The sequence below is a fragment of the Micromonospora sp. NPDC003816 genome (assembly GCF_042874705.1).
GTDB lineage: Bacteria > Actinomycetota > Actinomycetes > Mycobacteriales > Micromonosporaceae > Micromonospora.
Genome location: NZ_JBIANP010000002.1, coordinates 454311 through 511981 on the forward strand (window position 1 = coordinate 454311; position 57671 = coordinate 511981).

The window sequence follows — 57671 nt, forward strand, 5'->3', positions numbered from 1 at the left end:
GAACAGGTCGGGATCGGCGGCGCGGGCCCGGTCGAGCAGGACCGTCAGCCAGCCCGCCCCACCGGGCACACCGATCGCCGGATCCAGGGGGCGCGGCCGGCCGTCGTCGTGGGCCGGGTAGGCGATCACCACCGCGTCCGGCCACGGGTCCTCGCGACCGGTTCCGCCGACTGACCACACCCGGCCGCCGAACAGCGGACGGGCCGAGTCGATCCAGGCGTCAACCGTCGCGTAGAGCTGCCGCCTGCGGTGGGCCAACTCGGCGAGGTCGGCGGCGCCCGGCGCCAGTTCGACGGCGACCACCAACCAGTCCCGGGCCAGCGGTGTGTCCGGGTCCGGGTCGGACAGTCCCCACAGCTCGTGCAACAGGGCGTTGAGCTGGGCCGGGCTGCGATACCAGGCGTCCGCCGGACCGGCGGAGAGCGTGCGGTCGAGGGCGACGAGCTGCCGGACAGCGGTCACCCGGGCCGCGGTCAGGCCGCCGATGCCGTACGCGAGCGCGGCCACGAACCCGACGTCGAGCAGCGCCAGCGCGTCGCCGGAGTCGACGCCGACGGATTCGGCCAGCCACCCCCATGCCTCGCGGGCCGTGTCCGGCGGCGTGTCCGACGCGACACCGGCCAGGTCACCGAGCGCGTACACCAGGTCCGGCAGCGCGAACCCGAGATCGCCGGCACCGCCGGACCAGACGTAGCGTGTCGGGTCGACCGGGCCGAGCAGGTCCGGACCGGCGGTGTCCGGCGCGGCGGACGACGTGGGCATCGGCGGCGGTGCGGACACGTCGTCCGGCGTCCGGAGCGGCGCCGGGTGGAGGTCGTCGCCCCCGGCCAGTGCCCGCGCCACGCGGCGTGCCTGCGCCAGCGCAGCCCACGGGGCCGGGCCGGGCACGGTGCCGTCCAGCGACAGTTCCTCGTCCAGGATCAGCCAGTGGTCGCGCTCACCGGCGAGCCGGTAGGTCCCGTCCGACCGACGCGGCAGGTGCAGGGACGGGCTGAGGCGCAGCGTCGACGGCGGTGCGGCGTCCCTCGGGCGGAACTCGAACTCGGTGGCAGTCGCCACGAGGCTGTCCCAACCTCCGGCGCGAAGTGGCCGGACCCGCTCCGACCGGGCCGGTACACCGGTCACCGCGTCCCGGCCGAGCAGCAGGGACCGGCCGGAGCCGCCGAGCCGGTCCGCCAGCTTGATCGCGGTGGCGGTGTCCAGCGGTGCGGGCGGTAGCAGTTCCACCATCACCCGGTCCGCGAGGTGACCGGGCAGCGCCTGCACCGCCGCCCGCACCTGCCGCCGTGCCCGGCGGAGCGACCCGGCGTCCCGGGCGTCCACCACCAGGCGCAGCCGCGACGGATGTGCCGGGCGGTTCGGTAGCTCACCCAGCCGCTGCATGTCGGGGCCGACGTACAGGCCGCCGGGCCGGGGCAGCAGCCACTGGCCGGTCGGTGCGTCGATGTCGGCACCGAGCAGGTCGGTGCGCCAGTCCCGGGCCGAGCCGAGCTGCGACGCGGCCAGTTCGAGCGCGTCCGCCTGGGTCTGCGCCAGCGAGCTGCGGTACGACTCCACGGCGTGCGCGAGCCGCCGCCACGCCTCGTCCCGTGCCTCCGCCAGCCGTCGGCGTACTCGCGGGCTGAACCCGGGGACGCTCCCCGCGTCGGCCAGCCGACCGTCGGCATCGCGGGCCGCCTGGTGCAGCCGCTCCCGCACCCGGCGGTGGGCCACGTCACCCTGCTCGGGGTGGTGCAGATCGTGCCAGAGTGCCGCGGCCAGTCCCGACTGGGCGCCCCCGACGAACAGCGGGAACCGACGGGCGTGCAGGGCGACCCGGTCGGCGGCCTCCCGACCGGCCTGCCAGTCACCGGTTCCCGCCATCAGGCGGGACACCAGGAAGTGCTGCGCCGCCGCCAGCGCCCCGCGCCGTAGGTCAACCAGCATGCGGTCCGGCTCGTCCACCATCACCCGCACCGTCCAGGCAGCCGGGTCGAAGCCGGCGGTCGGGCCGGTCGGTGGCAGAAGTTCGACCGAGGGTGACGGCATCTGCTCGGCAACGGCCAGGTGGTCGGCCAGTTCCTGCAACGCCGACTCGGCGGAGGACACGACCGCATCAGTGTCGGACGTCGACGCCGGCTCGGCAGGTGCGACGGCCGCCCCCGCGACGGCCGTGCTCTGCCAGGCGCGGGTCAGCGCCTCGAAATGGGTCCGGGCCAGGGCGTGTGAGGCCCGCTGCACCTCAGGGTCGGACAGGGGGAACCCGCTCGCGGGGTCCGGGTCGAACGGCTGCGGCGGTGCCGGGAGAGCTCCGGTGGCCGGTACGGCGGTCAGGTCCGCCCCGACCTCGACCGGGTCACCACCGTCGGCCGGGTAGTGCCAGAACGCCGCTGGCCGCAGCGAGATCCTTGCGGAACCGTTCGGGGCCGGCTGGTCGAGCCCTCGCTCGTGGTCCGGTTCGAAGCCCACGTGCAGGGCCCGCAACCGCCCATGCCCGGTCTCCGCCCAACCGTCGCTGGCGTACACGTCCACCTGCAGGATCCGCCGCAGCCTGTCGGCGAATCGGCTCGACCAGCTGTTCGTAGCGCAGTTGCAGACCGCCAGCGCCAGCGGCTGCCCCCGCCACCCCGGCGTCTGACGGATGGCCTCGGCGAAATGGGCCACCGAGACGTGCCGGCCCCGGATCCGTACGCCACGGGCGTCGCCGTGCGTCGCGACCACGAAGGCACCTGGGATGACCGGCAGTGGCGGCACCCCGGCGATGTCCGGGCCGTCCACCTCGGGTGGCCAGTACTGTCCACCGGGGAACCCGATCCCCGCGTTCGCGAACTCCCCTGCGGCCGGTCCGTCCAGATCACCGACGGTCTGCGAGGCAGGCAGGCCACCGTCGTCCACCGACCGGCTGCCCGACTCGGCAGCCCACACGTTGCCCGGAACCAGGCGGGCGACCTGCTGCTTGAGCGACTGACGCAGATTCCGCAGCGAGGTGGCGGCCTCCTCGGTCTTCGTCCGCGACTGGGGGAAGTCGGCCAGGTGCTTTCTCGCCTCACCCGCTGCCGCACGCGCTCGGCCCACCGTCTCGCGCCAGACAGCACCGAGCCGCGTCAGCTCCGGATGATCGTGCGTCAGATCCGCGGCGAGCGCCGGTATGGTGGCCGGCCCGGCCATCTGTGCCAGGGCCTTCTGGAGTTGCTCCCGCTGGAACGTCTCCCGGTCGTCCGCCCGCTCCACCGCCTCCTGTCCGGCCGACAGGTCGGCTGCAGCGCTCGGGTAGAAGATGTTGCCGCGTTGACTGTGTGCCTGCTCCTCGCGCAGATCCTGGTTGGCCCGGAGGGCTTGCCGGTGGGCGTCGAGATAACTCTCGCGGGCCCCTTGGACCGCTCGGACCGCCGGCAGATACCCGCGGTCGCGGTCGTCGGTCCGTTCCTGGAGCCACTGCTCGACACCGTCGGGCAGCGGGGAGTCACCGCTCTGACCGGTTGTCGCGAACGACTGGGCGAGATGTCGCCATGCCTGCTGCTCGGCCTCGATCCGTTGCGCGAGTTCCTGCCCGGCCACGACGACGCGGTGCCAGGCGTCCTCCGACTCCTGAGCGGCCTTGCGATACGCGGCGGCGGCGTGGTCGACCACGTCGACATACGGCGACAGTGCCTGGGCCAGTGGCACCGTCATCAGGCCGGTGGGGAACGCCTCCCGTTCCCGCAGCCGGAACCAGAAGCCGTCAGGAATGACGACCTCGATGCCCTCGGACCGACCGTCGAGCGTCGCGACGATCCGGTACACGACGTCGGCCCGGTACTCGTACGTACGCCCGATGTCGCGGACGCTGCGGTAGCTGCCCGGTTCACCCTCCCCGCCGGCAGCGTCGTCCTCGGTGTTGGACGTCTCGGTCACACCGGTGAGGGCGAACAGGTCGGTCTCGTTGATCTCACCGTCGCGCTGGTTCCGGTGGTCGAACGAGGTCTGGAAGAGGACGTCCTGGATCCCGCTGTCCGCGCTCTGGTGATCGGTGCCCGCCGGGGTCAGCAGCACCTTGCGACGCTCGATCCGGACGGCCTCGCCCTGTGCCCCGGACACCGAGTGCAGGCGGACGTTACGCAGGTTGGCGAGGAGGCGCGCGTCCACGTCCAGCCAGGTGCCCTCCGCCGCGCTCAGGGTCGAGAGCACCGAGACCGTCGGCAGGGCGAGCCCGGCCTGTTCTCCGTCCACATCCGGCAGGCGACCGGCGGAGTCACGGTCGCTCGCGTCGTTGATCTGGAAGAAGGTGCTGCTCAGGACGGTTCGGGTGAAGAGGGATCCCAGGGTGGCGCTCGCATCGGATCCAGCCACCTGATAGGACGAACCGATTCGGTCCATGCCCGCCAGGTCGCTGCCCGGCAGGCCGGTCCGGCCACTGACCATCATGGTGAGCAGACGCTGCGCCGCGAGCCGCAGCACCTTCGATCCCCACGCCTGGCCGGGTCCGAAGAAGGTGGGCAGGCGAACCGCGAACGGGTCGTTCTTCCACCGGACCAGTCGAGCCGGCTCCACCTCCCACGATGCCAGCAACCGGATCGTCACGATCCCCGGTGACGGGTCCACCCGTTCGATGGCATCCCGGACCGCCGGACGGCTCATCGTCTCCGGAACTCGGACCAGCGGCTGGACCGGGTGACCGGAGACGACCTCGGTGGTCCCGTCGGCGTGCTCGATGACGACCTCCGGGACGAGGTTCATCGCGAATCGCACCGTCGGTCCCGTGGAGGTCACCGTGGTGTGCACGCGCAGCAGGCGCGCCTCGTGGCGGTGTGTGGAACGGCCCCGAGCGGTGCCCGCTGCCGCACCCGGCATCAGGGCGAAGACCGGACCGTGCGACGTGCCGTCGCCGGCCAGTAGTTGCAGCGTCCCCAGGTGTCGCCGGGAGGTCGTGTCGTTCTCCTCCTGCCGGATGTGCGCGATGTGATGGTGTTCGATGCTGACGTCGTGTCGCAGGTCCCGGAAGACGGGTTCGCCCTCCTGCCGCACCCGCACCGAGACCTGCACGACTCGCCGTCCGAGGTACGCCCGCCGGCGCAGCACCAGCGGGATCCCTTCTTCGAGCAGGTCGTCGAGGAAGGCGTTGACGCCGTCGGCGCGGAGCCCGGCCAGCAGGTGCCGCAGACCACCGAGCACGTCGTCGGCGAGATCGGCGGGCAGCACTCCCCGGATCTGCCCGGCGAGACGGTCGTGGAGCAACGCCTTCAGCTCGTCGAGGTCGATCTTGTCTTCCAGGACGTTGACCGTCAGGCCCTGCCCGAGCCGCATCGGCTCGGGCGCCCGCCAGGCCCGCTCCCGTCCCAGTGGCGGCGGCAGCAGTCCCGCCAGAAATCCCGCCGTCGTCGGATCCGCGGGGCCGATCAACAGGGCCAGGTCCTGAAGGTCGGACTCGGCGACGTACACGTACAGCCCGTCGGGGACCGTCGCCTGCCAGGCCGACGACCGCAGCAGCGGACCTCGTCCGTCGGGGAGCATCGTCAGCAGGTCCTCGACGAGGGGTAGTTCGGTGAGCAGGTTGCCCCATCTGGCGGTGGCGAGGGCGATGTACTCCAGGTCCGCCTTCAGCACCAGGTATCGGCCGGTGTGCGACCGGTTGCGCTCCTGCGCGCCGGTGACCTCCCGACGCTCGGCCCGGATCCGCTCCCGGTCGTAGTAGTAGTTGCCGAAGAGACGGCCGGCGAACCGCCCACCGGGGTGGTCGGGGGTCCAGCCGGGCCCGACCACCACGCCACCCGTCCACTTGATGCCACCGCCTCGGGACGCGTGCGCGCCGCTGGTGCCCCGGTAGTAGTCCTCGACGACCAGCGACTCGATGTAGTGCTCCAGTCGCCAGTTCACCGGCGTGATCCGCGCCGCCACTCCGGCGTGCCAGTCGGCGTAGCTGCCGTCTCCGAACAGACCGCCCAGTTGCAACCCGCCAGGCGCGGTGAGTGTGCTGGAGTGTCCCTTCTGTGCCGACTCCTCGAACGACTCCGTCAGCGCCACGTTCACCGGAGTTCCCGAGATGGTCATGATCGGCGAACCATGGCTGACGTCACCCAACGCCCGTTGGGCGAGTTCGCTCAACAGCCCCGGTGGCACGTCCATCGCGTCGACGTGGAAGGCGCGGGTCAGCAGTTCCGGCCGCGCCCCGCCCACGGCCAGTCGGGCGTCGGCGGCGGCGATCTCGAGCGGTTCGGTGTGTGTCGCGGTCGGGACGGTGGCCGGCGTGACGCCGGACTCGACGCGCCAGGACATGTCCGACGGCGTCCACAGACTCACCGTCCCCCGCGCCGGCTCATCCTCGGCCAACAGCCGCTCCGGCGGACTGGCCTGTATCCGCCAGCCACCGTTGGCCCACGCCACGAGCGCCGATCGCCGCCACCGCGCGGGGCGCTGGTGATGCAACCAGAGCGCGTCGAAGTCGAGGTCGAAGTCGAACACCTCCACTCCGGTCGCCCGGTTCGACCACCGGTACGCCAACACCGGCGCGCCGAACCCGCCGGATCGGACCCGCGGCCAACTCACCTTTCCGACCACACCGAACCGACCACCGATATCGGTGAGCAACGACTTCACCGCCACCGCGATCTCGGGGCCGGTCGAGTACGCCTGCTCACGGGAGTGGGTGAAATTCACGAGATCGGTCAGGAACGCGACGTCCACCGGCTTGATCAGGCTCGTGCTTCCGACGTGCCGCCGGTTGCTCAGCGTCCCCTTGACCACGAGCTCGTAGTAGTCGGAGTGCACCACGCCGAACTGCCGGAAGCTCATCCGCGTGCCGTTGCCGATCAGCGGTGACAGGCCACCGCCGATCGACGAGGTCCGCGCCAGGCCGGCGGCCAGGGTGACGTAGTTCTGCACGATCACATCGATGTCCCGCAGGGATCGACCGGACGGCTTCACCGTCCGCCAGCCGGGGAACAGATCCGGCTTGCTCGACTCGAGTTCGCCGAGCAGCCGGTCGTGCAGTTCGCGCATACCGGTCAGGTCGGCCACCACCGAACTGCCGATCGTGGTCGGGTGCTCCCTCATCAGGTACTTCGGCGGTTGGACCACGTCGCCGTTGCTGGGCAGGCGTCCCACGCCCTGCGGTGCGGTCGACTCGCCCTGGTAGCGGTACGTCAGGTCGGTCACTCGCTGCGGGCTGACCACCCGGCCCGGGTCAGCCAGCCGCTGGGCCTCTTCGACCTGCATGCGGATGAGGAGGATCACGTCCGCTTGACCGGCCGGCTCGTCACCCATCGGTTCGACGTCGAACGTGACCTCGACCGCGTACAGGGCCGTCGGGCCGACGGTCTCGGCGAACTTCTGGCCAACGGCACCGCTGCCGGTGGCACCGCCGCGGGTCTGTCGGAACGACTTGGCGAACAACCAGCGCAGACCGCCGGACACGGTCAGGCCGGGCCCCCGGTAACGCGATCCGGGGCCGGCACCCACCGTGCCGCTCAGTCCGTCGATGACCCCGGTCTCGGCAGCCACCTCGATCACTCTGGCGAAGATGTGACGCATCGCCACGTCGTCTGCCTTCTCGGTGACCGAGAGCAGTCGGGCGCGGCCGAAGTGCGCTCGTACCCGCTCGGCCCCGATGGCTTTGCGGGTCTCGTCGTCGGCCAGGACCGGGGTGTACTGGTAGGTGTCCACCATCTCGTGGATCCTGTTGCCGACGTCGCTCCGCTGGGAGAACTCGAACAACGAGGCACGGGCGGAGCCGCCCACCACAAGGGGCTGCGCCACCGTCGAGGTCATCGCCTCGGTCAACGCCGTCGTGTCGCCGACGTCGTCGACGACGAACGCCCGTGGGAGTTCGCCCTGGAAGTCGAGCGTCGGCGGGACATCACCGACGGTCACCGGTTTCCCGACGGGCTGCTTGTCGCTCGATGGCGGGAGCAGCCGCCCGGAGGGGGTACGCCGGAGCTGTTTCAGGTCGACGGCCTGCGGCTCACGTTTGCTCGTCTGGAACGTCACCCGCTGGAAGAGGCGCCATCCCGGCCGGTCGCTCCGGCTCAAGCCGCCGAACGGCCGAACGATCGACGACGAGGACAGGTCGGTCGAGCTGCGGCGGGAAAGAGCTGTCGGCGACTGCTCGCCTGCTGCCTCCGTACCCCACGACCCCTGACGCAACCGTGGGGACGGCTGCTGGTGGCTCGACTCGGAGATCACCGATTCGGCGATGTCGGAGGCGGACCTCCTCGAGTCGGACACGGACACCGACGGTTCGACCGCTCGTGCCTTGCCCTTCGCGTACGCCGTCGGACGCGTCAGGTAGACCGGCACGTCGAGCAGGACCGACTGCGGCATCAGTCGGCTGTGCGGTTCACCGCGTACCGCCTGGCCGGGTTCCGCACCGGGGGCGCTGCTGGTAACCGTCCATCTGCTGTCCGCGCGGAAGGCGGTGGCGGTGGTGCCGCTGCGCAGCATCCGGGTGTGCAGAATCCCCTTCGACCTGCTCATGGTGCTCGCCGGCTCGTTACGGGTGATCGCGACGTGCACGGCGACGAAACCAGCCGTCAGGGCACCGAACAGCGCCGAGAACGGAAGGTGGACGGTACGCGGACGAAGGAACTTCTTGAGGTACTTCTGTTTGCGGGCGGACATGGTGGCGCTGTCCAGCCGCCGGGAGCTTGGCCCCGTCGTCGTATCCTCGACCAGGGTGTTGACCAGCTTCGCACCGACGTGCAGCTCGATCGGGATGCCATCGCGACGCATGAAGTAGCGGTTGCCGTTGACGAGGAAGTCGCGGTACCGGTGTTCGAGGTCGTAGCGCAGCCGCACCATGCCGGGGTCGTGGTCGGGTACGCCGCCCCCGACCGCCGTCCGGACCAGCTCCAACACCTGAGCGGCCTCGGCCGGAAGCAGGGTCGCGTCGGCCGGACCGAGGAGCTGACCCTCGACCATGTGGTGCGGCAACTCCCACCGGTCGGCGATCCGGTGGACGGGCAGGGCGAGTGCCTCGTCGGCGGTGGGGGGCACCTGCTGCGCCGTGGCCGCCCGGTGCCGTTGCTGCCAGGCGTTGAGGACCTGGTGCAGCCGAACCGACCGCCCCGGCTGCTTGAGTTCGTCGACCACGTCCACGAGCGCACGGAGGTCGTCGTTCGTGATCGGCCGTTCGGCGGAGGACCTCTGCCAGCCGCGCAGCAGGGCGATCAGGAGCTCCGGACGCACCCGATCCTGCACACCCGGCGTCCGCCGCCACAGCGGGTCCCGGCGGAGCGCGTCCACCAGCCGCCGCACCCGCTGCAACAGGGCGGCACGCTGCGTCGGGCTGCCCTCGGCGAGTCGTCCCGGGTACAGCTCCTCGGTGAGACCGACGATGTGGAACAGGCGCCGCCGGGCCCAGATCGGAACGTCCGGCCGCCGACCCCACGGACGTAGCCGGGACATCTCCTGTCCCCACTGCGCGGTGCTCGGCTGGTGGTAGAGGCCGATCGCCCGCGCGGTCTCCGACAGCCAGCCCCCGAAGCCGCCGTCGACACCGGCCAACCTGCTCAACAGCTCCCACACCTGCCGGTGCCAGTCGGACAGGTCTGCCCCGAACCCGAACCAGGAGGTCAGCTCCGCGTCGGCCACCGCCCGTTCCAGCTCGCCATCGAACCGACTCAGGTCCGCCCGGAGCAGTGCCAGTGCCTGCCCGACGGTACGGGCCCATTCGTTCTCACCGCCGAAGGCCAGTTCCTGGCGTGCGCTCAGGCTGCGCCGTGCCCGCTCGATCCGGTCGCTGAGCTGCGACCAGCGGCGAGTGAACCGGCCACGGTCTGCGCGGCCCAGGCGGGTCAGTCGGTCCCGTACCTCGGCCGCCGCCACCGGACGCCCCTGGCGTACGAGGGCGTCGAGCGAGACGACGAGTTGCTCCGGACGGTCGCCCCACAGCGCGTGGTACCGATCGCCGTGGGTGCGAAGCAGGTACAGCATCGGGCCGGACTCGCCCCACGCCGGGTACGACCTGATCCGGCCCGGCTGAATCTCGTCGAAGGCCTGCAACCGGAACGCCTCGCTGCCGCCGAGGCCACGGACGGTGAGCTGGAGCCACTCGAAGATCTCCTGGTCCCAGTCCAGTCCGGCGGGTACCGCTCCGGCGAACTGCAACAGGCGTGCCGAGGTTGGCACCCGCTGGACACCGGTGGCCACCACCAACTCCCGCATCGCCTGCAGCACGGCCCGCGACGACGACCCGCCCATGCCCGGCGACAGCGCCTGCGGCAGTCGGGGAGCAGTCCCCTCCCGCTGGTACTCACCGTCGTCGGTCACCGGCCAGAGGTCGTCGTGCGGCGGCGCCGTCGGTGCCGGCAGCAGATGGGTCGACGGCCCGGACCAGAGCGGGGCGTACGTGCCGTCGTGGGAGTCACGCACCAGGTGGAAGAGCGGACCGAGTTCGCCCTGGACCGGTTCGGTGGTGACGGTCTCGCCGTCGGTCACGAAGACCTGCGTCCGGAAGCCGAACTCCTGCCCCATCACCCCGAGCAGGGCGGCGTCGGCGTGTGGGGCCGGCCCCGTGCCTGCGGGTACGGCATCCCCGTCGATGAGGTGCCGCCACAGCCCCTCGCCGGTCGCCGGGTGTCCGTGCACGGTCATCAGTCGGGCCACCGCGTCAGCCAGCCCGGAAGCGTCGGCGCCGGTGCTGGCACCGGCGTTCAGGCCGTCCGGCAGACGGACAGCCCGAACGCCGGGGACCGGTTCGTAGCCACCGTTGCCGGACCTCGCCCATTCCCGCATGCGCAGCGGGAGGATCTCGCCGAACGCCGACCGGTAGACGAACATGAGCGGCCCGGAGTCACCCTCGATCGGGTACGCCCGGTACACACCTCGCTCGGCGTCCTCGAACGCCTGCAACCGGAACGGCGTCTCACCCGCGAACTGTTTGACCGCCCAACGCAGCAGCCGGAAGACCTGCCTGGGCCAGATCTGGTCCGCGTAGGACGCCAACTTCACCAGCATCTCGCCGGGCTCCGGTGAGCGGCTCGCACCCATCGCCTGCGTCAACAGGATCTGCACCGTGTACAGGATCTGGCTGCCCCATTCGGACGCTCCGACGTTGACGACCGACAGTCCGGGCGGGAGTTCCGAAGCGGTGTTCTCCTGATATCCGCCCGTCGAGGTGACTGCCCACCCGCGCAGCCGATACAGCCTCTCCCCCTGCAGGTATGCGAACACCACGTCGCCGGTCTCGCCCTGCACCGGGTACGCCAGGATGCGACCCGAAGCATCCCGCTCGAATGCCTGCAACCGGAACGGCACGCCACCCCCGCTGGCCGCCGCCGCCCCGAGCCACGCGTAGAGCTGCTCGTCCCACCGCTCCGGTTCGGGGGCCGTCGACCCGGCCGGTGGCCCGGCATCCCGGAGCTCCCGCAACGTGGGCATCCGTGCCGGCCGGGCCCCGGCGGCCAGCAACTCGCGCCCCACCCGGAGCAGGTCGTCCTCGCTCTGCTCGGAGCGTGCGTCCGAGTCGTCGAACCACAGACCCGTGGGCAGTCCGGCGGCCTCCCCCGCCTGGTAGCCGCCGTCCGGGCGCAGGTCCCAACCGCCGGTGTCCCGCATCGGCGCCACCAGGACCGATGACACGTCAGCCGACAACGGCTCCGACCCCACCGCGCTGAACGCGGACCCCCGACGGCCCCCCGATTGGCTCTCCGGGCTCTCCTGCGTGGCCGCGTCGACCGCCTCGGCCAGCTCACCCCGGAAGGTGGCCAGGTCCGCGTGGAGCCCACCGGCCAGCCGGCCCGCGTGCTCTCGCGGGCCGTTGCCGGGGGTCTGCATCTCGACACCGGGTCGCGTCGCCCACTGCCATGCCTGGCCGATCCGCCGCCGGAGCACGGACCAGCCGGCCTCCATCACGGTCCGCGATTCGCCGTGCAGCAGGTCGATCTGCTCGATCACCTCCTGCTCGACCAGTGGTGTCCCGTCCACGGCGAGCGACCGCAGCCAGAGGACGGTGCGACGCCACTGCCGGGCCGTCGCGGTCGCCGCAGTCGGGTCGTAGCCGCTGGCGGAGTCGGACGCGTACCGTCCGCCCGGCGTCACCGTGGCGGGGATGCCGAGTCGTGCCTGCCGGATCCGACGCGCGAGGCCGGGCACCGGCTCGGGTCGTGCGATGTCCTCGATCAGGCGGGCGGCCTCACCGAGGAAGTAGATGTCGAAAGAGTCTCCGTCTACGTCGTGGTAGAGGTAGAAGACGTCACCGCTGTCGCCCTGCACCGGTTGCGCCCTGACGGGGGCGTCGTTCGCCTCCCGCACGAAGAACTGCAGCCGGAAATCCGGCTCGCGGGACATCAGACGCTGCGATACCTCGGTCAGGCTGGGGGTGAACCGACCATCGGCAAGTTCCATGTCCCGGGTGGCTCGACGCAGCAGGTGGTCGACCCACTCGTTCTCCGTCGGCACCTGCTCCGGCGCAGTCCGGGCGATCACCAGGCGACGCAGCGCCGCCAGGAAGCCCACCTCGTTGAGCGGCGACGACCGGTTCTCGCGCAGTGCTTCGGGAAGGTCGTCGGCTTCGTTGTCGGGATGCTTGTACGTGCCGTCGGCGTCAAGCTGCCACCCGATGTCGTCCCCGGGGGCCTCCCCGGGGGCGGCGACCGACACCGGTTCCTCGGCCGGCGCGGGCGCGCTGGCGTCCATCGAGCCGTCGTCCGAGTCGTCCGGGTCCGTCTCGGTGTTACTGAGCCGCTCCTCGTCCACCACGGCCCTGAGACGGTCCTCCGTGAGCCCCGCCATGCCGTGCGCCTCGTGCACGCCGAGTGCGATGCCCAGCAGAGAGATCCGGGCAACCCGGTCGGGTTCGTCGCCCTCACCGCCGTCGTGCAGGCCGAGCCGACGCGTCAGCTCGGTCAGCAGTTCGACGGCCCGGTCCGGGTCGGTGTCGCCGTCGCCGCCCGCGACGCCGATCAGTTGGTCGAGCAGCAGGAACGGCAGGAAGCCGTCCTCGCCGCCGAGGCGATGATCGATCCCGTCGAGGTCGACGACAGTGAAGGCGGAAGTCCACACCATCGCGTCCACCGGGTCGGCGGCGATCACGTCACGGAGCCTGCGGATCGCCGGTGGCGAGGCGACGTTCCCGTACACCTTCCACAGACCATCACCGATGTTCATGCCGTTCTGCGCGGCCCACCACGTGGTGAACCAGATTCCGAGCCGGACGACCGTCCACGGCACGGAGGCTCCGGGACTGCCGATGGCGACCGACTCGTGGCCGAAGGTGGGCACGGTGTCGCCGACGTCGTCGGGCCGGATCCAGATCCGATGCGGTTCGGCAACCACCGTCCAGCCCGGCACGAGGGCGAACCGACCGCCGCCCAGGTGGGGCAGCTGCCTCAGGTACGACACCGACAGCGGTTCGGCCTGCGGCTCGGTGTGCACGGTGTAGTAGGAGACGAACGGCTCGACCGCCCGAGTGTGTGCCCGCGAGTACCCGACGAGGTGGTCTTCCCGTGCCCCACGGGTGATCAGGTCCGGCCGCAGTGCCAGCTCCTGGTCGGCGTGCAGCAGACCGGCCAGGGTGATCGCCCGGGTCACGTCCACCGGACGGGGCATGACCAGCTCGATGAGGGCGTTCGCCGGTAGTCCGGCGGCCACCCGCCCGAGGATCTGTGCGGCCTCGGCTATCGAGGTCACGTGCACCAGCACGATCGGCCGCTCGGGATGCACCAGACGGTGCTGTGGCGCGACGGCACCGCCCGCCGGTCGGAGCTGGACGCCCGCCGCACCGAACCACGTCACCTCGACGCCCGAGTCCGGGTCGACCTGGATGTCGGGCCCCACCCGCCAGTCCCGGACGGAACCGCCGGCACTCAGCCGGGCCTGCAGGGCCCGGACATGCGTCTCGATCGGCTGGTTGTGCAGCATGGCGAGGGCGTCGGCGTGGAACCGTTCGACCCGGCTGCGGTCACGCACCAGGCGTCCCCGCAGTCGTGCCGAGACCTGACCGCCCCCGGCGGTGAGCGCATTCTCGGCGATCAACCAGCGATCGGCGGCCGACAATGCGGCGTGCAGCTCAGCTCGCTGCCCTTCGTCCTCCGGGGACCACATCTGCACCGCCGGACCGAAGCGGCGATCGCCGGGAATGAGCGTCTGTCGCATGAGACGCCGGACACGATCTTCGGTGAAGGGGCTGACGAACGACTCGCTGTTCGCGCTCCCCGCGTACGACGCCTGCTCCACGAGCATCCGCTGCTCGGCGCGCAGAATCTCGGCGAACAGCGCGCCGAGGTCGTGGTCGACCGAACTGGGACCGAGTTGCACCGCCCACTGTGAGTAGTTCACACCTGAGCCGAACCCCGGCACCACCTCGACGGCGAGTTCAGGAAGGCCGACCCAGTCGGTCAGCAGGTCCGTCAGCGCCGTCCACGCCTGCGACCGCGCGGGGTCGCCACCGGCGAGCGCCGCGTACTGGTCACGGGCCCGGGCACGCACCTCTGTGGTCAGCTCGGGGTCGGCGGCGTCGAGCCGCGGCAGGTTCGGCGTCCCGGAGGGAGTCGATGCTTCGGTCCCGACCGGCGACAACGGCCGGTACGCCGTGCCGGCCGACCGGTCCAGGTGCAGGACCGGACGCGCGCCCGGATTGGTGCTCTCGGCGATCGCACCGCTGCGGATCACGACGTCGATGTCGAGTGCACGAGCCAGGAGGACGACCAGGTGCCGGCTCGCCGTCGGACTGCGGGATTCCCAGGAACCCAGGTAACCCGCCAGATCGCCCGCCCGGCCGTCGATGGCACGCCGCAACGCGGCGGCCAGCGTCGGACGCGGTCCGACGCTGGCCATCACGGCCTGGCGCACCTGAGCTGCCGTTTCCTGCGTCTGGAGCAACCGGCCGCGCAGGTGTTGCCGCCGGTTCTCGGGTAGCCATCCGTCCAGCGCGGCCTGGACCCGGTGCGCGAACTCCTGATCGCTGATCCCCGGATGCTCGCGCCGGACGTTCTCCTCGACGATGCTCCGTCGATGCGCGGTCGGTTCGGGCGCCGGGGCCGCCGCCGGGAGGCTCGACACCAGATCGACGAACGCTCCGGGCGGCACCTCCTCGGCGAGCTGTGTCGGTCCCGCGCCGAGCAGGTCGCGGACGAGGTCGTCGTGCTGCGCGATCTGCGCCAGCACGTGGCGGCGGAGTCGCCCCGGTGCGCGGACACCGGACGGCAGGCGGACACCCTGCCACCGGGCGGCGTCGATGACGGCACCGAGGAGACCGTGCTGCGCCCACCGGCCCGGCCGCACCTGCATCTCGGGCATTGACACGGAGAACCGATCCGGGTCCTGTCGTGCCAGCCATGTGCCGATGTGGTGCTGCAGGCGCGCGGCGGAATCGGACGGCACGGTGTCCAACCAGCCGGCTGCGGTCCGGAGCGCCGCGACGTCCTCCGCGGTGGCGGCCTCCGGACGGGCCGGAGTGGCCAGCCAGACCGAGCGGGCCGACTCGTACGCGTCGGGGACGGCCGGGACTGAGGTGGGTGAGGTCCACGCCGATAGCCGGTTCTGCGCCTGGAACCGTTCGTGCCACACGCTCACCGGCTCGTTGCTGCGGTCCAGCTCGTTCCACACTCTCGCGGCTGCCCTGCGCCGCACGGCGCGTGCGGATCCGAGGTCCGCGTCGGGTGGGAGCGCGGCGGCGAACGCGTGGAACCGAGCGTAGAGCCCGTGCCGGAACCGCAGCGGCAGTCGGTGCGAAGCCCGCTCCCGCACGATGTCCCGGACGGGGGTCTCCGGGTTGCTCTCCACGACCGCAGCGAGGAACGCGGCCGGGTGTTCCTCGTCGAGCGTGAGCAGCGGCACATCCGGCATCCACCGGATCCCACGCGGTAGTCCTACTCGTTCCTCGCCGGGCGGATACCACGACGTCAGCTGGAACAGCGTCGCGACCTGCACGGCTCCCGGCGGGTCCAGGTCCAGCGTGTCCAGCAGGGCGTGCAGATCCGTCCAGCCGGACAGGTCGAGCAGCCAGTCGTCGAGCCAGACCAGGTCGGGATCGAACCGCCCGGTCCCGTCACCGAGCGACGGGACGCCCCCGTCGGTCCCCGCACCGCCGCGTTCCGCCGCCCGGACCAGTGCGAGCACGACCCGCAGCCGGGCCTGTAGTCCGGCCAGCCCGAACGCGAGGTGCAGCGGCATCGATGTGGTGCGCACACCGTCGCCGGTGCTCTCGAACATGCGCTCCGAGTCGGTCCGCGTGCTGACGGCGGCGCGGTCCGGGCCGGACGACATCCGCTGCAGGAGTTCCGAGTACGTCTCGGCGGCCCGGTGGAGGGCCTCGGGCGAGAAGAGTCCGCTTCGCGTGGCGGCGGTCTCGACGTCGATGGTGAGCGGCAGCTCTGCCCGGGCGGTCAGATTCCGCACCGTGTCGATCAACAGACCGAGGGCCCGCCACACCGCAGGGCTGTCCACCAGTCCCTGTGCCGTGAGTCGGTACCCCCCTGGGTGCACCACCTCGCTGATCAGCCCCACACCGGGTACGGCCTCCCGGAGGCCCTGCCACACCGGGGTCATGTAATAGCTGATCTCACCGTACGCACCGTGCGACGCGGCGTCTGCGGAATCCTGCTGTTCGATGACGAGCTGCAGGCCGAACGTGGTGCCCGTGTCGGGTCCCGCCAGACCATCCAACGCGTTCTCGACGAGGTACGGCAGCGGGTCCTCGCCGACCGAGACACGGCCCCGCAACCATGGCACCAGACTCTGCGCGGGCGGTCGCGCTCCGGGCACACCAAGGTCGGGCCAGTCGCCCCGCCCGTCCGCGGCCTCCTCGTCCACCCGGTTCGGCGCCGTGAGGTTCCACAGTGGCCGCGGCATCCGCTCGGAGAGCAGGCTCGTCCAGTCCGCGTCCGAGGTCTGGGCGACGAAGCGGTACGCCGTCCGGACGACCTCGTCGGGTAGCGCCATCCGGCCGGTGATCAGCTGGCGGGCCAGAACCGGCCAGAGCTGCCCGGTCAGCAGGCCGGCGAGATCCACCCTCCCGTGGATCGCCGCGCGGAGCACCGCCTCCTGCCAGCTGACCCGCTCGTCCCGCTCGTCGGTGGCGTTGCTCAGCCGGGCGGTCAGAGCTTCGACGTCGAGGCCGGACGTCGACGGGTCGGAGGCGAGGATCTCGCGTACGCGATCCGGGCTCGGCATCGGTGGCGCCGCGAACGACGTGTGGGCGAGGGTGGGATCGGCGAGTACCCGCCCCAGCCCCGATGCCTGTGGTTCGGCGTGGTGGCGGACCTGTGGGCCGCCGAGAACGAGCCCGGCCGCTCGGACCCGCAGCGCTGGATCGGGGAGCAGCTCGATCAGTCGGTGTGCCCGGTCCCCGAGTCGGCGTGGGCCGCCCGCCCGCGACGGGTCCTGGAAGCCGGGGCCGGTGAAACGCTGGCTCCACCACTGGGGCGACAACGGCTGCCGGGCGGTCCGGACGAGTTCCACCGCGATCCGCACGCGGGCCTGCAGGACACCGGGCGAGACCTGACCGGGAGCCAGGACGAACGCGACATGGTCGCCGGAGCGCCAGTTCGCGCGAATGAGGAGTGAGCCATCGCGGTGGTGCCCGAGGAACTCCTCGAAGGAGTCGAACTCTCTGGCCGCGTAGGCGCTCTCGTCGGTGAAGGGGGTCAGTCCGGCAATCGTCAACACGTCGGCCTGCGTGTGATAGAGGTGAGCCAGCCGGAGGTAGGCGGCCGCGTCCATGCCGTACCCGGACCGCACGGAGATCATCACGGACTCCCCGGCGACCTGCCGAGGGACGATCTCCACCAGGCGGGCCAGTCCAGCCCAGTCGCCGCGACCGGCGCCGAACTCGTAGAGCAGATCGTTCCCCAGCAGAATGGCGCCGGGATACTCTGCCACCTGTTCTTGCAGCTCACGGGACTGTCCGCCGGTGGACAACCGCAGCGACAGCCAGATCGTCACCCCGGCCGGCTCGGGTGCCTCCGGCTGGAACGGCACCAGCCAGGCGCCGGGTACGCGCGCCCGCGCCAGCTCCTCTACCGCCCGGAGCGGGTTGGCACCGGCGGTGAACCGGTCGAACAGTTCGGTGGCCTCGGTGGGCTCTGCGGACGCCAGCGCGGCGGCCTGGATCGCGCGGACGTGGTAACGGTGGAGAGACGCCGTGCCCTCCCGGTTCCAGACCCGCCAGAGCTGCTTCGGACCGAGGGCGTACTTCTGGTATACGGACTCCGCCCACGCCTGGTAGTCCGTGACCACCTGCTCGGTCGTGGGCTGCCCATCGCCCGACACGGCCGGTGGCCGCTGGGTGTTCGCGTACAGAGCCACCGACTCCGGTGCAGTGTGCAGCCGCTCTGCGACCTCCAGCAACCGGTCGACACCGAGCCAACTGCCGTCGTCGTTGAGCAGGGTCGGAAGGTTCGACGGGATGGTCCACGACCGCTTCACCAACCGGAACAGCCGATCGGTGATCGTGTCGCCCGACGACCGCCCCGGCCAGTCGGAGCGGGCCCGGATCGACGTGGCGACGTCGTACGCGACATCGAAGCGAGCGTCGCCGGAGTCCTCGTTCAGCCGGTCGAGACCGTCTTCGGGTCCGAGCACCCTCGGGTCGACGCCGAGCATGGCGGCGAGGGCGAACAGCCGGGCCGGATCGGTCACCCCCAGGCGGCGGGCCTGGTCGACGACCCCGTCGGGCACCGTCCCGATCCGGAGGCTGAAGGCGTCCACCCAGCCCGTGCTGATCCCCAGCCGGTCGGCCAACGCCGTTCGTGCCAGCTTAGACAGGTTCATCCGATTCGCGAGTTCTCGCAGCAGTTCCAGGTAACTGCCATTACTCTCCGAGGACAACTCGTCGAAGAGTCTCAAGCTCTCCGTCTCCGCAGTGGAGTCCAGTCCCCACTGCCAGGTGAGCCACAGCCCCCGCAGAGAATGGGCGCTGGACACCCAATCGCGATCCGCCCTGATCCCCTGGTCGGTCAGGAAGGTCAGCAGCAGGTTCGTCGCCTCATAGCTGTCCGCCGGGATCGACTCCGCACCGCCCCAGATCCGGGTCAGCACGCTCGTCATGACCGGCTCGACACCCTGCGCCCAGAAATCGGCTTCCCGAGGCAGCACGGGGACGATCGGTGTGAGTTGGTGCAGGTGCACGCCCCACTGAGTGGCCAACTCGATCAGCCCGGCCTGGGGCTCGCCGGCGGGCAACCCGAACGCACGCGTCGCTGCCAGGTCCCCGCCGCCTGACCACCGGGCGTACTCGAGGGGCCTGGACGGCTCCACCTCCATCCTGGCGGCCTCGTCGAGTACCGCGAGGTGGTCCAGACCTGGCCGCCTCATCAGGTCGTGGTGGATGACCATCTCACCAACGCCGAACTGCTCACCGAACCACGTGGCGAACCACTGGTCGGCGGCCCGCTCGGCGGGCAACGGGCTGATCTCCGCGTAGTCCCGAAGGGGCCGGTACGGATCCCTGATGCGGTCGAGGAGGTTCACCGCGCTCAGCGTCCCCGGATACACGAAGACGTGTTGCGTCTCCTCACCCAGCAGGTCGTACAGCTCTCCCGGCGTCAGTCCGTCGGGACCCAGGGTCGACGGGGTGTGCGTGGCGATCCACAACGCCCACCACGGCGCGTCGGTCACGGTGTCGAGGCTGTCCCGAAGGTTCGACACCAGTTCCGCGACGGGGAGCCGGTTCTCCGCCGGTACCGGCGGCGGAGTGGTCGGCAGCAGACGCACCGCCGACCGGAACGGCATCAGGTCCCGCGAGTCGGCCGCCATCCGCCAACTCCATTCGAGCACGACCTGCGGCCGCACGCCCATCCGATACGCCAGTCTCGGCAAGTCGGTGGCCACCCGGCCGATCGTGCGGGTCAGGTCGAACAGCCAGTGCGCCTCGCCGTCGTCCAGTGCCATCCGCTCGGCCAGACCGACCATGCGGGGCAGGTCGGCCCAGGCGTTCGCGGCCAGGACCCGCACCTCGTCGGCGGTCACCCCGAACCGGGCCGCCCACCGGGCCGCCTGTTCCTCGCTGACCGGGGGCACGCTGCGGTACGACGGAGGCGGCGTCAGCGAGTCGAGGAACCTGCTGACGTCGTCCATCGGTCGGTCGCTGAGCATCCGGTAGAGCAGCAGCTTCAGGTGCCGGGACGACGAGTCCGCCAGCAGCGACGTGATCGGGAAGCCGAGGCGACCGCTCAGCAGAGCGGGCCAACCGTCCGGCTCACCGGATTCGCGATGGCCGAGTTCCGGCACCGAAGCCGGATCACCACGATGATGCTGCTCCCACGCCCAGTTGAAGGCCGTGACCAACAGGTCGGCCGGCAACGCCTCCAACAACTCCAACGACACGCCCCGGTCGTTGAGCCACCGCAGGACGGGTAGGTCAGCCGGATCCAGGATCAGCCGCCTGCCGACATCCGCCAACATGATCAGGTCGTTGTCGGTGTGCACCCCGTACTGACGTAGCCGCCGTCGCAGCTCGGCCGACAGTTCCCCGGCCGCGATCTCACTCCGCCCGACCATCGTCGCGGCCAGCACGCCACCGAACACCTCGAGCGCGTACGGGTCCACGCCGAGTTCCACGGCGAGCGCGAACCATGCCTGCCGGACCACGGGCACCTGCACCGCACTCGACGGGTTCGCGCGCAGCGACGCCAGTTCCCGGCGGAGTCCGGCGACCTCGATGCGAAGTGCGGCTACTTCCCGCGCCGCACGACGTCTCTCATCGGCGGCGCCGGCCAACGCGGCGCGCACCTTGTCGACGTCCGCCGACACCGTCGCCAGTTCCGCCTGCACGTCGGCGAGTCGCGTGACCGGTGCCGCAGCGTCGGGAAGCGACTCCTGGTGTGGGTGCACCCGACGTCGCAGTTCCTCCGCGTGACCCCGGAGACCTTCCGCCTTCTGGTCGAGGCCGGTCGCCTTGGACTGCCAGTAGCGGTGCTGGTACTCCGCCGACCAGTGCGTCTTCTCGGCCTGGACCAGCTCGGCCTCCGCGTGCGCCAACGCGGCGCGCGCCTGGGTCAGCACCGCCGCCAACGCCAGCGGCTCGATCTGGGACGGCTCCGGCACCCGCTCGATGAGCTGCACCCAGCGCACCATCCGGTTCAGCCGGTCAGCGTCGGCGACCTGACCGTTCTCGTCGAGCACCGCCAGCGCCCCGGCCAACCGCAGGAACGCGGCGCCGTCGAACCCGTTCGGTTGACTCCTCAGCAGGTGGTCCCAGGCGTCGGAGCCGCCGAGCGCGTCGGTGAGCATGGCCTGCTGCTCGGCGTTCAGCCCCGACACCGACGGTGACTTCCGCTCGTAGGTGGGCGACTCCTCGTGCAGGGGACGGGCGTCACGCTGGATCCGGTCGGCGGTGTCGGGCGACACCGACAGCTCCACCGCGTCGTCCAGGCGGATCGCCAGTGGTGACGCGTCCGGCGAACCCGCCGGAGTCACCTGCGCCAGCAGGCCGACCCGGATCCGCTCGCGCGCGGTCTCGCCTCGGCCGGACCGGCCCAGCCGCACCCCGCCGAACATCGCCAGCTCGACCCGGAGCGGACCCGCCGCCGCGCCCGGTCCGCCGAGCGCACCGGGCAGCAGCGCGGTCAGTCCCGGCGCGGAGAGCGCGTGATGGATCCCGTCCACCCCGGCCGGGTCGGCCAGCACCGGGTGGTCCCGCACGCCACCCGAGGCACCCGCCGGTCGGTGCACTGCCCAACGACCCGAGCGCAGTTCCGCGACCACCGCGTCATGCAGCGTCCGCGCCGCCGTCGGGGCGATCGCGCTGACCCGGACCTGTCCGTTCCGCACGTCGTGCCCGGTCACCGACTGCGGCCGTAAGCCGAGCGCGCGGAGCGTCTCCTGCGGGCCATCGGGCAGCGCCGGCACCCGCTCGACGCCGGTGGGAGCCGTCCGGGGCATCGGCTGCGCCAGCACCTCGTCCGCCACCGTGACCCGCTGGTCGAGCAGCACCGCGCGGGTCTGCGGCAGATCCGTGACCGGTTCGGAGCCCGTGCTCCCGGCCGGCACCGGCCCGGTGTGCTCCAGTCGCACCGTCACCAGCAGCGAGGACGCGTATCGGTGCGCACCGTCGGCCGACTCGACATGCCGGTAGGCACCGGCCGGCTCGGTCTGCACGACCAACCGGAACCGCTCGTCACCGCCTTCTCCGGAACGACTCGGCCGCATGGTCACACCGGCTCGAAGCTGCGCGGGAGACAGGTCCTTGAGGCGCTCGGTGGAGAGCAGCTCGGTCAACCGCTCGGCCGATCGGCCCGGCGTACCGACCACCTCCCAGCGGCTCCGCGAGAGTCTCCGCACGTACGTGCGGACCAGGCGGGTCGCCGTCTCCGCCGCCGGATTCGGCACCGCCGGATCCGGTGCGGTCAGGCTCTCCTGGTCGTACGCCAGGGGAAACGCTGCGGACGGTACGAGCGCGGGCGGCGAGGATCCGACCGCCACCGGCGCCTCGGTCGGGTCGGGCGGACTGCCGTCCATCTCCACGTCGCCGTCGTCGTCCACCGGGGCCGGGCTCGACGCCACCGACGTCGCGGCGGACGCGGACGTGACGACGGGATCGGACCACACCGGACCCAGCCCCGGCACGGCCGGTCGGGAAGACCCGTACTGGTACGGCTCGTCCCTACCGGCCAGGATCAGCAGGGCAGCCTGGGCCCGTAGTGCCGGATCGGCGTGCAGCGAGGCCAGCCAGCGCCCGTCGGCTCCCAGCTCCCGCGCGGCGCCGCCATCGCGAGCACGACGGCGGGCCCCGGGAAGCTCGAACTGCCGGGCCCAGAGGGCGGCGTCCTCGATCGGGCGTCGGGCCGACCGGACGAGTTCCGCGATCATCAACACGCGCGCCTGGACGGTGCCGGGATCGGTTGGCGCGTCCATCCCGGTCCTGAACCGGATGACGTCGCCGGATCGCGGTGCGGCGCCGATCCACAACGCTCCGCGCTCAGCGCCGTGGTAGGCGAGGAAGTGCTCGTACGTCGGGAACTGCGGAAGGCTCAACTGCGCGCGATAGACGTCGAGGTCGTCGAAGGGTGCCACTCCGGCGGTGGTCAGGACGTCGCTGTGCGAGTAGTAGAGGTGCGCGAGTCGGAGGTAGGCGGCGCGGTCCGTTCCGTACCCGTGACGCACGTCCACGTGCACCTGGCGCGGCCGATTGCCGGGATTCGGTCCGAAGGCTCTCAGCACCTTCGTCAGGTCTGCCCAGCCACCGCCGTCTGAGGCGAACGTGAAGCTGACGTGGTCCCAACTCAATCCGCCTTGCTGGAAGGCGGCACCGGGAACACCGTCGAGAATCCTCGCCAGCCGCGCGCGCGGTCCATCCGCCAGTTGGCGCACCCTGAACCTGATGTGCACCCCGTCGGGCACCGCGACGTCCGGCAGGAACGGCACCCGGGCACCACGGATTGATCCGCGTGTCACCGTCTCGATGGCATCCAACACGTCCTGACCGGTGTTCGCGGCCAGGCGGCTCGTCATTCCCGCCAGATCGTCGCCCGCGTGCTGGATCGCCGCGAGGCGGATCTCGGCGACATCGCCCCGCGCGAGAATCGCGGAACCGTCGCCGTTCCACACCCGCCACACGTCGATCGGGTCGAGCCCGTACCTGTCGCGCAGGCGCTCCGTCCACTCCTGGTAGGCGGCGATCACCTGCTCGTCGGTGGGTTGTGGGCGGCCGGGAACGAACGGCGGCCGGTTCGTGTTGGCGTACAGCGCCACCGGCTCAGGCCGCCCGCCCAGCCGCACCGCGATCCTCAGCAGCCGAGGCAGACCGAGCCACGAACCGTCGTCGTTCAGGAGCTGCGGCAGCCTGCGCAGCAGCGTCACCACCTGGGCCGGTGCGACCTCGGACGACTGCACGACCCGGAACAGATCGTCGGTCAGGGTGCCGTGCATCCGTCGGGTCGGCCAGTCGGGCCGGGCCCGGATCGAGGCGGCGACCTCGCCCGCCGCACCGAGGCGGTCCGATCCGGGTGTGCCGTTGAGTCGTCCGAGATCGTCGTCGGGGCCGAGGATGCGGGGGTCGACGCCGAGCAGGGAGGCGAGCGCGAACAGGCGCGCGGGGTCCGCCACGCCCAGCAGGGCGGCCTGCTCGACGATGCGCGTCGGCACCGAGCCGATCCGGAGGCTGAGCGCCGTCACCCACTCCTGGCTGATCCGCAGCCGGCTCGCGAGCGCCGCCCGTTCGTGCTGCGGCAGGCCCACCCTGCGAGCCAGGTTGCCCAGTGCGGTCAGATATCCGGCCTCGATCAGGTGCCGCAGAGTGGTCGCCCGCGAAGGGTCGGTGTCCGTCGTCCAGTCCAGGCCCGTCACACCGGTCATCCACCGGAGCAGCCGAGGATCGTCACCGGCGGTCATCGGAGGCCAGGTGTCGGCGGACAGGGCCATGTCCGCCAGGGCCCGAATCGGCAGGACGGCTGCGGACTGGCTCGCCGGGACTCGCTCCACCGATCCCCAGACCTGGGCCAGCAGACGTCCCGGCAACTCGTCGGCAGGAATGGCCGCTGTGCCGTGGTCCAGCAGGTGCATCACCGGTTCGAGTTGGTAGAGGCGCAGGTCCCACCGGCGGGTCAGGTCCGTCAGGGCAGGGGTGGAGAAAGCGTCCGGTAGCTCGTCCGACCGCATCACGGTCAGATCACCGCCACCGGTCCGCCGTGCATGATCGAGGGCCTCGCTCGGTTCCGTCCCGAGCCTGCGTGCGTCGTCGAGCACCGCGAGATGGTTCAGCCACGGCCGGCTCGCCATGTCGCGGGTGATGGAGCCTTCGGGTACGGCGAAACGCTCCTCGAACCAGTCGCCGAACCAGTGGTCCGCGTTCCGCTCGGTCGGCAGGGACGAGAGCGGCTCGATACCGGCGGTGTAGTCCTCGGGAAGGTCCGCGACCATCTGGGTCAGGTCGGACGCGTTCTCTGTCCCCGGGCTCTCGAAGATCCCCGTCGGGTACGCCCGGATCCGGTCCAGCAGTTCGCCGGGAGTGAGCCCGTCAGGCCCCTCGCTGGACGGCGTGTGCGCGCCGACCCACAGGACCCACCACCACGCCTCGATCCCGTGAGCGACGGTGCTCTGTAGGTGCGCCACCAGTTCCTGGACGGTGAGCCGGTCGGCGTACGTCACCGACGCGTCCGGGGCCGCCACCAGGCGTAGCGCCGACCGGAACGGCATCAGGTCCCGTGGGTCGGCGTCCATCCGCCAACTCCATTCGAGCAGGACCTGCGGCAGCGTACCCGCCCGGTACGCGAGCCTCGGCAGGTCGGCCGCCAACCGGCCAATCTGCGACGTCACCGTCCACAGCCACTGCGCCTGCTCGCCCGCCAACCCCATCTGGTCGGCCAACCCGACCAGGCGAGGCAGGTCCACCAGGGGACTCGCTGCCGCCGTCCGGATGGCGTCGGCCGACACACCGAACCGGGAGGCCCACGCGGCTGCCTCCCGCTCTCCCACCGGGCGCGGTACCGAGACGTTCCCGCCCTGCTGGAGGTCCACCGGCCGATGCCGTACCAGATCGGTCAGGAACTCCTCGATCTCGGCCATCGGCAGGTTGCCGAGCAACCGGTACACCTGCAGGCGCATGTGCCGCGACGGCAGGTACGCGGAGAGCGTCGTGACCGGGAAGCCTAGCCGCGCACTCAACACGGCATACCGCAGGAGGTGCCGAGGCGTCCGGAAGCCCAGTTCCTGGGCAAGCCGGAGCACCCCGGCTGCGACCGCCGCACCCTGCTCAGCGTTCATGATCGGCACCGGCGAACGCCGTACCACGACGTCCACCAGGTCACGGATCATCAGCAGGGCGGACCACCAGTCCTGCATCGACTCCGACCACTGGCCACGATCGTCGTCCCCGGACGGCTGCGTGGCGCGACCCACCGGCCGGGCCGCCACGGCGGCGTCCCGGAGCACGTCGACGAGCCCGTTCAGCGCCGGTGCGCCCGCCAGACCGAGTTCCCGGGCCACCGATGCCGGGTCGTCGCCCCGGAGGTGCTGTTTCGAGGCCCAGGTGACCGTCGTGTTCGCCAACTCGTCCGGAAGGCCGTCCACCAACTCGAGCGGCACACCCCGGTCGTTGAGCCACGCGAGGGCGGGTACGTCGGACGGACCCAGCGCCATCCGCCGACCGAGGCCGGCCAGCAGCGCCAGGTCGTTGTCGGTGAACACCCCGAGCGGCCGTAGCCGCTGCCGCAGGTCGGCCAGGAACTCCGTCGGCGAGGCGTCACCGCGCCCGACCGCCACCGCAGCGACCTCACCGCTCATCACTTCGAGGGCACCCGGCTCGACACCGAGCTCGATGGCGATCGCGAACCAGGCCCGCCGGACGGTCGCCAGCCGTGCCGACCCCGACGGATCGGCGACAAGACGTTCAAGACCGTCCCGTAGCCGGGCGTCGACGTCGCGTCGCAGGCTCAACTCGTCCAACGCATGGGCTTCATGCGCGACGGCAGCCGGCAACGCGTTCGTGACCCTGTCGCGCTCCCGGCGGAGGGTGGCGAGCTCGGACGCCGCCGCGCCGTCGGTCACCGTCGCGGACAACCGTGCGATCCGACGGTCGAGGCCGCGCAGTTCGGTCTCCAGGGACCGATGCTGGTACGCCGACGAGCGGAGCACCTCTCCGGCCCGTTGGAGGGCGTTCTCCGCCGCCGACAACTCCGCACGCGTCTGCGTCAGCACCGCCCCCACGGCCAACGCCTCGACCTCGGACGGGTCCGGCACCCGTTCGATGACCTGCACCCATCGCGCCAGCCCGGCCAACCGCGACCGATCCCGGACCCGACCGCTCTCGTCGATCACCTCCAGCAGCCCCGCCAGACGCCAGAACGCCGGGCCGTCGAACCCGAACGGCTGACTCTCCAGGAGCCGGTCCCAGGCTCCCGGCCCGCCCGACACGTCGGTCAGCAGCCGCTGTTGTTCGTCGCTCACACCCCACGCCGATGCCGCGGCCCGCTGATACGCCGGGGGCGCCTCGGCCTCGTACGGCGGCGTACGCACATCGAGGATCTGATCCGCCAACTCCGGCGGCATCGACAGCTCCACCGCCCCGTCCAGGCGGAACGCCAAAGGCGGTGGCGACCCGGCCGGACCCGCCGGAGGTCGAACCGTCTCCCGCAGCGCCACCTGCACCAGCAGGCCCGCCCGGACGCGTACCTCCGGAGCACCCGCTCGGGTCACCTGACCCAGCCGGACCCCGTCGAACGCCGCCAGCCCGACCGACAGGGGGCCCACCGCCACCGGCTGCCCGCGCAGCGCGTCGACCAACCCCGGCTCGGACAGGGCGTGGGACAGCCCGTCCAACGTGACCGGATCGGCGAGCACCGAACGGGACCGCACACCGGCGCGGGTCCGCGCCGACCAGCTCTCCGCCCACCGGCCCGAGGTCAGCTCGGCCACCACCGCGTCCTGCAACACCCGCACCGATGCCGCGATCCCGGCCACCACGACCTGCCCGGGCAGCGCGGCTCCTTCGGGCACCCGCAGCGCTGCGAGCCTGAGCGCTTCCAGTGTCTCGTCCGGGCCGCCGGGCAGCGCCGCCACCTGCTCCACGCCGCCGCGCCGGATCCGCACTCCCGGCTGCCGCAGCACCTCGTCCGTCACCGCGACCCGTTGATCGAGCAGCACCGCCCGCGACTGCGGCAACTCGGACGCGGACTCGAGCAGCGGCCCGACCGGCACCGGGCCGGTGTGTTCCAGCCGCACCGTCACCAGCAGTGGCACTCCGTACCGGTGAACGTCCCCATCCGATTCCAGGTGCCGGTAGGAACCCGCCGTCTCGGCCCGGACCACCAACCGGAACCGCCGGTCCCCGGTGCTGCCGACCGGACGCAGGACGACCCCGGCGCGCAGCACACCAGCCGGCCAACCGGACAGCGCCTCGACGGTGAAGAGGTCGGCCAGCGGGCCACGTGGCACCGGTCCGCCGGGTTGTGGCGCGGTCACCTCCCAGTCGTGCTCCGCACGCCCCGGCGCATACGCGTCGACCAGGGCCACCATCGCCCGCGCGACCGGCTCATCCGGTGCCTCCGTCGCGCTCACGGACGCGGGGACGGTACGCGAGCCGGACGGCGACACGGCCCGCGAGCCGGACGGCGACACCGCCCGAGACACCGCCCGCGAGGTCACGCGCGAGCCGGACGGTGACGACTCGGGCGACACGATGGCCACCTGCTCGTGCAGCAGGGGGAACGCCTGGGACGACAGGAGGACGGGCGGCCACGACCCGACCCGCACCGGCTCCTCCGCCGGATCGGGCGGGCTCGCGGTGATCTCCATGTCGTCCGGATCGCCGCCGGCCGAATCCGTCTCGTCCATCCCGGTCGACACCGACGCCGCCAGTCGTACCCCCCAGCCCAGCCGCTTGTCCAGCGCGGCGAGGTCGGTCCGCAGCCCGTCGAGCGACTCCTCGACCGCCGGATCGTCGACGAGCGGCGTCAGGAAGACCCGCTGCCGGCTCGGGTCACCGCCGTTCAGCTCGGTACGCAGCGTGTCACCGAGCTGGGCCAGCAGGGCGGCACCACCGAGGACCTGGTGGTCGGCGGCGGGTCGGCCGTCGAGCAGCGGCAGCCCGTCCGGGCCTGCCTGGTAACCCACCACCAGGACGTCGTCGATCTCGGCAAGCATGGGCAGTGCCGCCCAGACCTTGAGGGGTACGTGGCTCAGGTCCGCACCGGGCCACCAGAGGGTCGCCGCCCCGTCATCGGTCGCCCTCGTACCTTGGAGTATCCGGATCAGCCACTCGCCCGACCGATCGTAGGACGGGCCGAGCGCCGACCGGGAGCCGCCCGACATCGCCACCGGCTCCAGCACCCGCATCACGAGCAGCGGAAGCTCCCGGTCCAGGTCCTGGACGTGGCGTGCGGGAACGACCCGCTCGACCAGCGTCCTCGCCCGGGTGACGGCAGGATGCGTCGGATCTCCCGCCGTCGTGTGCACGTGCCACGCCGCACGCAGTCTCGGCATGGTCAGGCCACCTGGACCGTACGCGACGGCCGCCAGTCGTCCCGCCGCCAGCAGGGCACGCCGGGCGGCGAGCGCGCCGGAATCGGGTTCGGCCGGATCGCTCAGGCCCAGCCGGTCCGCCAACCCGGTCAGCGCGTCGACCGCGCGCGACGGTGCCACGAGCGGAGCGACCGGTCCGACGCCGGCCAAGTGGAGCAGGGCGTCCACCACGTAGTACAGCTCGTAGTCGGCGGACTCCACCAGCCTGAACGGGTTCCTGTCGAGGTGCGGGACCCCGACGGCACTCCCGGATGCCGGGACGTACTCCGCGCCGAAGGCGAGGCGTACCAGCTCACGGTCGCGGTCCTCGACCGCGTGGAGCACGTCGTCGGTGACGGCCGCCGGAGTGTCGGCGGGTGCGATCGCCGGTCGGAACACGTGGACGAAGCCCTCGTCGACGGTGGCCCCGACCTGACCGGCCAGGATCCGGGCCAGCCAGAGTCCGGCGCTGACCACCGCCCACGGCGTCTCCTGGCCGGGGCTGCCGATCACCACGCGCGCGTGTGGCACACCGGTCAGGTCGGGCTGCCCGTCGGCCGGGCCGATCCAGGCCCGGTCGCCCACCGCGACCACATGCCAACCCGGATACAGCTCGAAGGTCCCGACGCCCACATTCCGCATGAGGTACGGGAAGGGCATCGGCAGGAACGGTGGCCGCGAACTCGGGTGGAGCAGGTAGTAGGCGGCGAACGGGGCCAGGGTCGGCGCGTGCGTCCGGGAGAACGGCAGCAGGTGACGGGCGAACTCACCGGCGGGTGCCACCAGGTCCGGGGCGACGATCAGCCGCTGGCCGTCGTCGAGCGCCGAGGAGAGCACCGCCAACTCCTCGACGGTGAACAGCCGGCCTCCCGGCGCGCCGTGCAGTTCCACCAACGCGTGGGCGGGCAGCGACGACGCCAGCTCGGGCAGCACCTGCTCGGCGTCGCCGAGGTCGGTCAGGTGGATCAGCACCTGTGGACGACCGGGATGGGCGAGCCGAGGTGGCGGTGTCACCACGACGCCCTGCGGACGGACGACGCTGCCCGCCACGATCGCCTCGACGACGTACCCCGGAAGTGGCGGCACCTGTGCCTGCGGTTCCCGTCGCCAGTCCCGCGCCACACCGTCGGAGTCGAAGTCGAATTGCACGAGGTGTGCCTGAGCCTCCAGCGGCAGGTTCAGGTATCGGGTCATCGCCTCGGCGAAGTGTCGGAGCACGCCGTCGTGGCCCCGCGCCAATCGGCCACGGACTCCGGCGTTGAACCCGCCGAGGCGGTCGACTTCGTGCAGGAGTGTCGGCGTCACGTCGATGCGGGACTGCGCGGCACCCACCGCGGCGATGATCTCTGTCGCCCGAGCTTCGCCCTGCGGTTCCAGTTCCGGCCGCATCCACCCGGCGATGCTGTGCCCAGGGCTACCGACATCCACCGCTGTCGAGGAGAGTTCGTCACGGACCCGGGCGTCGTGGACGAGCGAATCCAGCGCGACGCCGTCGGGGCGGCCCGCCGGCAGCCGGCCGACGAGCGTGACCTGCTCGACATGGACCAGCTCGTGCATCAGCGTACGGAGCAGGTGTTCGACGGAGCCGTCGGCGAGCCCGATCGTCCACGACCGCCGGTCGAATCCGCCCAGGTGTCCCTCGGCCGGTTGACCGATGTGGAGGCCGTCGGGTCCCAGCTCGGGCAACCCGGCGTGCCGCAGGACGAGGTTCGCCAGGTTCCGCCAGCCGTCCTGCTGCGCGGCTTCTCCCGACCTGCCGGAGAGCCGCCCGTAGTCGGCACGGACCAGCTCGCGTACCGCCTCGTGCAGCTCGCGGTCGGCGGTCACGAGAAGCCGGTGGTCCAGCAGCGGATTCGTCGGCGCGAGCGCCACGGCGGCTTCGGCCGGCACGGGTGGGCTGGCGGTGACCTCGGCGGACTCGTCCGGTGCCGGTCCGACCCCAGCCGCGCCGGCACGATCTGCCGCACGGCCGGGCCGAGGTCCGGTGGCGACGCCGACCGGCACCGCGTCCGGCATGGTGTCCCAGGCGAACAGCCGGTCCAGTTGCCGTTCCCGCTCGATCGCCGGGCCCTCCAGAGGCAGCGCGGCGTACTCGACGAGTGAGGCGGCGTACGCGGCGTTGGCACGGATCGTCTGGAGCGCCAGTTCGGCCCCACCGCGCAGGGTCCGGGCCGGGTCTGCGTCGTTGGCCCGCTTGCGCTGCACGGTGTCCTTGTACACCCGGTACAGCTCGCGCCGACGCGCCTCCACCGCCTCGGTCGCCCCCCGATCGGCACCGAGCCTCCCCCGGTACAACTGCTCGCCGTACTCGTGGTCGTCGGTGCCCGGCACGGCCGGGTCGTCCAGCGCGGCCTGGAGCACCCGGTCGTCCTCGACGGCGAGGTGCCGCCGCAGGTCCGCCACCGTGCGGTGGGTGGCCGCCAGGTAGCGGGCCATCAGGAAGTACTGCTCGACGTGCTCCCACTCGTGGCGCATCGTGGTGACCACGGCCTGCCAGGTGTCCAGCTTGTCGGAGAGCAGCAGACGCCAACGACGATGTTCGAAGCCACCGTGCAGATCATGGCCTTTGTCAGTGCCAGGACGGCCGGGGGCGTTGAGTGTCGGATCGAACTCCGGCACCGGCACGTGTCCCGGCCCGGTCGGGTTGAGCGTGTCCGACAGGTACGCCCAGAGCTCCTCCTTGGCCTCCAAGGTGGGCTTACCGGTGAAATTGTGCCCGATCCGGCGCGCCGCCTCGTGGTACTCGACCAACCGGCGGTCCTCCGGCAGGTGGCGGTCGGGTCGCTCGGCGACCAGATCCTTCATCTCCAGCCGGCTCAACCGCTGCTCCGGCAGGCCGCGCAGATACGTGCTCAGCTCGTCCCACACCTCGCCGGGTGGGTTCTCCCCGGGCGCACCGACCAGCACCAGCGTCTTCGCGTTGTCTGGGCGGGCCAGGAACCCGGTGATCACCGACTCCGGGGCGCCGGGCGGGCGAATCCAGATCAGGTTCGGGTACTCCACCAGGGTGTGCCCGGCGGCCATCGGCCGGGTCCGGACCCTGTCGCTCAGGGTGGTGTCCGCGTCGACCAGATACCAGCCGGCGTCCGCCGACGCACCGCCGGGCAGCCGGGGGAACGGCACCGGCGTTCCGGCGGTCACCTGACCGACCGGTACGGCCATGACCGCCCCCGCCGGCAGGTGCCGCTCCACGAGCGACCGCAGTTTCTCCGGCGTCACCCGCCGCCCGGTGCGCGGCACCTCCACCTGCTGCCGACGGGTGACCGCCGGATCCAGGGCACGGAGGTACCGGCCCACCACCCTCATGTCGGTCACCGACCGGTCGACCCGCAACGCCTCCCGACCCGCCACCAGCGGTGCGCCCGCGTCCTCCGCCGACGTCGGGGCCGCGCCCCGATAGAGCCGGTAGGTGTCGGCCTGCTCGTGCCGGATCTGGTATCCCTCGGGGACGGCAGCCGCGCGCACTGCGGTCTGTTCCTCGCGGGCTTTCCGCTCCTGCTCGGCCTGCCACGTCCGCAACGCCTGGTCGAGCTCGCGCCGCTGCCGGACCTCCTCGGCCTGCCGGACCTCCTCGGCCTGCCGCGCCGCCGCCCGCTCCTGGATGACGAGCGTGACGCGCTGCTCGTACGTCAGCCCACGGCCCTCGCCCCGGCCGCGCAGCACCGTCCACTCGGCCTCGGTCAGCGGGCCGGGCAGCTCACGCGGGGGCAGCAGCACCGGTTGCCGGTCCCGGTCCAGCACGATCCGGACGCCACGGTCGCCGTACGGGCTGCGCCCCTGCTCGGCTGCCTCCACCTGCTGCCGGAGCCGTCCGGCCCGGGCCTCGTCCGCGCCTGCGGCGACCAGGTCGTCCAGCTCCGCCCGACCGCGCTGCGCGAACGACCGCAGTGCCTCCACCACGTCCCGCCGCCGCAGCGGCGACAGACCCGCGCCGAGCCCTTCGCCGTCGAGGATCCGCTGCTCTCCTGCGGACGGGGCGACCACCGGCGGCACCGACGGGGGCCCGTCCGACACCGGCACCGGTGGCGCGGGCTGCTCGTCTCGGGAGTGCGTGACCTCGCCGGTCACCACGGCTTCGAGATGGGCGATCCGGTCCGCGCGCCACATCCGTTGCGAGACCGAGCCGCCCGGCAGGGCGTCCCAGGCGCGCAGCTCCGCCAACTCCGCCTGCACCTGCGCGGTCTGCCAGGCCCAGTTGCGCTCGCCGACGACCAGGTCGATGCGCTGGTCGAACGGCAGCCCCCGGCCCTCGCCCCGACCGGCCAGCACCTCCTGTTCGGCCTCGGTCAACACCCCGGCCTGCGGTGGCTGCCGGACCGGGGCGACCGTCCGCACCGGCGGGGCCGTCCGGTCACCGGCCGAGGCGCCCACCATGGCTTCCAGGTCGGCGATGTGCTGCGTCCGCCACGCCTGATCCGACGTCGGCTCGTCCGGCAGCGGCTGCCGGTCCCGCAGTTGCGCCAACTCGACCCGCAACTGCTCGGTCTGCCAGGCCGCGTTGCGCTCGGTGACCACCAGGTCGATCCGCTGGTCGTAGGAGAGGCCCTCGCCCGCGCCCTGTCCGGCCAGCACCCTCCATTCCGCCCCGGTCAGCGGCAGGCCGCGTACCTCACGCGGTGGCAGCAGTTCCGGTCGGCCGTCCCGGCCGGGCACCACCCGCACGCCCCGATCTCCGTACGGGCTGAGGCCCTGCTCGGCCGCCTCCACCTGCTGCCGTAGCCGGGTGGCCCGCCGCAGGTCTGCTGGACCGCCTGCCGCCGTGAGGTCGTCGATGCGGGTCCGCGTCTGCTGCACGAACGATCGCAGCGCCTCGACGGTCTGCACCCGCCGCGCCGGTGACAGCCCCTCGCCGAGACGCTGACCCGCCAGGATCCGCCGCTCCGGCACCGACGGGCGCTCCACCGTCGGAAGCGGCGGACGCTCCATCGTCTGCACCGGGGGTGCCGACTCGCCGCTGCCTGGGCGCTCGCGGATCACCGACGGACTCTCGACCGGCCGCACCGGTTCCTCGGTCACCGGCGGCAACACGTCGTGCTCGCCGACCACCACGTTCTCCGGGCGCTGGGGCGCCGGCTCACGGACCTGCCCCGGCACGGTCCACTCCACCTGCCCGGTGGGAGCGCCGGAGGTCTCGCGCGACCGCAGGCTCGGGCGGCCCTGCTGGTCCAGGACGACCCGGAACCCGTCGTCGCCGTACGGGCTGAGGCCCTGCCTCGCCAGCTCGACCTGCCGCCGTAGCTCGGCGATGCGGGCCGCACCGGCCGCAGCAGCCGTCGGGCCCTCCATCCATGTCTCGGCGCCCCGCGCGAACGACCGCAGCGCCTCGACCGTGAGCACCCGATGTCCCGGCGACAACCCCGCGCCCAGACCCGCACCGTCGAGGATCCGCTGTTCCCCTTCGGACGGATCGGTGATCCGCCGCGTACGCGCCTGTAGGTGGGCCAGCTCCGGCGGCAGCGTCGTCGGCGTCTCGACCCCGGTCGCCTTGCTCTGCCGCGCCCAGGCCCGCTCGTTGAGCACCAGGTCGACCCGCTGGTCGGGACGCAGCCCGAAGCCGGCACCCCCGCCCTGCAGGACCTCCCGCTCCGCAGGCGTCGCGTTCTCCCACGCCCGCGCACTCCGGTCGGCGGTCGACGTTCCCGCTGGCGGCCTCGGTACCGGTACGACGATCGGCTCCGGCGTACGCCCGGCCAGCGTCGACTGGATCTCGGCGATCCGCTGCGACCGCCACACCCACTCCGAGATCGGCTCACCGGGCGTGCGCACCTGCCGCCGCAGGTCCGCCAACTCCGCCCGCAACCGCTGCTCGGACTGCCGCGCCCAGGCCCGCTCGTTGAGCACCAGGTTCACCCGCTGGTCCGGCCGCAACCCGAAGCCAGCACCCCGACCGGCCAACACCTCCTGCTCGGCGGGCGTCGGGTTCTCCACTCGACGGGGGCCGGCACCGGACGGCCTCGATACTGGTGCCGGCTCCGGCGTACGGTCACCCAGCGCAACCTGGATGTCGTACATCCGCTGGGAGCGCCACACCCACTCCGAGATCGGCTCACCCGGCGTGCGCACCTGCCGCCGCAGGTCCGCCAACTCCGCCCGCAACCGCTGCTCGGACTGCCGCGCCCAGGCCCGCTCGTTGAGCACCAGGTTCACCCGCTGGTCGGGACGCAACCCGAACCCCGCACCACCACCCTGCAAGATCTCGGTCTCGGCGGGAGTCGCGTTCTCCCACGCCCGGGCGGTCCGCTCCGCAGCCGACTCACCCGCAGGCGACCTGGGCACCGACACCTCGACCGGTTGCTCGCCGAGCGCCGACCTGATCTCCGCGATCCGCTGGGACCGCCACACCCACTCCGAGATCGGCTCGCCCGGCGTCCGCACCCGACCGCGCAGATCCGCCAACTCCGCCCGCAGACCCGCCTCGACCTCAGCCGCCCGCCGCGCCCAGTTCCGCTCGTTGAGCACCAGGTTGACGCGCTGATCCGGCCGCAACCCGAACCCCGCACCACCACCCCGCAGGATCTCCAACTCCGCGGGCGACGCCTCCTTCCAGGCCCGCGTACTGCGCTGCGCAGCGGACTCACCCGTGGGCGGCCTCGGCAACGACACCTCGGAACGCACACCCAACGCCGACGTGAGCTCGGCGATCCGCTGATCCCGCCACAACCACTCCAGCCCGTCCGGCTCCACCCGCGTGGTGGCGGGGGCACCGGGTGTGTCGACCTCCAGCGCCCGCAGTTCCGGTCTGCCACGCCGGTGCAGCACGACCTGGACCCCACCGTCCCCGTACGGGTTGAGGCCCTGCCGCGCCAACTCCACCTGCCGCCGCAACTCGGCGGTCCGCGCCGCCCCCGCCGCAGCCGCCCTCGGCCCCTCCAGCCAGGTCTCGGCGCCCTGCGCGAACGACCGCAGCGCCTCCACCACCAGCACCCGCTGATCCGGCCGCACGCCTGCGCCCAGCCCCGCACCGTCGAGGATCCGCTGCTCCGCCTCGGACGGGTTCTGCCCCCACTGCTCCCGTGCCCGCAGGTCCGCCAACTCCGCCCGCAGACCCGCCTCGACCTCGGCCGCCTGCCGCGCCCAGTTCCGCTCGTTGAGCACCTGGTTGATCCGCTGGTCGGGGCGCAGCCCGGCACCGGCGCCCCCGCCCTGCAACACCGTCAACTCCGCAGGGGACGCGTTCGCCCACGCCCGCGTCCGCCGGTCAGCAGGCGACTCACCCGCAGGCGCCTTCGGCACCGGCACGTCCACCGGCTCCGGAGCGCGTCCGCCCAGCCTCGACTCGATCTCCGCGATCCGCTGTTCCCGCCACACCCACTCCGAGATCGGCTCACCCGGAGTCCGCACCCGGCCCCGCAGATCCGCCAGCTCGGCCCGCAACGCGTCCTGCGCCGCTTTTGCGTACTCGGCCGAGATCCGATCATTGAGCACCACGTTCACCCGCTGGTCGGGGCGCAGCCCGGCGCCCGCGCCCCCGCCCCGCAGCACCTCGATCTCCGCAGGCGACGCGTTCGCCCACGCCTGCGCCCGCCGGTCAGCTGCCGATCCGGGCGCGGGCGCCTTGCCACTGGCCGTTGCGGGTTCCTGGCTGGTCGTCGACTCAGGTCTGGTGCCCGGCTCGGGCCTGGGACTCGACTCCGGCTTCACCGTCGCGGCAGGCGTGCCCTCGGTCGGCGCGACCTGGGATGGTGTCGGCCCGGCCGGTCGTCCGGTCGTCGGCGCAGACTGCCCATCACGGATCGGCGTTAACGGCTCGTGCGTTCCGGTACGCGGCGTCGACGACCCTGCCGACGCGTCCGTCCGTCCCGTTCCGGGCCCCGGAGCGGACTCCAGACGCTTCGTGCCCGACTCCGGGCGCTGCCCAAACGGCTCACCAGGTCGCGGTGCCGGGTCACCGGGCGGCGGGTCCTTGCGCAACGTGCCGGGCTTGACCGGAGCGGACTCCGACGGAGACTCCAACCGCCGGTTCGCCGACTCCGGACGCTGCCCGAACGCCTCGCCCGGCCGCCCCGCATCGCCCGTCGGCCGGTCCTTGCGCAACTTCCCGAGCCCGGCCGATCCCGACTCCGGCGACGACTCCAACCGCCGGGTGCCCGACTCGGGACGCTGCCCGAAGGTCTCGCCCGGCCGTCCCGTGTCACCGACGGGCCGGTTTTTCTGCAACTTGCCGGGCGTGACCTGCTCCGACTCCGGCGACGACTCCAACCGTCGGGTCCCCGACTCCGGACGCTGCCCGAACGCCTCACCCGGTCGCGACTGCCCCGGCGGCGTGGTGACGTCGCCCGGCGTACGGGAACTCTCGCCCGCCCGCGTCCCCGTGCCCAGGTTGACGTCATCACCCGGCTTGGGTCCGCCACCGGGCTTGACCTCTGCGCGCTTGGCCGCACCCTCCAGGAGGTCCGCCATCTGCCCGTGCAGACTGTCGCGGGCCGCAACGGGCTGTCCGGCCGGCCTCGGGCCCGGCGCGGCGGTCGGGCCGGACCGCGCCCCGAAGACCTCGCCCGGCTGCGACCCGGCCGGCGTCCGGGTGTCGGTGGTCGTGATGCGGTCCGGGACACGCTTGGCACCGCTCGGCGGCGCGCCCTCGGTACCGGAGGGCGAACGTTGACCACCCTGGCCGGCTGGTGCCCGGGTCTCGCCCCCGACGCCCCGGGGCGTGTCACCGACGTCCCGGGCGCCACGGGTGGCCCAGGCCGGGTTGTCCACCGTCGGCTCGATGTACCGGTCCGGGGTCACCGTCTCGGTACGGCTGCCGGAGCGCGGATCCCGCATCCCCATCGTGCCCTGCGACCCACCGGTACGCGACGAGCCGCCGCCCTCCGCCCCGGCCGAGCGCCCCGGTTGCGGGCTGCCGGTGTCGGTCCTCGGCGTCGGCGTCGGCGTGTCGGTCGACCGGGGCGGCGTGGTGACGTCTCCGGTTCGGCCCGGTCCCGTCCCGCCGCCGTCCGGGCCCCGTTGTCCCGGCCGGACCGGGCTGCCGTCGACGTCCGGCCGGGCCGGTCGACCGCCGAGCTGCTGGCCCTCGCCGTACCCCTTCCAGCTTCCGCCGGAGGCCGGCGCGTCCGGGGTGGTACCCCTGCCCCCCGGTGCGACCCCGCCGCCGGTGTTGCCGCCCGGTCCCGCCGACTTGATGACGACGGAGGGCGGTTGTGGGGCCGGCGCGTCACCGCCCCGGCGGAACATGCCCCCGAAGTCCTTCAGCGAGTTGATCAGACGGTCGGTCGTCCCGCCGCCGAGCCGGTTTCCGGGGCCGGGCATGTCCGCCCCCGGAGTCGGCCGGGAGGTGACACCGAGTGGTGCGGGCTCCGGTGGATTGAGCTGCCAGCCGGGGCGGCTCTTGATGTCGACCATCTGCCCCCGGCCCCGGTCCAGGGCGGAGACGGCGGACTTGCCGGGGGTGTGCTCCTGCCAGGAGTAGAAGCTGCCCTCCGGCGCGCGCCCACCGGAGTCCGGCAGGACGCGGTTGTCCCGGTCGGGCATCCGCATCCAGCGGTCCGACGACTGCTGGTTGCCGGCACCGGGCCGGCCCTGCACCGCCTCGTCCGGCAGACGGACCCACTTCTCACCGTTGATCTCCCGGACCTGTGCGGGATACTCGCTGACCCGGCCGTCTCCCGTCGGTCTGGACGAGACACCGAACTGGTCGTCCCGGACCGCTTTGCCGTCGCCCAGGCGGCGCCCGGCACCGGGGTCGGGGGGGTCCACCGGATCGGTCCGGGACGGTCGGCCGAGCCCTCCCGGGCTGTGCGGCTCGCCGCTGGATCCGCCGAGCCGCACACCCGGCGGTTGGTCCGGTCCACGTTGCAACAGCAGGAACTCGGTGCCGAACTTGTCCCGACGGATGTGCCAGTCCCACTCGCCGGTGTACTGGTCGCGGCCCGAGGTCCTGGGGGGTGGCGCCTCGGCAGGTGGCGGGACCGGACCTTTCACCTCCGGGTCGGGTCGCGGACCGCCGGGCCCCTTCGGCCCCACCGCGGGTACGGACGTCGGGTCCGGATAGGGGGCCCGCGCGTCGATGCCGTCGGGCCCGGTGTGGCGCGGGCCTCCCGGCATGGGCTTCGTCGGCACCGGGACCTGCTTGAGCGGAGTCTCGACCCCCGGCTGACCACTGAACTGCCGGCCCGCGCCACCCTGCGCGTCGCCGCCGACGGGCCGCCGTGGGGTCAGGTCGGCGATGTGATCGTTCAGGCGCTGCACGACGAGGGCGTTGCCACCGGTGGGCTGCCCGCCGGGGCTGTCGGCGAGGATCCGTTCGCGCAGCGCGCGCATCTCGGTCAGCGTGCCCGGCCGGCTGGACTGCGACACCCCGGGTTGCCCCTTGCCGCCGCCTCCCTCGGTGATGAGGTCGCGGATCCGCGCGTCGAGGTTGGCCTGCACCGGGTTGGTCTTGCCCGGCTCCGGCGCGCCCTTCGAGGACGCGCCCACCGGGGCGGTGTCCGTGGTCGGCTTGCCCTGCCCGACGACCGGCGGCTGGTCGCCGTTGGTACCGCCCGGACGGGAGCCGGGCAGGACGTCGGCCGGGACCTGTTCGGGTGTGTCCGGCCGGGTCGTCGCGGTCGAGGTGGGTCGGGGTGACGTGACCGGGGTGTCCGGCCGGACCGCCGGCGGCTCGCCAGAGACGGGTGCCCGGTCCAGCGGTGGTCGCGTGGTGACCGGGGTCCTGACGTCGGCCGGCAGGTCGGTGGCGGCGAGGTTGCCCCGTGGGCCGGGCTGCCCGGCGGGTGGCACCGGTGTGGACGGCTCGGGGGTGGCCGGTCTCGGGGTGGGCGTGGGGACGTCGACCACCTGGTTGGCCGGGATTCCCTCGACGGGACGCCCTGGACGCGGGGCCCCGCCGATGGTGCCGCCGCCGGGCGTGTTCACCGGGTTCCCCTCGACACCCGGCTGGACCGGGCGGCCGGGCGGTGGCACCGACACCGTGGCATCGGGAGTGGTACCGGCAGGTCTGCCAGTCGGCGGGGGAACGTCCGTCACCGCGCCGACGCCACCGGGCCGTGCCACGGGCGGATCGACCGTCAGGCCCTGGCCCGGCGGCGGAGTGCCGGACCGGACCGGTTCGGGGGCGATCGGTGACACGTCCCGGGCAGGGCCGTTGACGGGTACGTCCCGACCCGCGCCCGGGGTCGCGGGCAGGTCGGGGCTGGCGGCGGGCGGCCGTCCTCCAGCGGGGGTGGCGGGCAGGTCGGGGCTGGCAGCGGGCGGCCGTCCACCGCCGGGCGTCGCGGGCAGGTCCGGGCTCGCCGCAGGCGGCCGTCCTCCGCCGGGCGCCGGCTCGGGCGTCAGCACCGACGGCGGCCGAGGATCGGCGGCGACGGCGCGCGGAGGCGGCGCGGGCGCGTCCACTCCGGCCATCGCCGGTCCACCCGGCGTCCGCGAACCGACGGGTGGCGCACCCGCGTCGGCCTTCGGCGGCGGAGTGGTGCGGGCGGGCGGTGGCAGGCTGCTGGCCGCGTTGCCGTTGCCGACCGCCGGTGGCCGACCGTCGGGCTGCGGCACCCCGGCGCGGGGTTGCGGTTGGGCTGGTGGTGGCGTGTTCACCGGGCCGTCGAGGCGGGCCGGTGGCGGTGTGGTCCGCGCCGGCGCGCCGCCGAGCGCCGAGGGTGGGGGTTGGTCGACCGTGGAGGGTCGGGTGGTCCGCGTCGGCGCGGCACCACCGGCGTTTCCCCGCCCACCGACCGGGCGGACCGGTGGCGGCGTCGAACTGGCACTGACCGGGCCCGGCGTCGGGGGCCGGCCACCGACAGCACCGTACGGGGGTGGTGCGCCGAGCGGAGGTCCGTCCGGCGAGCCGACGCCCGGTATGTCGCCGCGACCGGTCCGCACGTCCGGGGTGGGGGTGTCGCTGGGTCGGCCACCGGTGTTCGTGCCGTCCAGGCCCTTGACCGTCGGCACGTCGGTCGACTTCGGCCCACCGCCGCCGACCTTGCCGAGTCCCCGGGTGGAGAGTCCGAACAGACCGCCCAGACCGGCGGCGGCACCGACGCTGATCCAACTCTCGTTGGTGATCTCGAACTTGCCGTCGACGTGCGACGCGATCGCCTGGGCGAAGACCTCGGCGGCAAGTTGGGTGGAACCGAACACGGCCGCGCCGACACCGAACTGGAACGACAGGTTGATGATGGCCCGCAGCGCCGTGGCGAGACCGGCGACCGCCCGCGCCATCGCCGCGACGAGCGCGGCAAGCGCCGGGCCGATCGCGAAACCGACGATGAAACCGAAGAGCAGTCCGAAGATGACGCTCAGGATCGTGACGAGCGACTGTTTGCGGAGCTCTTCGAGCTTCTTGCGGATCTCGTCCGCCATCTTGCGCAACCGTCGGGCCCAGCGGCGACACAACTCGGCGGTGTTGCGGAGGTTCTTCTCAAGATTGGGCAGCGTGCGGGTAGCCGCTGCCCGACCGCTACCCTGCCAGTTGCCGACCTGGTTCAGGGCCTTCGCCGGTACGAGGCGCAACCGATCGAGGTCCTCGGCCTTGGCCTCCCACTGCGCGGCGAGCGCATCGAGTTTGTCAGGATCCGGATGGGTGTCGCTCGCCATCCGTCACTCGTTATCCGGCGGCGGCGGCTTGTTCGCGTCGGGATTGTTGGGGTAGAGGGTGTGCACCGGCGACTCGGTCGTGTTGTACGCATCCCCGAGATCGATGGGTGGAGGCGTGCCGCCGTCGCCCTCGCCGTCCTCCTCGGGCGGCAGGTCATCAGCGGGGATGGCGGCGGTGAACTCGTCGAACATCTTGATGACCGTCTTCTCGGCCTCGCCGTAGTTCGACGCGGCGCTCGCCGCGATCCCGCACACCTGCGAAATCAGCCCGTAGGTTTCCTGTTCCTGCGATCCGAACAGATCCCACTGCAATTTCTGCAACCGATAGTTGAACTGCTGGACCTCCTCGGCGGTCTCGCCGGCCCAACTGAGTTCGAGGTTCTTCCAGGTGTTACCGATTCGCTCCCACGAGTCGACGACATCGCCCATGAGTTTGACGACTCGCTCCGACCCGATCGTCCACATGCCCTGCGGGTCGACGTTGATGCTCTGGCCGTCGTCGTAGTGTGCGGGCGCACCGCTCCCCATGCTCAGCCCCCCGCCCGCGCACCAATCGGTCTCGTGCCGGAGACGCTAGCATCGGCCCAGCTCAACCGGACCATCTCAATGTTGGTGACGGTGGGCGTCCCCCGAAGAGGGACATCCGTCCGCGAGGACCCGCGTGGTACATGTCTAAGATGGCCGACCCTGAGCTGGACACCTACGTACAGGCGTCGATTAAACACATACCCGAACTGCACATGGAAGAACGCTATGCGCGATCGGTCACCGGCGACAATCTGTTCAACCCGCCCAAGGACGCGGGCGACGAGACGAAGGAACTCGTCGAGCCGACCGTCCGCGCGTTCGGGGTCACGCCCGCCGACCTTCGCGGGGCGCAGAACTACATGCTGAACGAACTCAACACCCAGGTCGACGAGTTCGAGTCGTTCAAGGCGGACGTGCTCAGCAAGGGCGGCTGGATCTTCTACGCCGAGAACGAGGGCGGCGTACAGAACGACCGCGAGATCAGAAGCCACGACGGCGGCAGTCACATCTCGCGGCACACGGTCAAGGGCGAGGACCTCCCGCCGGTCGAGGACCCCAATCCGGATCAGACGCAGATGCTCGTGGACACCCAGCTCTCGCTGCTCAAGGCGGTCGGCGGTTCGATCCAGGCGGTCGCGCAGTACGTCGTCCGGGTCAACAACGCCGCCCAGTTCTATGCCGAGGCCGACAAGCAGTCCTTCGGCGAGACGGTGCCGACCGCACCCGAGTCCCTCCCCCGTGTCGGCGGCCCCGAGGAATCCGCCTGATGACCGGACCGGAGCAGCCGCCGACCAAGGGGCACACGTTCGAGCGGCAGAGCGACGGCTCCGTGGTGACGTACGACGCCAACGGTCAGCCGGTCCAGCAGGTGATGCCGGACGGGCGGGTCTACAGCTCCTTCGACGACGCGGGACGCGCCCGGTACGTGGAGATCCCGCCGTCGGACGGGCAGGCGGCGACGTACGCGCACATCGGCTACCAGGACAACCTGACGATTTTCCGGTACTCCGACAAGTCGGTGCTGACCTTCGACAGTCACAGCCAGGACCTGGTCAGCCAGCGGCTGCCCGACGGCACCCTGTACACCGACTTCAACGCGAACGACCAGCCGCAGTACGTCGAGATCCCGGCCCGCAGCGGCCAGCCGGCGACCAGTGCCGAGATCAGCTACGTCAACGGCAACACCGTCTACACGTACGCCGACGACAGCGTCGTCACGTACAACGCCGACGGCAAGATCCTCAAAGAGCAACGCGCCGACGGCACGACGTACAGCGACTTCGACGCCGACAACCGGCCCGGTCACATCGACGTCCCCGCCACCGAGGGCCGCCCCGCCACCAGCGCCGAGATCGACTATCAGGGCGGCAACACCGTCTACACGTACGCCGACGACAGCGTCGTCACGTACAACGCCGACGGCAAGATCCTCAGCGAGCAACGCCCGGACGGCACGACGTACAGCGACTTCGACGCCAGCAACCGGCCCGGCCACATCGACGTGCCCGCCACCGAAGGCCGCCCCGCCACCAGCGCCGACATCAGCTACGAAGGCGGCAACACGCTCTACACGTACGCCGACGACACCGTCATCACCTACAACGCCGACGGCAAGATGCTCAAGGAGCAACGCCCCGACGGCACCACCTACAGCGACTTCGACGCCGACAACCGGCCCGGCCACATCGACGTCCCCGCCACCGAAGGACGCCCCGCCACCAGCGCCGACATCACCTACCAGGACGGCAACACCCTCTACACGTACGCCGACGACACCGTCATCACGTACAACTCCGGCGGCAAGATCCTGACCGAGGAACGTGCCGACGGCACCACCTACAGCCAGTTCGACGCCGACAACCGCCCGCACTACGTCGACATCCCCGCCACCGAGGAACGCCCCGGCGTCACCGCCACCATCAGCTACCGGGACGGCAACACCGTCTACACGTACGACGACGAGAGCGTCGTGACGTACGACTCGGAGGGCCAGATCCTCACCGAGGACCGTGGCGACGGGTGGGTCATCACGTACAAGGACGGGGCGCCGACGTCCGGCGTCAACTCGGAGACCCGGGAGACGGTGACCATCACGCCGACGGCCGGCGGTGGTTTCCAGTGGACCTACTCCGGTGGCACGACCATCTTCCGTAACTCGGACGGTGCGGTCACCAGCATGGAGCAGAACGGCTGGACGTTCACCACCTTCGACTCCGAAGGTCGGCCGACGTACGGCACCCAGGGCACCAAGACGGTCACCATCGAGTACGGCAGCAGCGGCAGCGACATCAAGTGGGCGTACACCGACAACGGCAAGCCCTCGATCACCGTGATCACCAACGCGGACGGTACGCCGATCACCCAGATCAACCCGGACGGCTCCCAGTTCACCTTCGCCGTGGAGCTCGACAAGCTGGCCGACGCCGCCAAGAAGATCGCCACCGAACGGGACGCGCTGGAAGGCAAGCTGAACGAGATCAACAAGGAGTTCCGCACGCTGCGTGACTACTGGATGAGCCCCGCCGGCAAGAACTTCGCGCTGATACTCGATCAGGTCGACGGTCTGAGCGGGCAGGTGCGTGACGTCCTCAACGAGGCGATCCGGCGGATGAAGCACACCCACACGATGTACACCGACGTCGAAGAGCAGAACACCAAGAACCTCACCAGCAACAACCGGTGACTCGCCGTTCTCAGCGCACCTCGAACTCGTGGATCGAGTACCCGTACCCGGGCATCGCCTTGGCCGTGCCGACCATGCGGACGTAGCGGACCGGAGTGCGGGTGACGGCGATGTCGACGGTCCCGCCCGCGCCGCTACCGGTCTGGTAGACCGTCCGCCACGTCCCGCCGTCGGCGGACACCTCGACCCGGTACGCGGTCGCGTAGGCCCGCTGCCACCGCAGCCGCACCTCGGTGACCTGCCAGAGTTCGCCCAGGTCGACGGCGAGCCACTGGGTGTCCGGGGTGAACGCGCTACCCCACCGGGACTCCCGGTCCCCGTCGATCGCGCTCGACGGCCGGTAGATCGTCTCGAAGCTCGACGCGCTGGCGGTCCCGGAGAGGGCCAGGTTCCGTCCCGAACTGTTCACCTGACCCGGCATCGCCGAGGACGCCGCGGGCCGGGGGGTGGCACTCGGTGCGGACGACGGCGACCCGCTGGGTCGGGGCGGGGCCACCGGCGCGGGCACCCGGTCGGTGCCGCCCGTCGACGCCTGGCTCTGCCCGGGAAAGCTCGGGCCGGGGGCCGCACCGGTCTGGCCGCTGCTGCCGGAGGCGGGACTGACCGAGGTGGACGGATCGTCGGCCGGGGTACCGGACGGGTCGGCGGCGACCGGCGTCCCGGCGGAGAACTCCGGAAGACCCTGCGGCGGCGGTACGGCGTACCCCGGCGGTGTGTCGGCGCCGGACGGCTGCCCGTTCGGATTCAGCACGTACCCGCTGGCGACCGCCACTGTCAGGACCGCGACGGCGGTCAGGATCTGGGCCGACAGCCGGGGCTTGCGCCGCCGCCGGGTCTCCGGTCCGGCCGGACCGGACCCGGACGGGTGTCGCCGCTCGTCGTCCGGACCGGCCGGGGGCGAGACCGGCGGACGGGACGCCTCGGTACGCGGTGGGCGCACCGCCTCCGTACCCTGCTTCGGCTCGTCGCGGCGGACCGGACGGACGGCCTCGTGCCGCGCCACCGGACGGATCGGATACTGCGTCGTCGGCTCGGCCGCCGGCGTCGTCGGCGCGGCCACCAGCGCGGGCCCGACCGGGGCGTTCCCGCCGGACGCAGGCGACGCGGTCGTCTCCGGCGACGCCGCGCCCGCCCCGATCGTCCGTCCACCTTCGGGACTCCGCCTCGCGGCCGTCGGGTCCTCCGGCCGCTCCGCCGGTGCCGGGACGACCGGGATCGCGCCACCGGACTGCGGGGCGCGCAGCACGACGGTGCGCTGCACCACCGGCGCGGCCGGCTCACCCTGCTCCGGGTCCGGCGTCGGGACCGCGTCGTCCCCGGCCGCCACCGCGAACCGGGCCGGCGACAACTCGACCCGCTGACGGGTCTCGGCGGGCATCCGGCCCAGCATCGCGCCGAGCACCGGCAACACGTGGTACCGGGGCGGCTTGCCGGGTACGCCCACGAAGATCCGCACCTTGCCGGAGGTCCACGGGTGCGACCGCACGAGGCGTGCGGCGTGCTCCTGCTCGGGTGGCCGCACCCAGAGGCCGGACTGTGTCACCTCGGCCACCCACCGCTCGCCGAGCCGGAAGACGTTCTCCGTCAGCTCCTGGTAGCCGTCGAGTCCGCGTACCGGTCCGACCGGACGGGCCGGACCCTCGGGCGGAAAGCTGAGGACGGTCGCAATCGGTTCCCAGGTGGCCGCCGCGTGGTCGACGGCGAGACTCGTCGGTCGGCCCTCGGGCGTGAGCGCCGGCAGGCCGGTGTGCACCTGCACCGGGACACCCGTTTCGCGGGCCAGGCTCGTCGCCGCCGCCGCAGTCGTGGTCACCGATCCGTAGGAGGCCAGCACGAGTTGCTGGCGTAGCCGGGACGGGAGCCGGTCGAGGAACTCCACGATGGCGTCCGCCTCCGGCTCCGGCTGCCCGGGCCGCCCGATCAGCAGCACCGGCCGGTCAGCGTCCATCGGCACCCCGTACGCGGGGTCGTCGTAGTCCGGCATCGGGGTGCCCGGCAGCCGACCGAACAGCCACATCCCGGCCGGTACGGGAAGCAGCACCAGCTCACCGGGGCGCGTCGCGGCGCACAGCTCGTCGACGTCGTTCTCCCAGGGCGGCTGCGGGCTGCGATGGCCGGCCGGGGAGGCCACCCCGTCGGGGGTGTGCCGCAGCCAGCCGTCCACCGCGAACAGCGAGCCCCCGGGCACCAGCAGCACCTCGGCCCGGGGGACGTCGAGGGTGGCGGTCAGCTCCCGGGCCAGCCGACCGGCCAGGCCGCGACCGGCCGCCCCGGCCACCGCGACCCGGGCACGACTGCCCGGCGGCACCGCGATGGGGAGCACCGTCTCGACGAACGCCCAGTCCTCGGCGGTGTCGAGCGGCCCGACGACGGTCACCACGTCGCGCTCCGCCGCCAGCCCGGTCGCTGCGGCGGCGACCGCTCCCGTCGGGTCGGCGCCGACCACGGCCACCCGGTCACCGACCCAGTTCAGGGCCGAACCAAGCTTGCGGAACCGGCTGCTGTCCGCGAGCGACTCCGGGTTCGACTCGGCACCCGGTCCGACCGGTTCCGGCGACGGCTGCGCGTCGGAGGTACGGCCTCGTTGATCACGGATCATGCCGAATACTACGAGCCGGAGGTCTCGGATGTTCAAGACCCCCGGCCTGCGGTGATCGTCAGCCCCGCCAGGTACGCAGGTTCGAGAACTCCGCCTCGGAGTAGTTGTTCCAGGCGAGGTTGGCGGCGTTGGCGATGTCGCCCAGTGCGCCGTCCACACCGAACAGACCGTTCGCCCCGGCGTTCCACTGCCCCTGGAGTCCGACGTACTCCTCGCGTGCCTCACCGACCCAGCTCTCCTCCAACGGAACGAGCTTGGCCTTCAGGGTGGCGAGCATGTCGACCAGCTCGTCGGCGGTGCTCTTGAGCCTGGCGCCGGCGAACTCCAGCTCCGGGGGGACCCGGATGCGACTACCCATACTGTCGGTCACGCGAACTCCTCTACTCGGGCGGGCTGACGGTTCCGGTCAGGCGCCGGGCTCAGGCCCGAGACGGGCCGCCGGAATACCATTGATCTCGGGCATGGTGCGCACCGTCGCCTCGTCGGCCGTGGCGTAGTTGCCGGCGTTGCGCTGCAGGCCCCGCGAGATCCCGTTCAGGGCGTCGTTGAGCATCCGGCCGCAGGTGTCGTACTCCTCCATCGTCTGCTTGTAGGCCTTGGAACCCGGCCCCAACCAGTACGACGCCAGGTCGTCCACGTCCCGTCGCAGCGTCGCGAGCCGCGCCTGTAGCTGTGCAGCCGTGTCGGTGCAGGACTGCGACCCGTCCAGCAGCATCTGCGGAGTGATGTCGACTAGCTTCATAGGCCCTCCCGGTCGATGCCGCTCGGCCTCCTGGCCGTCCGGACGGCGGTCCCGTGTCAGCCTGCCCGCTCGGCACGGGACCGGCACAGTCACCAGTTCCAGGGACACCCGCCGCACCGGACGGTGAGGACGCCCGGTGCGGACATAAAGGGACTACCGGGGATCCGGCGAGTCGTGCCACCGTGCGGCGGGGATGGCTTGGGCAGGGAGGCCGACTCAGAGCACCGAACGGCGGAAACCCATCCGAAGCTGTCGGTACCGGAGAAGCGACCGGGGGGTGATGGTGTGCCGGTCGCGCATGGTTGCCGGGAGATTCTCGTGGTGGCGGGCCGGCTGGTCCTCACCGGTGAGCTGACCCAGACCGGGCATTCGGCGGCGTTGGCGGCCTCGCTCGCCGCGGTGCGGCCGGTCGACGCGACCCTGGTCTTCCTCGCGGAGGAGAAGCCCCGTTCGGCGGTCGGCGCGGCCTTCGTCCACGGGCAGCCCTTCTCCGACCAGATGGTGCTGGTGCCGTGGGAGGTCGAGCGCTGGGGGGTCGACGGGCGCCGCCTGGTGGACGACGCGGAAGCGGTGGAGAAGCTCGCGGATCTGTACCGGGTGCAGGTGCAGGTACCGGTCGGGTCGGCGCGCTCGGCGCGGCTGGTGCCGGTGGACCCGCAGGGTCGGGAGACCTCGTGGGACGACGCCGTGGCGGTGCGGAGCCTGCCGTGGTCGCACGTCGCCGCCCGAGAGGCGGTCCGCACGGCGGTCGAGATCGCGTCCGACCGCACCTCGCCGTCCTGGACCCGCATCGAGGCGTTGGCCGGGTGGTTGGCGGAGTCGCACCAGCGGTTGCGGGTCCCGGTGCCGACGGCGGCCGTCGCGATGGCGTTCCGCCTGGTGCGTCACGGCCTCCCGCCAGGGCCGGACGCGGCCGAGCTGATGCGGAAGGTGATGCCGGTCTCGATGGCCGACGTGCTGTCGGTGGCGGGTGGCGAACCGACGCCGACGGCGGACGTCGACGCGCTGCTCGACGGCCTCCTGCGGGCCCCCGACTCGTCGGCGCTGGTGCGCTTGCGGCCCGGTCTGGGCGCGGGTGAGCTGGGCTGGCTGGTCACGCACGACGATGTGGTGTGGTGGTTCGGGGCATCACCCGCCCCGGGTGGTGGTCCGGGGCCGGTCATCGTGCCGGTGGGCGAGGGCTGGGTGTCGGCGGCGCTGCGGGATCCCGCGACCGCCGTGGTGGTGTTCGGCCCGGTGCAGCAGGCGCACCGGACGCTGCTCGGCATCACCGTTGCGCATCCCGACGAACATCTGGAACTCGACGCCAGTCCGCCCGACCCCGCCGAGGGGCCCGTCGCGGTCGATTCCGGGCCGCCGGCCGTGCTGATGCCGGGTGAGTTTCCGCTTCTGGTCGACAGGGTGGCCATCGAGGCGCCGCCCGCCGTCGAGGAGGAGACCGACACCGCCGGAACGGACGCCTCCGAACGGCTCGCCGCCCGCGCCGGGCCGCCGGACCGCATAGCGGCGTCGGCCGCAGATCTGGTCGACGTGCACGCCCCGGACCTACGGAACACCGACTGGGAGGTAGTGGCTCCTGCCGGGCGGGCCACGAGTCAGCGTGGCAGTCTGCGTGCCCTGTTGGACGTGAGGGCACTGTCGAGGTGGGCACGGTCGGGCTTGCTCGACAGCGGAGTGTTACTGCGCCCGGCCGGAGCGACCGAGCTGCCGGAGAGTGGGATCCGGTTGGTGGTGCGGGCGGAGCCCGCCGACGTGTACCGGCACGAGAAGGCGGAGGGAGCCGCGCAGTGGTACCAGGCCCCGCTGCTGGTGACCGTCTCGTGGAGGCACGCCGGGCAGGAATGGGCGGTTGCACGGCCGGCAGTCCGCGCCGCACTGATGCGACTGCGTGCGTTGGTGTCCGACGACGTGTTGTCGGGACCAGGGTCGCGGGCGTCCCGGGGCAGAGCCGAACTCGTCGCGGCGAGCCAGGGGTTGGCCACGACTGCGGCCCGGCTGGGTCTGACCGTGGTGGCGCTTCCCGCCGCAGCGATAGGCGGCAGACAGGCACGAGTGCGTGCCATCGATCCCGTGTCGGTGCGAACGCTGCACGACGCGGTCGTCGCGCAGGTCACGGCGGGTCGCTGGCACTCCGCCGGACCGTACCTGACGGGGAACGGTGCCGATGCGCTGCACCAGGTCCTGTCCGGGCCGGGGATGACCGGTCTGCTCCCCGACGCGCTGGACAGCCAGGGCGCAACGGTGGGCCCCGTGCGGGTCCGGATGGCGATGTTCCACGCGGTGCCCCTGGGCGAGATCGGCACCGACGACACCACCAACCGGCGGGTACGGGTCGGACTGCTGGTGCAGGTCAACCTGATGCAACAGCGCCACCTGCCGCACCTGGTCTTCCGACTCGACGGTGCCCTGGAACTGGTACTGGACGAGACCACCGCGAACCAGCTCCTGCACGCGGTGTCGACACCGCAGGGCGAGCCGCCCGACTATCAGCCGCCGCCGGACTACGAGCCGTTGGCGCAGGGGGCGTCGCCACCGGCCAGCGGCGAGCCCACTGACGGAGCACGCTGGCTGCGCCTACTCGGCGACATGGGCAGGGCCGGCGTCGACGAGGCCCGGATACGCCAGTGGATCCGGCTGATCGACGGCGTGCCGGACCTGGACGAGGTCTCCGCGCTTGCGACCGAGGCACTCACGGCGCATGTGGAAGCGGATCTGATGGCGGCGCGCACGGCGTTGACGCAGACGGATGCCGTGCTGACATCGGTGCGGGCGACACACGCCGGTCTGAAGCAGGCGGAGATCGAGGCCCGTCGCGCGCCGGAGAACGTTCAGGAGTCTGCGGCGGAGGTGACGGCCCGGTCCACGCGGGTTGCCGAGCTGCGCCGAGCGGCTGAGGCCGCCAAGGTACGGGAGCACGCCACCCAGGAGCGGATCGAATCACTCAAGATCGAGGTCGCCCGCCGGGACGGCGAACTACGCAGGGTGTCCGAAGATCCGGCCGGAGTCGCGCAGCGCGGTCTCGTCAGCCAGGTGCGGCGGGCGTGGTACGCGGTCGCGGTGGACCTCGGTGTGCCGCCTCGTTCCCTGCGGATCGTCGGTGCGGAGTTGGCGGCGGTGGTGCGTACGCGCGGCACCGACGCCGGGACAGACGGGGTGCTGACCGGGTTGCGTCCACGGTTGAGACCGTTCGGGGTCTTCACCGACACCGACGTGGTGTACCTGGCCGACCTCGGCACCCGACTTCGACTCGGGCCGCAGGACCTCCCGTCGTTCCGCTGGCTCAACGAACGGGCAGTGGCCCTGGAACTGATCCACACCCTGCCTGACAACCTGGCCACACGGACCCTCGCCTGGGCTGCCGACCAGGTCCGACGCGGCCACGACCTCGCCGCCGTGGCTGCGGAACTCGGCCTTCTGCCGGGCCTGGGCGGATCACGAACGACCGCGCGGGAGCTGCGCGTATCGACACTGAGAACGCTGGCCGATCGTCTCGATCTCGGACCAGCCACCGACACCGACACCGACACCGACACCGACACCGAGGACGAACCACCCGCCGCCCCGCCCAGCGACGGCTCTGAACGACCATCGCTCCTGACGCCGGATCGCCTACCGGCGAAGGGTGAGGTCGATCTGGCCGGTCTGCTGGCCGTCCGTGAGTTGATCCAGACCGCCACCCGCGCCGTCGCCGAGACGTGGCGGGACGCCATCGGACCAGCCGATGCGACGACCTTCGGCGATCGCGTCGCCGATGAAATCGAACGGATCGCGGCACCTCACGGATTCAAAGATCTGCAGCACCTCACTCGCTACGCAGAACTCAGCGGACGGCTCGGCTTCCCCGTCACCGAACTCAGCATCCGCATGCCGTCCCGACACCTCGCATCCCTCGTCTACCAGTTCATCGGCAACGTGCCCTACCGCCTGATCAACCGCTTTCTGGCAGAGGTGGCGCCCGGACAACCGATAGACGACCCGACCGACATCCGACCCGACCACACACCCTGGACGATCGACACCAGCACCCGGAGATCCGCCGCCTGGGCCCACCACTGGGGAGTGCCCGAAGCAGAGGTGCGTCGGATCGCCGACCTCCCCCTGGTCGACCTCCCCCGCACTGCCGCGACGATCGACAAACTACGACTACCCAGAGAACAGATCACCCGACTTCTCCACCTCACCCACCGGACCGGCCGCACCCAGGACCGCCTCGAATGGGTCGCCTACCGAGCCGGAGTCACACCACACACCGCCCTCGAATGGGCCTGGCGACTCGACACCGACCCGTCAGACCTCCTTCCCCTGCGCGCGACACTGCACCGCCTGGGAGAGCTCGCACCACCCGCACGCGCCGCCCACCGGCTCACCGTCGAACGCCTGGTCGACCAGATGAGGAGGCCGAACGACAAGACGCTGCCGAAGCCGGAATGGCTCTTCTTCTGGGTGGGGGCACATCTACCGGGTGGGTCGGGGTCCGACGGGCTGACACCGAACGAGCTCTACAGCCTGCTGTACGGCCCGCCTCTGGACGGCCGCGCCAACCTGAGGCAGCACCACCGGCAACTCCTGCGCGAGGACTGGATCGGGTTGACGGAGCTGGCGGACGACTCGGCCCTCCCACTCGACGGCGACGGAGGCTCGTCGACCCGCCCTGCGCTGCCGGCCGGACGGGAAGCGGACCTGTGGCTGACCTCGTGGCTTGCCGACATGGTGGGCAGCTCACGCGAAGCGATCGTCGGCGACCTGCTCAAACGCCCGTGGCTGGACCACATCGCCGTGCTCGACGCCGCCGAGGACCTGGCCGTGCCGGTGACGACAGCCATGGATTACGCCCGCCGGTGGGGCAGACTGAGCGTGTCGGACGCTCCGAGGCTCCCGCCGAACACGCACCCCGCCGTCCTGCCGTGGCTGCTCAGCACGGCGGTGCGGTGGAAGGTGCCACTGTTCCAGCTTGGGCCGGTCGTGGCAGCGCTACCGGGTCAGCAGGACCCGGGCGCATACGCCCAGGCGCTCGCGGACAATGCCCTGAGACAGCTCTGGGGGGGCCGCACCAGCGACGTCGGCGCACACAGCACGGTGTTCGGGGATGCCCGGCTGTCGCTGGCATTCCTGACCGACCGAGGGCTGACTCCAGCCGACCGCCAGGCCGATGAGGACGAGTACGAATTCGGGCTCTGGTTGACCTCTGTGCTCGGTCTGCCGCAGCCCCACGGCATCGATCTCGGGTCGACCGTGGGCACGCTCAGTAGCTCGGGAATCGACCAGGTGGCCGCAGTCCGCCACCTGTGGCAGAGCCTGAAAGGCCCCGGGCGCGAGAACTACCTTCGAATGCTGTCGGAAGTAGCGGAAGCACTCGGTCTCGACCTGCACCGGCGACACGCCCTGTCCACCCGGCTGCGCATCAGCGCCTGGTGGATCACCGCGTTCAGCGTCCGCATCGAACGCATACCCGACGACATCGACGACCACGCCGTACGCCTGGGCGTTCCACCCGACAAACTGTTCGCACTCGCCTCCCACCTCGGCATCGACCCCGCCACGATCCACCCACCGGACGACCTCGACCGCCTCCGCACCGACACCACCCCGAGATTCGCCGCCGTACGCGACGTCGCGAACGCGATCAGGAACCGTCCTGACTGGCCGACACGGCGGCTGATCGACACGCCCACCGACCACCTGTTCGACATCGTCCGACGCCTCGGTCACCTCCCACCCCGGCTCACCCGACAACTCAACGGCGACGGCAGGTGGCTCGGCCTCCGCAGCCAACTGGAGATCGCCGCAACCGAGCGCGTCCCTCCGCAGTCGGTAGCACTCTGGGCCAACCTGAGTCGACCGCCGGGGAGAACCGAGACCGGCCAGGCCGATTCGCGCCAGTTGGTCGACGGGTACCAGCGGTGGCGGCGGGCCACCGAGGAGACGTACGGACTCGACGCGTCGGACTTGTGGACGGTGTGGAACCACGCGGGCTCTGCACCTCTGACCCGGGGCGACGTCGACCAGGTCAGGGCCATGGCCCTGCGGCACGCTGAGCCGGCTCGGCGTGCCGAGGTGTTCCGCCGGATCAGCGCCCACGCCGGCCGACAGGACACCCCGCAGAATGTCGCCGGTGTGATCCGGGCGATGAGCACGACTGCGGGATCTCAGTCATCGCTGCGCGAATGGCTGAACCCGTTCTTGGCGGACGCACCCCCGATCGACGGCATATCGCTGCGGCTCCAGTGGCGTCCTCGCGCCGGCTCGGCGCTGCCCGATGCCACCTTTGCGCGACTCGGAGCAATCCCCGGTGTGCAGGTCGCACCTCGTAGGAACGCGGCGACGCTCACCTTCGGGCCCCGGCGAGGCACCTGGACCGGCCTTGCCCACCTACTCGCCGTACTGAGGGAACCGCACCTCGATCTCGTTCTGGCGACGGTCTATGTCACACCGGGGTACGGCAGCGACGCCGGTGCGTACCTCCGCCTGGCCCACCTCTATTACGCCCATCTCAATGCGTTGAGCCAGATCGGCGTCGCGGACGGGAGTGGCCCGGAAGCGCGTCACGGCTTCGCAAGCTTCGCCGGGTTCCTCAGGGCCCACAGCCGGGGCAGGGACCTGCGCATCCGGGTGGCCTGGAAGTCCGACGACGTCGTGCAGCTCCGCATGGCCAACGACGCGGATCTCCTGCAGCCGGGTACCGCGCAGGCCAGACTGCGGATCATCGCGGAGTTGGTGGAGATCGCCCGCCGACCGTTCCCGCATCCGCAGTGGTGGGACTGGCGGTTCCGGCTGCCCGGCGATCACGCGGATGACGCCTTCGAACTGGGCCTCGACGGATGGCGGCTGGTGGGGCTCCTCGCCGACGACACGACCCGCGCGCAGGCCGCCGCGATGCTGACCATCTTCCCTGCAAAGCGGATCGATGCCGACGAAGTGATAGCGCGGGGACTCGGTCCCGTTCTGGACGATCCCACGATCCCCGACGTACTGCCGCCGGTGCGGAAGGTGCCGGAGACTTCCCTGCTGGTCGAGATCCTGGCCGCCGGTGACTCGACGAGAGAGCTGGACCCGACAACGGTCACCGCCCGCCTGACCGACCCGATTCTCGGGATGAACTACCGGGCCGCGGTACTGCGGGCAGCCGGTGTCCACGAAGTGTTCGCCGCCGGCCGGGTGCCAGGAGACCAGCGCGTCTCCGACGTGATCCGCCAACTGATCGCCGGACAACTGAGACTGCCGGACGACGTCATCCGCGCCGCCTATTACACGGTGTCACAGGCACCGGACACCACCGACGACCTCCGCAAGCTACTCCAGCGGGACAGATGGGACGACCTGGCATCGAACTGGAGTACGGTCGACGCCTTCATGGATCGGCCCCGGGTGTGGCGCGACACCGCCGCGGTGACGTCCGAGACGAACGTCTCCGACGCGCACGACGACTGGCCGGAACCCCCGGAGGTCGTGGACTGGCTACGCCGACGGATCGACGCAGGCGTACCGCCCGTCCCCGACCTCAGTTCGAATGTCCTGGGTGGCCCTGCGGCGCCCGAGTCGGCACGCACGTTCGCCCTCACCATCGAGGCCGCCTGGGATGACGACCTGCCGGGTAAGCCATGGACCTGGGTCTCCTTCGATGAGCGTCGAGACGCGTTCGACGATGCGCTTGCCGCAGCAGAGTCCGCGCTGCCTGCGGACGGCCGCCGGACCCACCTGCGGACCGAGATCGATCCGGGCTATCCCGAGTGGCTCACGATCCGGGCGACAGATCTCGTGGACAGCCCGGCGGTGTGGCGCGCACTCGGGGCGGTGGTGGAGGCCATGCGACGCTACAGCGTCTCCGTCACCGAGATGGCGATCGTGGTCGACTACTCACCACCGGCGACCTCAGGGAGCTCCAGGTCCGTCGAGGACCGCACAGCAGTGCTGGACCGCCTCGTCCGGGCCCACGAAGACGTTCTGGTCCGGCTGTTCGGTCGTCCGGATTCACCGACCCTGACTCTCACCAGACCGCCCGAGGTCACGGCGGTCGAACCGGAACGCCTCGCAGCCGAGGTCAGCTTCGACCGCCCGGGCGTTCTCTCGGCTGGCCTGGGCGGATTGCAGGCCGGGGTGCGCGTCGTGTGGGCGTTGGTCGCCGCTGCGGAACGTGCCGTTCCGACGCGCGCTGCCTCGCCGGTCGGCACGAGCTTCGCCACCACGTCGGAGCTGTATCCGACGGGCAGTTGGTACCTTGACCCGTCGGGCGGGTCGCAACTGGTGTCGCTACTGGCGGATCTGGAGTTGGACCGAGCCGGACGCGCACAGGTCGCCGCGCTGTTCCACCTCAACTCGTGGCCCCCGCCGCCCGATCACAGCCCCGGTCCCCCGCGCGGCACTGCGCATCTCGGCGACCGACCAAGCAAAATTCGAGGGGAACATCCGGCTGCGTTCGTGGCGGCCGTCGCCCGGATCGACCCGCAGATGGCAGCCCGCGATGCCGTCAGCGACCGGCGTGCGCTCGGCCTTCCGCTGGACTACCTGCACGGAATACAGCGACGGGCCGATGAGTACCTCCGCTTGGCGCCGCCGACCTCCGACGTCACCGACAAATTGGAGTTTCGCTACAACAGCGTCGTGGTGCTCTGGGCCGATTTGGAGCGTAGCGGTGCGACGATCGGCGCCTGGCGCGAGCGATACCAGCGCGAGCAGCGCGGATCTGACGACCTGAGTGCGGACGAGTCGCAGGGCGGTCCGATACCGGGCCTGCTGGAGGAGGTACGCGGGTTACTCGACACCATCCCCACCACCGGGAGTGCCGTCGCCGAGGACGTGGCCACGCTCCGGGTCGCGACGTCCTGGCTGACGTCGCCGGAAGACCTGCCGGACGGGCCGGCGAGCAGACGGCAGCTCGACCTGCTCCGGCAGGAGGTCTCGGACCGACTGGTCGCCGTCGCTCCGGACCTGTTCCGCGCGGCCCCGGTGTCGATGGCCGCGCGGCAGGGGCAGTGGGCACATCGAGGGCTGCTGGGAGCGGTCCTGGAGGCGGCCACCTGGCAGGGGGTCCCTCTTCCGCCCGAGATCCACACACCCGGTCATCTGCGTGACTTCGTTGTCGGCCAGGTCACGACCTATCCGGAGCGGTTCACCGACGTGGCGGGAGGACGTGGCGCCCTGCTGGCCGACGAGATGCCGTTCAACATTCTGACCGCTCTACTGGCCGGCTTCCGGGCTGCGGAACCGACGCCGGAGCAACTCGATCGGTGGCACGCCGCAGCCGTGGTCGCGGCACGGCGTCGGCTGCCCGACGCCGACGAGCACACGATCCAGGCGGCGGCGCTGGCCGCGAGCGGTGCCCGCAGGCGCGAACACCTGCGGAGCCGCTGGCGGGAGGAGTTCGCCCGGCGGGCGGAACAGCCGACCACCGCGTTCAAGAGCCTCCTCTTGCGTACCACTCAGGTCCGCGGCGGGTCGGGCGGCCACCAGCTGACCCAATTGATCATGGACGGTTCGACGACCGGCGTACGCCACCTGATCCAGGGCGTGGAGCAGGACGACCTTCAGATGACGGCACTGGCCCGACACGTTCCCACAGTTGTCGCGCGAGCGCTGAACATCAACATCGTCATCCACAGCGACCAGATCCCGGTGGAGCAGACACACCCTGGGGACCGTCCGGTGCTACACCTGTCCCGAATCGACAGATTACGGGGCAACCACCTCGACAAGTACCGGCCCTATGGACCCCTTGTCAGCGCGGAGGCCGCCTCGTCGACACAGGCGCGTACCGCCGACACGAT

At 71.8% G+C, this 57671-nt stretch carries 8 protein-coding genes (2 of these 8 cut by a window edge); 3 read left to right on the plus strand and 5 right to left on the minus strand.

What is annotated here, in order from left to right:
• Together ACFYTT_RS08165 and ACFYTT_RS08170 are read right to left on the minus strand one after the other, a co-directional pair.
• Positions 1-41358, minus strand: partial view of a hypothetical protein gene (locus ACFYTT_RS08165; protein ID WP_387258117.1) — the 5' portion only. 10155 nt of this gene lie to the left of the window's left edge; 41358 of the gene's 51513 nt are visible here — the first part of the coding sequence; its start codon is at positions 41356-41358; its stop codon lies beyond the left edge, outside the window.
• A 3-nt stretch (positions 41359-41361) separates the two neighbouring features.
• Positions 41362-41886: a hypothetical protein gene (locus ACFYTT_RS08170; RefSeq protein ID WP_176092454.1), complete on the minus strand. Its 525-nt coding sequence runs from the start codon at positions 41884-41886 to the stop codon at positions 41362-41364.
• Positions 41887-42035: 149 nt separating this feature from the next.
• On the opposite strand from ACFYTT_RS08170, the gene ACFYTT_RS08175 reads away from it, so the two are divergent.
• Together ACFYTT_RS08175 and ACFYTT_RS08180 are read left to right on the plus strand one after the other, a co-directional pair.
• Positions 42036-42653, plus strand: a complete 618-nt coding sequence (locus ACFYTT_RS08175) for a hypothetical protein (RefSeq protein WP_131055257.1) — start codon at positions 42036-42038, stop codon at positions 42651-42653.
• On the plus strand, positions 42653-44569 hold the full coding sequence (locus tag ACFYTT_RS08180; protein WP_387258120.1) for a WXG100 family type VII secretion target: 1917 nt from the start codon (positions 42653-42655) through the stop codon (positions 44567-44569). The genes ACFYTT_RS08175 and ACFYTT_RS08180 overlap by 1 nt, the downstream gene beginning before the upstream one ends.
• A gap of 10 nt (positions 44570-44579) precedes the next feature.
• Here the strand turns inward: ACFYTT_RS08180 and ACFYTT_RS08185 are convergent, their stop codons facing one another.
• The 3 genes from ACFYTT_RS08185 to ACFYTT_RS08195 are packed head-to-tail and all read right to left on the minus strand — an operon-like array spanning position 44580 to position 47910.
• Complete coding sequence (locus tag ACFYTT_RS08185) at positions 44580-47168, minus strand: discoidin domain-containing protein (protein ID WP_387258122.1); 2589 nt, start codon at positions 47166-47168, stop codon at positions 44580-44582.
• Positions 47169-47226: 58 nt separating this feature from the next.
• Positions 47227-47538, minus strand: a complete 312-nt coding sequence (locus ACFYTT_RS08190) for a WXG100 family type VII secretion target (RefSeq protein WP_131051369.1) — start codon at positions 47536-47538, stop codon at positions 47227-47229.
• A 36-nt stretch (positions 47539-47574) separates the two neighbouring features.
• Positions 47575-47910, minus strand: a complete 336-nt coding sequence (locus ACFYTT_RS08195; protein WP_131051368.1) for a WXG100 family type VII secretion target — start codon at positions 47908-47910, stop codon at positions 47575-47577.
• A gap of 285 nt (positions 47911-48195) precedes the next feature.
• Between ACFYTT_RS08195 and ACFYTT_RS08200 the strand changes: the two genes are divergently transcribed.
• On the plus strand, positions 48196-57671 hold the beginning of the coding sequence (locus tag ACFYTT_RS08200; RefSeq protein ID WP_387258125.1) for a hypothetical protein. 12769 nt of this gene lie beyond the right edge of the window; only the first 9476 of its 22245 coding nucleotides appear in the window; its start codon is at positions 48196-48198; its stop codon lies off the right edge, out of view.

Excerpts from the sequence above, each read along its gene's own strand:
- ACFYTT_RS08170 (WP_176092454.1), bottom strand. The coding sequence starts at position 41,886 with ATGGGGAGCGGTGCGCCCGCACACTACGACGACGGCCAGAGCATCAAC.
- ACFYTT_RS08175 (WP_131055257.1), top strand. The coding sequence starts at position 42,036 with ATGGCCGACCCTGAGCTGGACACCTACGTACAGGCGTCGATTAAACAC.
- ACFYTT_RS08180 (WP_387258120.1), top strand. The coding sequence starts at position 42,653 with ATGACCGGACCGGAGCAGCCGCCGACCAAGGGGCACACGTTCGAGCGG.
- ACFYTT_RS08185 (WP_387258122.1), bottom strand. The coding sequence starts at position 47,168 with ATGATCCGTGATCAACGAGGCCGTACCTCCGACGCGCAGCCGTCGCCG.
- ACFYTT_RS08195 (WP_131051368.1), bottom strand. The coding sequence starts at position 47,910 with ATGAAGCTAGTCGACATCACTCCGCAGATGCTGCTGGACGGGTCGCAG.